General features: G+C 63.7%; 62 protein-coding genes, 3 tRNA genes and 1 pseudogene (1 of these 66 cut by a window edge). 29 read left to right on the top strand and 37 right to left on the bottom strand.

The features are described from left to right. A protein-coding gene (locus RM2_RS08760) for a Nif3-like dinuclear metal center hexameric protein (protein WP_072688438.1) crosses the window boundary here: on the bottom strand, positions 1 to 343 show its 5' portion. The gene continues 794 nt to the left of window position 1, outside the view; the window shows 343 of its 1137 coding nt (coding positions 1-343); the start codon lies at positions 341 to 343; the stop codon falls past the left edge of the window. Next, entirely contained in the window at positions 340 to 1410 is a 1071-nt protein-coding gene (gene cobC, locus RM2_RS08755; RefSeq protein ID WP_072688437.1) for an Rv2231c family histidinol phosphate aminotransferase CobC, read from the bottom strand. Before cobC ends, RM2_RS08760 begins: the two co-directional genes overlap by 4 nt. Here cobC and RM2_RS08750 point away from each other — a divergent pair. The 3 genes and pseudogenes from RM2_RS08750 to RM2_RS08740 all read left to right on the top strand — a co-directional run bounded on the left by RM2_RS08750 (position 1404) and on the right by RM2_RS08740 (position 3458). Beyond that, complete coding sequence (locus RM2_RS08750) at positions 1404 to 2123, top strand: HAD-IA family hydrolase (protein ID WP_072688436.1); 720 nt, start codon at positions 1404 to 1406, stop codon at positions 2121 to 2123. The two genes, cobC and RM2_RS08750, sit on opposite strands and share 7 nt — an antisense overlap. Further along, a pseudogene (locus RM2_RS08745) lies at positions 2110 to 2539 on the top strand (arsenate reductase/protein-tyrosine-phosphatase family protein). Before RM2_RS08750 ends, RM2_RS08745 begins: the two are co-directional and overlap by 14 nt. A gap of 43 nt (positions 2540 to 2582) precedes the next feature. Further along, complete coding sequence (locus RM2_RS08740) at positions 2583 to 3458, top strand: SURF1 family cytochrome oxidase biogenesis protein (RefSeq protein WP_072688435.1); 876 nt, start codon at positions 2583 to 2585, stop codon at positions 3456 to 3458. On the opposite strand, the gene RM2_RS08735 is transcribed toward RM2_RS08740, so the two are convergent. After that, a complete protein-coding gene (locus RM2_RS08735; protein ID WP_072688434.1) occupies positions 3399 to 4382 on the bottom strand; it encodes a cobalamin biosynthesis protein in 984 nt (327 codons plus the stop codon). The genes RM2_RS08740 and RM2_RS08735 overlap by 60 nt on opposite strands. A 326-nt stretch (positions 4383 to 4708) precedes the next feature. Between RM2_RS08735 and RM2_RS24435 the strand changes: the two genes are divergently transcribed. Beyond that, a complete protein-coding gene (locus RM2_RS24435; protein WP_169846694.1) occupies positions 4709 to 4885 on the top strand; it encodes a hypothetical protein in 177 nt (58 codons plus the stop codon). Between the two features lie 40 nt (positions 4886 to 4925). On the opposite strand, the gene RM2_RS24430 is transcribed toward RM2_RS24435, so the two are convergent. The 4 genes from RM2_RS24430 to RM2_RS08715 form a co-directional block, all read right to left on the bottom strand. Next, the gene (locus RM2_RS24430; RefSeq protein WP_169846693.1) at positions 4926 to 5099 is read right to left on the bottom strand and encodes a hypothetical protein; all 174 of its coding nucleotides are present in this window, start codon (positions 5097 to 5099) and stop codon (positions 4926 to 4928) included. Between the two features lie 134 nt (positions 5100 to 5233). Next, positions 5234 to 5305 (bottom strand) — tRNA-Val (locus RM2_RS08725). Between the two features lie 32 nt (positions 5306 to 5337). After that, positions 5338 to 5802, bottom strand: coding sequence for a peroxiredoxin (locus RM2_RS08720; RefSeq protein WP_072688432.1), 465 nt, complete (start codon positions 5800 to 5802; stop codon positions 5338 to 5340). 39 nt (positions 5803 to 5841) lie between these two features. Beyond that, a complete protein-coding gene (locus RM2_RS08715; protein ID WP_072688431.1) occupies positions 5842 to 6267 on the bottom strand; it encodes a DUF3052 domain-containing protein in 426 nt (141 codons plus the stop codon). Positions 6268 to 7009: 742 nt separating this feature from the next. Here RM2_RS08715 and aceE point away from each other — a divergent pair. The 9 genes from aceE (at position 7010) to RM2_RS08670 (ending at position 17190) form a co-directional block, all read left to right on the top strand. Further along, entirely contained in the window at positions 7010 to 9913 is a 2904-nt protein-coding gene (aceE, locus tag RM2_RS08710; protein ID WP_072688430.1) for a pyruvate dehydrogenase (acetyl-transferring), homodimeric type, read from the top strand. 102 nt (positions 9914 to 10015) lie between these two features. Continuing rightward, a complete protein-coding gene (locus tag RM2_RS08705) occupies positions 10016 to 11290 on the top strand; it encodes a PucR family transcriptional regulator (RefSeq protein WP_072688429.1) in 1275 nt (424 codons plus the stop codon). Between the two features lie 127 nt (positions 11291 to 11417). Then, on the top strand, positions 11418 to 12335 hold the full coding sequence (locus tag RM2_RS08700; protein ID WP_072688428.1) for an ACP S-malonyltransferase: 918 nt from the start codon (positions 11418 to 11420) through the stop codon (positions 12333 to 12335). Positions 12336 to 12440: 105 nt separating this feature from the next. Continuing rightward, positions 12441 to 12752 carry a meromycolate extension acyl carrier protein AcpM gene (gene acpM / locus RM2_RS08695; protein ID WP_072688427.1) on the top strand — a complete coding sequence of 104 codons (312 nt, stop codon included), beginning with the start codon at positions 12441 to 12443 and terminating at the stop codon, positions 12750 to 12752. Positions 12753 to 12760: 8 nt separating this feature from the next. Next, complete coding sequence (locus RM2_RS08690; RefSeq protein WP_072688426.1) at positions 12761 to 14011, top strand: KasA/KasB family beta-ketoacyl-ACP synthase; 1251 nt, start codon at positions 12761 to 12763, stop codon at positions 14009 to 14011. A gap of 82 nt (positions 14012 to 14093) precedes the next feature. Beyond that, positions 14094 to 15527 carry an acyl-CoA carboxylase subunit beta gene (locus RM2_RS08685; protein ID WP_072688425.1) on the top strand — a complete coding sequence of 478 codons (1434 nt, stop codon included), beginning with the start codon at positions 14094 to 14096 and terminating at the stop codon, positions 15525 to 15527. A gap of 117 nt (positions 15528 to 15644) precedes the next feature. Next, complete coding sequence (locus RM2_RS08680; protein WP_072688424.1) at positions 15645 to 15866, top strand: hypothetical protein; 222 nt, start codon at positions 15645 to 15647, stop codon at positions 15864 to 15866. Next, complete coding sequence (locus RM2_RS08675) at positions 15863 to 16591, top strand: hypothetical protein (RefSeq protein WP_072688423.1); 729 nt, start codon at positions 15863 to 15865, stop codon at positions 16589 to 16591. Before RM2_RS08680 ends, RM2_RS08675 begins: the two co-directional genes overlap by 4 nt. Beyond that, positions 16591 to 17190 (top strand): hypothetical protein, encoded by a 600-nt coding sequence (locus RM2_RS08670; RefSeq protein ID WP_139277705.1) that lies wholly within the window; start codon positions 16591 to 16593, stop codon positions 17188 to 17190. Before RM2_RS08675 ends, RM2_RS08670 begins: the two co-directional genes overlap by 1 nt. A gap of 284 nt (positions 17191 to 17474) precedes the next feature. Here the strand turns inward: RM2_RS08670 and RM2_RS08665 are convergent, their stop codons facing one another. From RM2_RS08665 to RM2_RS08615, 12 genes are all read right to left on the bottom strand, one after another. Continuing rightward, positions 17475 to 17984 (bottom strand): DUF3145 domain-containing protein, encoded by a 510-nt coding sequence (locus tag RM2_RS08665; RefSeq protein WP_072688421.1) that lies wholly within the window; start codon positions 17982 to 17984, stop codon positions 17475 to 17477. A 131-nt stretch (positions 17985 to 18115) separates the two neighbouring features. After that, on the bottom strand, positions 18116 to 18928 hold the full coding sequence (locus tag RM2_RS08660; protein WP_072688420.1) for a serine hydrolase domain-containing protein: 813 nt from the start codon (positions 18926 to 18928) through the stop codon (positions 18116 to 18118). A gap of 45 nt (positions 18929 to 18973) precedes the next feature. Beyond that, on the bottom strand, positions 18974 to 20101 hold the full coding sequence (locus tag RM2_RS08655) for an NDMA-dependent alcohol dehydrogenase (protein WP_072688419.1): 1128 nt from the start codon (positions 20099 to 20101) through the stop codon (positions 18974 to 18976). Positions 20102 to 20211: 110 nt separating this feature from the next. After that, positions 20212 to 20730, bottom strand: coding sequence for a DinB family protein (locus tag RM2_RS08650; RefSeq protein ID WP_072688418.1), 519 nt, complete (start codon positions 20728 to 20730; stop codon positions 20212 to 20214). Between the two features lie 837 nt (positions 20731 to 21567). Next, complete coding sequence (locus RM2_RS08645) at positions 21568 to 22650, bottom strand: YVTN family beta-propeller repeat protein (protein WP_245813787.1); 1083 nt, start codon at positions 22648 to 22650, stop codon at positions 21568 to 21570. Positions 22651 to 23067: 417 nt separating this feature from the next. Then, positions 23068 to 23331 (bottom strand): hypothetical protein, encoded by a 264-nt coding sequence (locus RM2_RS08640; RefSeq protein WP_072688416.1) that lies wholly within the window; start codon positions 23329 to 23331, stop codon positions 23068 to 23070. Beyond that, a complete protein-coding gene (locus RM2_RS08635; RefSeq protein WP_072688415.1) occupies positions 23331 to 23582 on the bottom strand; it encodes a hypothetical protein in 252 nt (83 codons plus the stop codon). The genes RM2_RS08640 and RM2_RS08635 overlap by 1 nt, the downstream gene beginning before the upstream one ends. A gap of 464 nt (positions 23583 to 24046) precedes the next feature. After that, positions 24047 to 24763: a hypothetical protein gene (locus RM2_RS08630; protein ID WP_072688414.1), complete on the bottom strand. Its 717-nt coding sequence runs from the start codon at positions 24761 to 24763 to the stop codon at positions 24047 to 24049. Further along, a complete protein-coding gene (locus RM2_RS24425) occupies positions 24760 to 24933 on the bottom strand; it encodes a hypothetical protein (RefSeq protein WP_169846692.1) in 174 nt (57 codons plus the stop codon). Before RM2_RS24425 ends, RM2_RS08630 begins: the two co-directional genes overlap by 4 nt. Next, a complete protein-coding gene (locus RM2_RS08625; RefSeq protein WP_072688413.1) occupies positions 24930 to 25364 on the bottom strand; it encodes a hypothetical protein in 435 nt (144 codons plus the stop codon). Before RM2_RS08625 ends, RM2_RS24425 begins: the two co-directional genes overlap by 4 nt. Beyond that, positions 25361 to 25744, bottom strand: coding sequence for a hypothetical protein (locus tag RM2_RS08620; RefSeq protein ID WP_072688412.1), 384 nt, complete (start codon positions 25742 to 25744; stop codon positions 25361 to 25363). Before RM2_RS08620 ends, RM2_RS08625 begins: the two co-directional genes overlap by 4 nt. Beyond that, positions 25741 to 25992 carry a hypothetical protein gene (locus tag RM2_RS08615; protein WP_072688411.1) on the bottom strand — a complete coding sequence of 84 codons (252 nt, stop codon included), beginning with the start codon at positions 25990 to 25992 and terminating at the stop codon, positions 25741 to 25743. The genes RM2_RS08620 and RM2_RS08615 overlap by 4 nt, the downstream gene beginning before the upstream one ends. Before the next feature lie 325 nt (positions 25993 to 26317). Here RM2_RS08615 and RM2_RS25105 point away from each other — a divergent pair, with 325 nt between their 5' ends. Together RM2_RS25105 and RM2_RS08610 are read left to right on the top strand one after the other, a co-directional pair. Further along, complete coding sequence (locus RM2_RS25105) at positions 26318 to 26728, top strand: hypothetical protein (protein ID WP_245813786.1); 411 nt, start codon at positions 26318 to 26320, stop codon at positions 26726 to 26728. Then, a complete protein-coding gene (locus RM2_RS08610) occupies positions 26725 to 27495 on the top strand; it encodes a tyrosine-type recombinase/integrase (RefSeq protein ID WP_245813785.1) in 771 nt (256 codons plus the stop codon). The genes RM2_RS25105 and RM2_RS08610 overlap by 4 nt, the downstream gene beginning before the upstream one ends. 44 nt (positions 27496 to 27539) lie before the next feature. Here RM2_RS08610 and RM2_RS08605 read toward each other — a convergent pair. Further along, positions 27540 to 27613 (bottom strand) — tRNA-Ile (locus RM2_RS08605). Positions 27614 to 28238: 625 nt separating this feature from the next. On the opposite strand from RM2_RS08605, the gene RM2_RS08595 reads away from it, so the two are divergent. The 3 genes from RM2_RS08595 to RM2_RS25860 all read left to right on the top strand — a co-directional run bounded on the left by RM2_RS08595 (position 28239) and on the right by RM2_RS25860 (position 30301). Beyond that, on the top strand, positions 28239 to 28874 hold the full coding sequence (locus tag RM2_RS08595) for a hypothetical protein (protein WP_072688409.1): 636 nt from the start codon (positions 28239 to 28241) through the stop codon (positions 28872 to 28874). A gap of 5 nt (positions 28875 to 28879) precedes the next feature. Continuing rightward, on the top strand, positions 28880 to 29944 hold the full coding sequence (locus RM2_RS26055) for a DUF2637 domain-containing protein (RefSeq protein WP_084721702.1): 1065 nt from the start codon (positions 28880 to 28882) through the stop codon (positions 29942 to 29944). A gap of 99 nt (positions 29945 to 30043) precedes the next feature. Continuing rightward, a complete protein-coding gene (locus RM2_RS25860; RefSeq protein ID WP_373863310.1) occupies positions 30044 to 30301 on the top strand; it encodes a DUF2510 domain-containing protein in 258 nt (85 codons plus the stop codon). Here the strand turns inward: RM2_RS25860 and RM2_RS08580 are convergent. From RM2_RS08580 to RM2_RS08570, 3 genes are all read right to left on the bottom strand, one after another. After that, positions 30250 to 31047, bottom strand: coding sequence for an IS5 family transposase (locus tag RM2_RS08580; RefSeq protein WP_072688406.1), 798 nt, complete (start codon positions 31045 to 31047; stop codon positions 30250 to 30252). The two genes, RM2_RS25860 and RM2_RS08580, sit on opposite strands and share 52 nt — an antisense overlap. Before the next feature lie 327 nt (positions 31048 to 31374). Further along, positions 31375 to 31584 carry a hypothetical protein gene (locus RM2_RS08575; RefSeq protein ID WP_072688405.1) on the bottom strand — a complete coding sequence of 70 codons (210 nt, stop codon included), beginning with the start codon at positions 31582 to 31584 and terminating at the stop codon, positions 31375 to 31377. A 348-nt stretch (positions 31585 to 31932) separates the two neighbouring features. After that, complete coding sequence (locus RM2_RS08570) at positions 31933 to 32766, bottom strand: helix-turn-helix domain-containing protein (RefSeq protein ID WP_072688404.1); 834 nt, start codon at positions 32764 to 32766, stop codon at positions 31933 to 31935. 640 nt (positions 32767 to 33406) lie between these two features. On the opposite strand from RM2_RS08570, the gene RM2_RS08565 reads away from it, so the two are divergent. Further along, positions 33407 to 33778, top strand: a complete 372-nt coding sequence (locus RM2_RS08565) for a hypothetical protein (RefSeq protein ID WP_072688403.1) — start codon at positions 33407 to 33409, stop codon at positions 33776 to 33778. Positions 33779 to 33851: 73 nt separating this feature from the next. On the opposite strand, the gene RM2_RS08560 is transcribed toward RM2_RS08565, so the two are convergent. Beyond that, positions 33852 to 34490 carry a recombinase family protein gene (locus RM2_RS08560; protein WP_084721695.1) on the bottom strand — a complete coding sequence of 213 codons (639 nt, stop codon included), beginning with the start codon at positions 34488 to 34490 and terminating at the stop codon, positions 33852 to 33854. Between the two features lie 253 nt (positions 34491 to 34743). On the opposite strand from RM2_RS08560, the gene RM2_RS25100 reads away from it, so the two are divergent. Beyond that, positions 34744 to 35151 carry a recombinase family protein gene (locus RM2_RS25100; RefSeq protein WP_245813796.1) on the top strand — a complete coding sequence of 136 codons (408 nt, stop codon included), beginning with the start codon at positions 34744 to 34746 and terminating at the stop codon, positions 35149 to 35151. A 1821-nt stretch (positions 35152 to 36972) separates the two neighbouring features. On the opposite strand, the gene RM2_RS08545 is transcribed toward RM2_RS25100, so the two are convergent. From RM2_RS08545 to RM2_RS23390, 3 genes are all read right to left on the bottom strand, one after another. After that, complete coding sequence (locus RM2_RS08545) at positions 36973 to 37671, bottom strand: RICIN domain-containing protein (RefSeq protein ID WP_084721693.1); 699 nt, start codon at positions 37669 to 37671, stop codon at positions 36973 to 36975. A gap of 295 nt (positions 37672 to 37966) precedes the next feature. Beyond that, on the bottom strand, positions 37967 to 38986 hold the full coding sequence (locus tag RM2_RS23825; RefSeq protein ID WP_139277701.1) for an RICIN domain-containing protein: 1020 nt from the start codon (positions 38984 to 38986) through the stop codon (positions 37967 to 37969). Positions 38987 to 39096: 110 nt separating this feature from the next. Then, positions 39097 to 39465, bottom strand: coding sequence for a hypothetical protein (locus tag RM2_RS23390; RefSeq protein ID WP_139277700.1), 369 nt, complete (start codon positions 39463 to 39465; stop codon positions 39097 to 39099). A gap of 113 nt (positions 39466 to 39578) precedes the next feature. Here RM2_RS23390 and RM2_RS23820 point away from each other — a divergent pair, with 113 nt between their 5' ends. Then, entirely contained in the window at positions 39579 to 39809 is a 231-nt protein-coding gene (locus RM2_RS23820) for a hypothetical protein (protein WP_139277699.1), read from the top strand. 63 nt (positions 39810 to 39872) lie between these two features. Next, complete coding sequence (locus tag RM2_RS25095) at positions 39873 to 40025, top strand: hypothetical protein (protein ID WP_245813783.1); 153 nt, start codon at positions 39873 to 39875, stop codon at positions 40023 to 40025. A gap of 426 nt (positions 40026 to 40451) precedes the next feature. Here the strand turns inward: RM2_RS25095 and RM2_RS08525 are convergent, their stop codons facing one another. Next, the gene (locus RM2_RS08525; RefSeq protein ID WP_072688399.1) at positions 40452 to 41792 is read right to left on the bottom strand and encodes a DUF3631 domain-containing protein; all 1341 of its coding nucleotides are present in this window, start codon (positions 41790 to 41792) and stop codon (positions 40452 to 40454) included. 408 nt (positions 41793 to 42200) lie between these two features. After that, the gene (locus RM2_RS08520) at positions 42201 to 42407 is read right to left on the bottom strand and encodes a helix-turn-helix transcriptional regulator (RefSeq protein WP_072688398.1); all 207 of its coding nucleotides are present in this window, start codon (positions 42405 to 42407) and stop codon (positions 42201 to 42203) included. A 135-nt stretch (positions 42408 to 42542) separates the two neighbouring features. On the opposite strand from RM2_RS08520, the gene RM2_RS08515 reads away from it, so the two are divergent. Both RM2_RS08515 and RM2_RS08510 read left to right on the top strand, forming a co-directional pair. Further along, positions 42543 to 43202, top strand: coding sequence for a helix-turn-helix domain-containing protein (locus RM2_RS08515; RefSeq protein ID WP_072688397.1), 660 nt, complete (start codon positions 42543 to 42545; stop codon positions 43200 to 43202). A 331-nt stretch (positions 43203 to 43533) separates the two neighbouring features. Beyond that, positions 43534 to 44406, top strand: a complete 873-nt coding sequence (locus RM2_RS08510) for a site-specific integrase (protein WP_169846691.1) — start codon at positions 43534 to 43536, stop codon at positions 44404 to 44406. 97 nt (positions 44407 to 44503) lie between these two features. On the opposite strand, the gene RM2_RS08505 is transcribed toward RM2_RS08510, so the two are convergent. Next, a tRNA-Asn gene (locus tag RM2_RS08505) sits at positions 44504 to 44576 on the bottom strand. 137 nt (positions 44577 to 44713) lie between these two features. Here RM2_RS08505 and RM2_RS08500 point away from each other — a divergent pair. Next, complete coding sequence (locus tag RM2_RS08500) at positions 44714 to 44962, top strand: hypothetical protein (RefSeq protein WP_072688396.1); 249 nt, start codon at positions 44714 to 44716, stop codon at positions 44960 to 44962. A 6-nt stretch (positions 44963 to 44968) separates the two neighbouring features. On the opposite strand, the gene dnaG is transcribed toward RM2_RS08500, so the two are convergent. The 3 genes from dnaG to RM2_RS08485 all read right to left on the bottom strand — a co-directional run bounded on the left by dnaG (position 44969) and on the right by RM2_RS08485 (position 49024). Next, positions 44969 to 46903, bottom strand: coding sequence for a DNA primase (gene dnaG / locus RM2_RS08495; RefSeq protein WP_072688395.1), 1935 nt, complete (start codon positions 46901 to 46903; stop codon positions 44969 to 44971). A 104-nt stretch (positions 46904 to 47007) separates the two neighbouring features. Continuing rightward, on the bottom strand, positions 47008 to 48309 hold the full coding sequence (locus tag RM2_RS08490; protein WP_072688394.1) for a deoxyguanosinetriphosphate triphosphohydrolase: 1302 nt from the start codon (positions 48307 to 48309) through the stop codon (positions 47008 to 47010). A 7-nt stretch (positions 48310 to 48316) separates the two neighbouring features. After that, entirely contained in the window at positions 48317 to 49024 is a 708-nt protein-coding gene (locus RM2_RS08485; RefSeq protein ID WP_072688393.1) for a YdcF family protein, read from the bottom strand. A gap of 69 nt (positions 49025 to 49093) precedes the next feature. Between RM2_RS08485 and RM2_RS08480 the strand changes: the two genes are divergently transcribed. Continuing rightward, the gene (locus RM2_RS08480) at positions 49094 to 51145 is read left to right on the top strand and encodes a TPM domain-containing protein (RefSeq protein WP_072688392.1); all 2052 of its coding nucleotides are present in this window, start codon (positions 49094 to 49096) and stop codon (positions 51143 to 51145) included. Between the two features lie 7 nt (positions 51146 to 51152). After that, on the top strand, positions 51153 to 51677 hold the full coding sequence (locus tag RM2_RS08475) for a MepB family protein (protein ID WP_139277698.1): 525 nt from the start codon (positions 51153 to 51155) through the stop codon (positions 51675 to 51677). 58 nt (positions 51678 to 51735) lie between these two features. On the opposite strand, the gene RM2_RS08470 is transcribed toward RM2_RS08475, so the two are convergent. Continuing rightward, on the bottom strand, positions 51736 to 53127 hold the full coding sequence (locus RM2_RS08470) for a glycine--tRNA ligase (protein ID WP_072688495.1): 1392 nt from the start codon (positions 53125 to 53127) through the stop codon (positions 51736 to 51738). Between the two features lie 216 nt (positions 53128 to 53343). Between RM2_RS08470 and RM2_RS08465 the strand changes: the two genes are divergently transcribed. Together RM2_RS08465 and RM2_RS08460 are read left to right on the top strand one after the other, a co-directional pair. After that, positions 53344 to 53697 carry an ArsR/SmtB family transcription factor gene (locus tag RM2_RS08465; RefSeq protein WP_072688390.1) on the top strand — a complete coding sequence of 118 codons (354 nt, stop codon included), beginning with the start codon at positions 53344 to 53346 and terminating at the stop codon, positions 53695 to 53697. Between the two features lie 5 nt (positions 53698 to 53702). After that, positions 53703 to 54122, top strand: a complete 420-nt coding sequence (locus tag RM2_RS08460) for a Fur family transcriptional regulator (protein WP_084721701.1) — start codon at positions 53703 to 53705, stop codon at positions 54120 to 54122. A 177-nt stretch (positions 54123 to 54299) separates the two neighbouring features. Here the strand turns inward: RM2_RS08460 and RM2_RS08455 are convergent, their stop codons facing one another. From RM2_RS08455 to recO, 3 genes are read right to left on the bottom strand one after another with little or no spacing between them, the layout of a single operon-like run. Continuing rightward, the gene (locus RM2_RS08455; RefSeq protein ID WP_072688388.1) at positions 54300 to 54701 is read right to left on the bottom strand and encodes a hypothetical protein; all 402 of its coding nucleotides are present in this window, start codon (positions 54699 to 54701) and stop codon (positions 54300 to 54302) included. A 22-nt stretch (positions 54702 to 54723) separates the two neighbouring features. Next, entirely contained in the window at positions 54724 to 55533 is an 810-nt protein-coding gene (locus RM2_RS08450) for an isoprenyl transferase (protein WP_084721688.1), read from the bottom strand. Beyond that, the gene (gene recO / locus RM2_RS08445; protein WP_072688494.1) at positions 55499 to 56314 is read right to left on the bottom strand and encodes a DNA repair protein RecO; all 816 of its coding nucleotides are present in this window, start codon (positions 56312 to 56314) and stop codon (positions 55499 to 55501) included. Before recO ends, RM2_RS08450 begins: the two co-directional genes overlap by 35 nt. Positions 56315 to 56427: the final 113 nt, after the last annotated feature.

Below are 56427 nucleotides of genomic sequence, written 5' to 3'. Positions count from 1 at the left end.
CGTCGGACACCCCGGGGTCCGCGGAATCGGCGTTGGTGTGCGCGGTGAACAGGGCGCATCCGGCCTTGATCAGCCTGTGCACCAACGCTCCCTTCGGGGTGTGGGCTCCGACCGTGTCGACTCCGCGTAGCAGCAATGGGTGGTGGACGACGAGTAAGTCGGCACCGGCGTCGATGGCCTCGTCGACCACCGTAGCCGTCGGATCCACCGCGACCATCACCGTCGTGACCGCGTCCTCGGGGTCGCCGCACACCAGGCCGACCGAATCCCAGGATTCCGCCAGCGCGGGCGGGTAGGCGGAATCCAGCGCCGCGATCACATCGGCGAGACGAACCGAACTCAAAGGATCTCCTTCATCGCATCGATCAGGGCGTCGGCCTGCTGCCGGGGCCGCACCGCGACCCGGAGAAAGTCGGGTCCGAGGCCGGGGAAGGTGTCGCAGCGCCGCACGGCGATTCCCCGCTCACGAAGATGCCCCCGCATCAGTTCGCCGTCCGGAAAACTTAGCAGCAGGAACGGCGCGGCAGCGGGCAGATGCACCGCAACGCCGATGTTGCGTAGCCGCCGGATCATGCCGTCACGCCAGCGCCCCAGCACCACAGCATGATCCCGGGCGGCGGCAACGGCATCCGGGGCGTTGCACGCGGCGATCGCCTCCACCTGAAGGCTGCCCAGAGGCCAGTGCGCGCGACCCACCTGCAGCCGATCGAGGATCTCGGGGGAACCGAGCGCGTACCCGCATCGTAGTCCCGCGAGCGCCCAAGTCTTGGTCAAACTACGCAGCACCAGTACGTCGGGGAGCGAATGACCGGCCAGTGATTCACTCTCGCCCGGTACCGCGTCGGAGAACGCCTCGTCGACCACCACGATCCGGCCCGGGCGACGCAACGCCAGAATCTCCTCTGCAGGGTGCAGCATCGACGTCGGATTGGTCGGATTCCCGACCACCACCAGGTCGGTGGATTCCGGGACGGCTGCGGAGCCGAGACAATACGGGTCTTCGAGCAGCACCTGGGTGACCGGCACGTGAGCCTCCTGCAGCGCCCACTCCGGTTCGGTGAACGACGGATGGATCACCGCGGCCGCCCTCGCTCCGAGCCGTGGGAGCAGGGAGAAGCCCTCGGCCCCGCCCGCGAGGAGCAGCACTTCCTCGGGACTCCGACCGTGCCGTGAGGCCACTGCGGTCCGGGCCGCGAGATCGGCCGCAACTGTGGGATAGGAACCTAGGCGAGGCAACGCGTCGGCGAGACGCTGGCGCAACCATCCCGGCGGTCCGTCGCCCTGCACGTTCACAGCGAAATCGAGGTGACCGGGCACCAGATCGGCGTCACCGTGATGACGCAGGCTTTCCCGACTACCGGCACGTATGTCCACAGATGTCGACCCTAGGGGACAATGGTCCGGTGACATCTCTCTCCACCTCTCAGGCCTCCGCCCGTTCGGCCCAGTCCGCCCGTTCGGCACTATCGGCCCCGATCGTGCTGTTCGATCTCGACGGCACGCTCACCGACTCCGCACCCGGCATTCACGCCGGGTTTCGGCACGCGCTCGCGACTATCGGGCAGCCGGAACCGACCGACGAGATGATCGACAGCGTGGTCGGCCCACCGATGATCGACACGTTCCGGTCGCTGGGACTGGAAGAGGATCTCGCGCGGCTTGCGATCGCGGCCTACCTCGAGCGCTACGACGGCATCGGTTGGGCCGAGAACTCGACCTTCGACGGCATCGAGGAGGTGCTCGCCCGCGCCCTCCACAGCGGTAGACGGCTCGCTGTGGCCACGTCGAAATCCGAACGATTCGCTGTGCGCATCCTCGAGCACTTCGGGCTCGCGCACTACTTCGAGTTCATCGGCGGTTCCAGCGATGACGGCAGTCGCCGGTCCAAGCTGGACGTGATCGAGCACTCGCTACAGAATCTCGGCATCACCGTCGTCGAGGGTGCCACCGCCGACGTCCTGATGATCGGCGACCGCGACCACGACGTACTGGGCGCCGCACACTGGGGTATTCCCACGGTCTTCGTCGAGTGGGGTTACGGCTTCCCCGTCGAAGCCGATCGCGCGCACACCCGCGCACGGACCGTCGCAGACCTCGGGAGGATGCTCGATGCCGCCGTCTGAACTGGCTCCGTCTGAACTGGCGCTGCACGTGACATTCGTCTGCACCGGGAACATCTGCCGCTCCCCCATGGCCGAGAAGATCTTCGCCGAACATCTGCGCCGTGAAGCCCTCGCCGACCGCGTCACGGTGAGCAGCGCCGGAACCCACGGCTTCCACGTCGGCAGTGAGGCCGACGTCCGCGCGATCGAAATCTCGGCGCGGAACTGGTGTAGCTCTGGCCGCGAACCACGACCGTGAGCTTGCCCATCTGGGTGTTCCGGATGAGCGCCGCCGGCTGCTGCGCAGTTTCGACCCGGACGCGGATACCTCGTCCGTGGCCGACCCGTTCTACGGCGACCTCGAGGACTTCGAACGGGTTCGCCGCCAGATCGAGGCCGCGGTTCCCGGGCTGCTGGCCTGGGTGTGCGATCGGTAACCCACGATCGGGGGCCCCGCACGCGAACGGCTACCGTGGAAACGTGCAAAGGCTGAGATTTCTGTTGCGACCCGGCTGGCTGGTATTGGCCTTGGTGGTGGCCGGATTCGCCTTCATGTGCTTCTACGTGCTCGCACCCTGGCAGCTCGGCAAGAACACGTCGACGGAACACCGCAACCAACTGATCGCCGATTCGGTCGATGCCGACCCGGTCCCGGTGGAGAGCCTGCTGTCCGGGACCGCGCTGGGTCCGGACGACGAATGGCGGCGCATCACGGCCACCGGAGAGTACCTCCAGAACAGCGACCTCCTGGTTCGGCTGCGATCGATCCAAGCGCAACCCGCGTACGAGGTCCTGACCCCGCTGCAACTGTCCAGCGGCAGCACCATCTTGGTCAACCGCGGCTACGTCCGACCCGTACAGGGAACCGAGGCGCCGCCGGTGGATGCGCCGCCGACGGGGCAGATGACACTCGACGGCCGTGTCCGCAAGTCGGAAGGCACCATCCCCGGCAAGGAACCGATCATCGAGAACGGGCAGCGTCAGGTCTACTACATCGATGCGGGTCAGATCGGCGGCGTCATCGGCACCGATCTGGTGGACGCATACGTCCAACTCGAACCAGGTCAGCCCGGTGGCCTGGGCACCATTCCGCTCCCGCAACTCGATGCGGGCCCGTACCTGTCGTACGGACTTCAGTGGCTGGCGTTCGGAATCATGGCGCCGTTGGGCCTTGCCTACTTCATCCGGGCGGAGTGGCTCGAACGCCGCAGGGAGAAGTCCGCGAAGCCCGCTGGCGACTCCGGACCCGTACCCGTCGCACGAAAGAAGCCGTTCACCAGGACCAGGCCGGCGGAATCAGCACCGAGAACGGCGACGGAAGCAAAGCTGGCCGACCGCTACGGCAAGGGCCGCTGACACGAGGGCCGCACCGCCCTGTGCTGCGCTGGAGAGTTGCACAGCACGGTCGAGGTCCACGGGTTCGGGTGAGCGCCCGGATCCCAGGCGAGGCCGCATCTCGACACCGTGGGCGTATTCGGTGCGCCCCCCAAGCGATATTCCCAGGGCTCCTGCAGCGCTCGCCTCCGCGACTCCCGCATTGGGACTGGGATGCTCAGCTGCGTCGCGGCGCCACACCTCCCACGCTTCGACAGTCGATCCACCGACAGTGGAGGCAGCCACAACGGTCAATACACCCGTCAAGCGGGCAGGAAATAGGTTGACGGCGTCGTCCCAGCGCGCCGCGGACCAACCGAAGTTGCGGTACTTCGGCGAGCGATAGCCGACCATCGCATCGAGGGTGTTGGACGCTCGGTAGGCGAACAGGCCGGGAATGCCGGCCAGCGCCCCCCACACGAGCGCCCCGACCGCCGCGTCTGAGGTGTTCTCGGCCACCGACTCCAGTGCAGCCCGTGTGAGGCCGTCCACACCGAGCCCGCTGGGATCACGCCCACACAGGCACGGCAACAGAGCACGGGCGGCGGTGAGATCACCCACCTCGAGGTGCCGGGCCATGGCAGCCCCGGTCCGGCCCAGTGACGTTCCACCGAGGACGACCCAGGTCGCGACGGCTGTCCCCGCGGCCTCTCCTGCCCATCCACCACGCTGCGCAGTGCGGGCCGTCACGATGCCCAGACCAGCCGCTCCGCCTATCAACGTTCCCGCATGCAGGACTCCGAACAACCGGGAATCGCGGTAGGTCACCGTTTCCAATGCCTTTGCCATGCGACCGAATCCGGATACGGGGTGCCATCGGGCGGGGTCAGCTAGGAGGCGGTCGGCGGCGTAGCCGAGCAGTAGACCGGCGGCGCGGGCCGTGCCGGAAAAGGAAAGTAGATGCACACGCTATTTCTATCAACCAGCGTTGCAGTCGATGGAAAAGGAGTTCCGGCCTACCGTACGGTAGGCGAACAGGCCCAGCGAATTCTTCGGCAGAAGTGCCGAATCCTGATAGTACGCCAAGAGTTTCGTCGATTTCCCTCTTCTCCCACTACAATTAGGACGTCGCCTCGTTCCCCCCATGTCGGGCGGCGCAGGATCCCGCCCCGCCCTCATCTCTGGTGCTGACTCAAACACACCTTCGTGGCTGGGCGGGTTTCCGGTTTCTCCGGTGAACAGCCTCTGATGAGGGCATTGGTTTCACCTGCACCGCCTGGGACGATCGAGGGATGCATATCGACACGACGAATCTCGCCGACAATGAATTGATCGTCGCGCTGAGCGAGCAGCGTGCTCTACTCGGGGAATCGATCGCAAACGATTACGGCTGCGACACCGTCGACGGCGTCACCCGCCTGATCGGGGAACTCGAGGCCGAAGTCGATCGTCGAGGCTTGCTGACATGACGGCGTGCCAACTGCACTAGATGCGTCTGGTCGAACCCGGTCACGCGGACCACACGTCGGCCCGGCTCCCGTCTTCCTCGTAGCGGTCGATCTTCACAATGCCCGCCCCAGATTCGGAGTGAGGCCTGTGCGTCTCGTTGACCGCCTGAAAGTCTGATTCGAAGATCCTGTCGCGCGACGTCCCGTTGCGCAGCGTCACCTTGTACGTCGGCATGGTCACAAATATACGGCGAGATTCCGGACGATGGACGGTCAACCTCGCGACACTACCTGTCCATGTCGAGATGGCTGTCAGACTAAGGAAGCCCCTACCTGCATCGGCATGCACGGCGAGGCTTCGAACTTGTGTGGGCGCGGAGGGTTTCGAACCCCCGACCGCTGGTGTGTAAAACCAGAGCTCTACCACTGAGCTACACGCCCGAACACCCGGCGAAATACTCGCCGGGTGCGCATCAGGACTCTAGCGTGGCGAGCGCCTTCTCCCAAGCTCCCTGGTCACGAGCCTCTCCGGGCCCGTTCATCTCGGCAAACCGGATGACACCGTCTTTGTCGATCACGAAGGTGCCGCGGTTCGCAAAGCCCAGTTTCTCGTTGAAGACGCCATAAGCTTGCGCGATCGCACCGTGCGGCCAGAAATCGGCGAGCAGCGGGAAGGTGTACCCCTGCTCTGCTGACCAGATCTTGTGGGTCGGCGACGCACCAACCGAGAGCGCGAGAATGGCGGTTTCGTCGTTCTCGAACTTCGGCAGTTCGTCCCGAACCCTGCAGAGTTCACCCTGACAGGTTCCGGTGAACGCAAGGGGGTAGAACACGAGCAGGACGTTCTTCTTTCCGCGGTAGTCGGAAAGTGTCACTTCCTGGTTGTTCTGGTCCTTGAGGGTGAAATCAGGGGCGATCGCCCCCACCTCGAGTGGCATTGCATAGTCCTTAGCTGACGAAGTGTGAGGATGACGGATTCAGCGCTTGTTCGCGGGACGCGATTTCGGCTGAACCAGACGGCTCCCCGACCAGTCCCCGAGGTTCGCCGCCGAGGTCTGGGTGAGGCCTGCAGTGGGTGCGGACTCAGCGATCTCGCTGGGCTCCACGTGACCGGTGTGACCCGTCTTGGGTGTGAGGACCCACACGAATCCCTCATCGGCCAGCGGGCCGATGGCATCCATGAGGGCATCGACCAGATCTCCGTCTTCGTCGCGCCACCACAGCAGCACGACATCGATCACCTCGTCGGAATCCTCGTCCAGAAGTTCTCTACCGATGGCTTCCTCGACTGCCGAACGCAGGTTGTCGTCTGTGTCCTCGTCCCAGCCCAGTTCCTGTACCGCCATGTCGGCAGAGATTCCGAGTTTCTGGGCGTAGTTTTGGGCGTCCGCCGCGGCGACCACGGTGCGGTCCTCCTTTGGTTGACGGTGTTCGAGTACGAGTACCCGAACACCTGCCGGATGAAGTTCAATTAGATGAAAGCGAACATGCTCGAGCGCGTTCGCGCAAGCTGGGCACGCGAATACTCTTCACAAAGTAGCGGATCGCTGTCATTGACCGAGCCTACGGTGCCGAAGTCGGGATGTGGGGCAGGCTTTCCGAATCGAATCGCTGAGCTGGTTACCTCAGCTCGCGAAAATGTTCAGATCGTCGCTGTATCCACCTCCGTCCGCGGCCGTCGCAAGATTGTGACAGCTATTCGCACAATCGGCGAACGTGCCTGTCAGGTCGTCGGAAGAGAGCCGCGGGCACTTTTGACAGCGGCGCCCACGGCGACGGCAGGGGCCGCAGCGGTGAATGTGTTGTAGGTCTCGATTGCATCAAGCGCCGCCACACGCCGTGAGACACCGACACCGGGGGTAGCCGTCGTCCGCCAGGCTCCAGCCGCGAGTTGCGCCGCCCCAGTCGTCTCTCGCGGTTACTTCCCGGCATCGACGACCTCAACCGTTCGGGCCTGTAACTGCGCAAACGCTACCGAAGAGTAACCCGATCAGGGTGTGCCGACTGCGCCGCAATGGGGAAAGATGAAGGGCGCGCCATATTCATCCGCGCCGTATTCATCAAGGAGAGGGGTCGGGCCCAACAAGGCCGCGATCGCATGGAAAGGACGCCACACCGTGCGTCCCACCACAATGAGGAGCAACGTTGTCAGACCTGATCCAGGGACCCGCGTCTCAACCAGAGAAAGCCGCCTCCGGCGCCGGAGCGGCCCAAACTGCCAACCCCAGTGCAACCCCGGGTCCAGAGGGCCGCGTTCGCGTCATTCGTGAGGGTGTCGCGTCGTATCTGCCGGATATCGATCCGGATGAGACCACGGAATGGTTGGAGTCGTTCGACGGACTACTCGATCGATCCGGGCCCACCCGTGCCCGGTATCTGATGTTGCGGATGCTAGAACGGGCCGGGGAGAAGCACGTCGCGTTGCCGGCGCTGACATCCACCGACTATGTGAACACCATCCCGACGGAGAACGAGCCGTGGTTCCCCGGTGACGAGGAGGTCGAGCGCCGGTATCGGGCGTTCATCCGCTGGAACGCCGCGATCATGGTGACACGTGCGCAACGTCCGGGTGTCGGCGTAGGCGGCCACATCTCCACCTACGCATCGTCTGCGGCGCTGTACGAGGTCGGGTTCAACCACTTCTTCCGCGGCAAGAACCACCCCGGTGGCGGGGATCAGATATTCATTCAGGGCCACGCCTCCCCCGGTATCTACGCGCGTGCGTTTCTGGAGGGGCGGATCCCGGCGGAACAGATGGACGGCTTCCGGCAGGAGGCCTCGCATGCCGACCAGGGGGGCGGACTGCCGTCGTACCCGCACCCTCGCCTGTTGCCCGATTTCTGGGAGTTCCCGACAGTGTCGATGGGCCTGGGCCCGATGAACGCGATCTACCAGGCAAGATTCAATCATTACCTGGACGACCGCGGCCTCAAGGACACCTCCGATCAACACGTGTGGGCGTTCTTGGGGGACGGGGAGATGGACGAACCCGAGTCTCGGGGTCTGGCCCACGTCGCGGCCACCGAAGGCCTCGACAACCTGACGTTCGTGGTGAACTGCAACTTGCAGCGCCTCGACGGCCCGGTCCGCGGCAACGGCAAGATCATCCAGGAATTGGAATCATTCTTCCGCGGCGCGGGCTGGAATGTGATCAAGGTTGTCTGGGGCCGCGAGTGGGATGCATTGCTGCATGCCGACCGGGACGGTGCCCTGGTCAACCTGATGAACGTCACCCCGGACGGGGACTACCAGACCTACAAGGCGAACGACGGTGCGTTCGTGCGCGAGCACTTCTTCGGCCGGGACCCGCGGACGAAGGAGTTGGTGGCGAATCTGTCGGATCGCGACATCTGGAATCTCAAGCGCGGCGGGCATGACTACCGCAAGATCTACGCCGCGTATGCGGCGGCGAAGGCGCACAAGGGTCAGCCGACGGTGATCCTGGCGCACACCATCAAGGGCTACACGCTGGGCAAGCACTTCGAGGGGCGCAACGCCACCCATCAGATGAAAAAGCTCACTCTCGATGATCTGAAAAACTTCCGGGACCTGCAGCGAATCCCGATCTCCGACGCGGAACTCGAGAAAGATCCGAAGCTGCCCCCGTACTACCACCCCGGCAACGACGCGCCGGAGATTCAGTACATGCTCGACCGCCGCCGAGCCTTGGGCGGCTTCCTGCCGGAGCGGCGCACTAATGCGGCCCCGCTGCCGATGCCGCCGGACAAGACCTACGACGTAGTGCGCAAGGGATCGGGAAAGCAACAGGTCGCCACCACGATGGCGTTGGTACGGATCATGAAGGAGTTGTTGCGGGACAAGAAGATCGGAAAGCGAATCGTCCCGATCATCCCGGACGAGGCCCGCACCTTCGGAATGGACTCCTGGTTTCCGTCGCTCAAGATCTACAACCGCAACGGGCAGTTGTACACGGCGGTGGACGCGGACCTGATGCTCGCCTACAAGGAGTCCGAGACCGGGCAGATCCTGCACGAGGGCATCAACGAAGCTGGTTCGACCGCCTCGTTCACCGCGGTCGGCACCTCCTATGCCACCCATGGCGAGCCGATGATCCCGCTGTACATCTTCTACTCGATGTTCGGATTCCAACGCACCGGCGACGGATTTTGGGCGGCCGCGGATCAGATGGCCCGCGGCTTCGTCCTGGGCGCCACGGCAGGCCGGACCACCCTCACTGGAGAAGGCTTGCAGCACGCGGACGGGCATTCGCTGTTGCTCGCGTCGACGAACCCGGCCGTCGTCGCGTACGACCCAGCGTTCTCCTACGAGATCGCGCACATCGTCAAGGACGGGTTGCGGCGAATGTACGGCGGCACCGTGGCGGCTGACGGCACGTTGGAGCCGGGGTTCGGCGGAGAGAACATCTTCTACTACATCACCCTCTACAACGAGCCCTACTCCCAACCTGCCGAACCGGACAACTTGAACGTCGAGGGTCTGCTCCAGGGCATTTACCTGTTCAAGAAGTCTGATGCGTCCGGGGGCAGCACCAACGGGCGCTCCGCCGACTCCGCGCTTGCGGCACAGATCCTCGTCTCTGGCGTTGCAATGCCAGAGGGGCTGCGAGCGCAGCAGATTCTCGCCGACGAGTGGGGTGTCGCCGCGGACGTGTGGTCGGTGACCTCCTGGGGTGAACTGCGCCGTGAGGGCGTCGAATGCGAGAAGCGGGCCCTTCGCGACCCGGGAAGCGACGCCCCACTGCCCTACGTCACCCAGGCCCTCTCCGATGCGGCCGGCCCGTTCGTCGCCGCATCGGACTGGATGCGGGCGGTGCCGGACCAGATCCGCCAGTGGGTGCCAGGTTCATACACCACGCTCGGCACCGACGGATTCGGCTTCTCCGACACCCGCCCGGCCGCCCGCCGGTACTTCAACGTCGACGCCGAATCCATCGTCGTGGCCGTCCTCGCCGCCCTCGCCGGAGAAGGCGCCCTCGACCGGACCAAGGCCGCCGAAGCCGCCACCAGGTACCGCATCGGCGACGTCAGCGCCGCCACCGTGTCTTACACCGACACTGGAAGCGCGTAGCGTCGGCCTACACCGACACGGCAAGCGCGTGGCGTCGACCTCCTCGCCGCCCGCTCGTGTGTCCGTCGGACACCGCGGGCGGGGGGGCGTAGGTTCTTGAACATGGTCGAGCAGAGTCCGATGGTCTCCCGAAGGCGAGAACCCCGGGACCCGTTGCCGGATGCATTGCTACGTCGCGTCAAGCAGTTCTCCGGACGCCTCTCGACTGAGGCAGTCACGACGATGCAGGATCAGCTGCCATTCTTCGACAACCTCGACGCCTCCCAACGCTCCAACGTGCAGTTACTGGTCCAGACGGCCGTCGTCAACTTCCTGGAGTGGCTCAAGGATCCGGACGACAGTGACATCCGCTTCAGTATCGACGCGTTCCAGGTGATTCCGGAGGACCTCGCTCGTAGGCTCACGCTCCGCCAGACCGTGGATATGGTCCGTGTGGCGATGGAATTCTTCGAGCAGTGGCTGCCTGCACTTGCGCGCAACGAACAGCAACTGACCGCTCTCACCGAAGCCGTCCTGCGTTACGGGCGTGAACTCGGGTTCGCTGCAGCCTCCGTCTACGCCAGTGCGGCAGAGTCCCGCGGCGCCTGGGACACCAGGCTCGAGGCCCTCGTCGTCGATGCCGTGGTCCGAGGTGACACAGGTTCCGACATGCTGTCGCGGGCGGCAACCCTCAATTGGGACGCCACCGCCCCCGCCACCGTCATCGTCGGTACACCGCCCGAGGACGAACGGGTCTCCGTGGTCAGCACCGTCCACACGATCGCGCAAAAGCACGGCCGCGCCGCTCTCGCCGTCGTCCAGGGTTCGTGGCTCGTGATGGTGGTCAGTGGCGAACTCCAGGACGGGCCTGACGACTCGAGGTTCATGACCGACCTCCTCGGCAAGTTCGCGGAAGAGCCGGTGATCATCGGACCCACCACACCGACACTGGGTGCCGCCCACCTCAGTGCCGTCGAGGCACTCGCCGCGATGCAGGCGGTCGCGGGCTGGCGCGGTGCACCTCGACCGGTGCATGCCGCCGAGCTGCTCCCCGAGCGTGCGCTGCTCGGGGACAACGCCGCAGTGACCGCTCTGAACGATCATCTCGTCAGCCCGCTCGCGGCCGCCGGGGGCGTTCTCACCGACACCCTCGACGCATATCTCGACTGTGGAGGTGCGGTTGAGACTTGCGCGCGACAGCTGTTTGTTCATCCAAATACTGTGCGATACCGACTCAAGCGAATCGCCGAAGTCACCGGCCGCGATCCGACGAAGCCGCGGGATGCGTACGTCCTCAGAGTGGCCGCAACTGTGGGGCGATTAACTCATTCGCATCACGAAACCATAACAAGTTTAACACCAGTCCCACCTTTCCCATTTGGAGAAGTCGGACTGTAACGAATGCACGGCCCGATTCGATACGAGCATCCCACGTGCAATTTTGTGGGAACCCGACAATTTCGCTCACAAAGGTTCATCCGCAACGGCATCTCGCGACATGCCTTCGACAGTGTTCTCTTAAAGAGTGATTTCGTTGCTCGCCCCGGGTCAGGGCTCTCAGGCTCCCGGCATGCTCATCCCTTGGTTGGAGCTGCCGGGCACTCAAGACCGTGTCGCGCTGTGGTCGAAGGCCGCCCGCCTCGACCTCATCCGGCTCGGTACCACCGCGACCGCCGAGGAGATCACCGACACGTCGGTCACTCAGCCTCTCGTCGTTGCCACAGCGCTACTCGCCTTCGAGGAACTTGACGCGGGTGGCCTGATTCCTGCAGACACCATCGCGGCCGGGCACTCGGTCGGTGAACTCGCGGCCGCCGCCATCGCCGGCGTCCTCTCCACCGACGACGCGGTTGCCCTCGCCGCCGTGCGCGGAGCGGAGATGGCCAAGGCCTGCGCGCTGGAACCGACGGGCATGTCCGCTGTTCTCGGCGGTGACGAGGCAGTCGTGCTCGCCCGCCTGGACGAACTGGGTCTCGAAGCGGCCAACCGCAACGCGGTCGGCCAGATCGTCGCGGCAGGCCTGCTGTCGGCACTCGAGGAACTAGCAGCCAACCCGCCGGAGCGGGCGCGGGTCCGCGCCCTCCCCGTCGCGGGCGCATTCCACACCCGGTTCATGGCTCCAGCCCAGGAAGCGGTCAGCAAGGCTGCGTCCAAGATCACACCCAGCGAACCCACCCGCACTCTGCTCTCCAATGCCGACGGCGCGCCGGTGGCGTCCGGCGCCGACACACTGACTAAGCTGGCCGCACAGGTAACCCGACCTGTGCGGTGGGACCTGTGCACCGCAAGCCTGCGGACAGCTCAGGTCTCCGCGATCGCGGAGCTTCCACCTGCCGGAACACTGGTCGGTATCGCCAAGCGTGAAATGCGCGGTACGCCAACTCTGGCACTCCAGACCCCGGGGGATATCTCCGCACTGGCCGAGCTGACACAACTCGGCTAGGTTGCTGCGCGCACCTCTGGTGCGCGTGGGGCCGCAGGCGCGGCCGATGGGGTCGTGCCTGCACAACTCCAGATTCATCCACACGAATGAGAAGGGAGCCACTCAGTGGCCGCCACCCAGGAAGACATCATCACCGGACTCGCCGAGATCATCGAGGAGGTCACCGGTATTGAGCCGTCCGAGGTGACTATCGACAAGTCCTTCGTCGACGACCTCGACATCGACTCTCTCTCGATGGTCGAGATCGCCGTCCAGACCGAGGACAAGTACGGCGTGAAGATCCCCGACGAGGATCTTGCCGGACTGCGCACCGTCGGTGACGCCGTGTCCTACATCCAGAAGCTCGAAGCCGAAGGCGGCGAGGAAGCCGACGCGGTCAAGGCCAAGCTCGAAGCAGCCAAGAACGACGAGGAGTGAGCCCAACCGTGACCTCCGCCTCGCCCAACGGGAAACAATTCCCCAACATCGTCGTCACCAGCCTCGCGGCCATGACGTCGGTTGCTGGTGACGTGGATGGCACGTGGAAGGGCCTGTTGGCCGGCGAGAGCGGCATCGACACCCTTCACGATCCGTTCGTCGCGGAGAACGACCTGCCGGTGAAGATCGGTGGCCACCTCAAGGTGTCCCCTGACGAGTCGCTGTCCCGAGTCGAGATCCGCCGGATGAGTTTCGTCGAACGGTTGGCACTCGTTCTGAGTCGTCAAGCCTGGGAGAACGCCGGTAGCCCGGAAGTCGACAAGGATCGCCTCGGCGTCGTGATCGGGACCGGGCTCGGCGGCGGGGAGGCACTCGTCGAGGCCGTCGACAAGATGAAGACCGGCGGTTACCGCAAGGTGTCGCCGTTCGCCGTCCAGATGGTGATGCCCAATGGTCCGTCGGCTACGGTAGGGCTCGAATTCGGGGCTCGTGCCGGAGTGATCACTCCGGTGTCGGCCTGCTCTTCGGGTTCCGAGGCCATCGCCCATGCGTACCGCATGCTCGTCATGGGCGATGCCGACATTATCGTCGCCGGCGGTGTGGAGGGATTCCTCGACGCCGTACCGATCGCAAGCTTCGCGATGATGCGTGCGCTGAGCACACGCAACGACGATCCGAAGGCCGCGTCACGGCCGTTCGACAAGGACCGCGACGGCTTCGTGTTCGGTGAGGCCGGGGCGTTGATGGTCCTCGAGACCGAGGAGCACGCCAAGGCTCGCGGTGCCACGATCCACGCTCGTCTACTAGGCGCGGGCATCACCTCCGACGGCTTCCACATCGTCGCTCCCGATCCCTCGGGAGCGGGCGCTGCACGGGCCATGACGAGGGCGATCGAGAGTGCTGGATTGACGAAGAAGGACATACAGCACATCAACGCGCACGCCACGGCCACTCCGATCGGTGACACAGCGGAGGCGAATGCCATCACCGCTGCCGTCGGCAACCATGCCGCGGTGTACGCACCGAAGTCCGCGTTGGGGCACTCGATCGGCGCCGTAGGGGCGCTCGAGGCTGCACTCACGGTCTTGGCTCTGCGTGACGGAGTAATTCCACCCACGCTGAATCTCGAGAATCAGGATCCAGAAATCGACCTGGATGTCGTCAAGGGCGAAGCCCGTTACGGTGAAATCGATTTCGCGATCAACAACTCGTTTGGTTTCGGTGGGCACAACGTCGCGCTCGCCTTCGGCCGGGCCTGACATCCGGTCGCGCTAGATCGCGGGTGGAGACCCTTCCGCGAAGGGTCTCCACCCATCGACAGCCCGCTACAAGGAGGACGCGATGACAATCTTGGCACCCTCGACGAAGCCTGATTCGTCGATCGATCCGCGCGATCCCCTTGCACGCCTGGCGAAACTGTTCGACGCCGGGACCGTCGTCCCACTCCACCCGCGTGACAAGTCTGGTGTTCTGGCCGCGGCAGGCAACATCGACGGTGTCCGCACCATCGCCTACTGCTCCGATGCCACCGTCATGGGCGGTGCCATGGGCGTCGAAGGCTGTAAACACATCGTGACGGCGATCGACACCGCTCTCGCCGAGGCTGCCCCCATCGTCGGGCTCTGGCACTCGGGCGGCGCTCGTCTCGCCGAAGGAGTCGAGGCCCTGCACGCCGTCGGACTGGTCTTCGAGGCCATGGTCCGCGCCTCCGGCCGCATCCCACAGATTTCCGTCGTCCTCGGCTTCGCGGCCGGAGGTGCGGCATACGGACCCGCCTTGACCGATATCGTCATCATGGCTCCCGAAGCCCGCGTCTTCGTAACCGGACCCGACGTGGTCCGCAGCGTCACCGGCGAGCAGGTCGACATGCTGTCCCTCGGCGGTCCCGACACGCACTCCAAGAAGTCGGGCGTCGCGCACATCGCCGCCCACGACGAGGGCGACGCGCTGCACCGGGCTCGCCGACTTGTGTCGATGTTCTGCGAACAGGGCGAATTCGACCAGTCAGCCGCCGAGCATGGCGACACCGATCTCCGCGCCCTCATGCCGAAGTCGGCCAAGCGCGCCTATGACGTGCGCCCGATCGTCCACGAACTTCTCGACAACGTCGAAGGCGAGTCGAGTTTCGAGGAGTTGCAGGGCAACTACGCCCGCAGCATCGTCACCGGTCTCGGACGACTCGGCGGTCGCACCGTCGGCGTCATCGCCAACAACCCGCTCCGACTCGGGGGTTGCCTCAACTCCGAGAGCGCCGAGAAGTCGGCTCGCTTCGTCCGACTATGCAACGCCTTCGGCATTCCACTCGTGGTAATCGTGGACGTCCCCGGATACCTGCCCGGCGTGAGCATGGAATGGGGAGGCGTCGTTCGCCGAGGGGCCAAACTCCTCCACGCGTTCGCCGAGGCCACCGTTCCCCGCGTGACGGTCGTGACCCGAAAGATCTACGGCGGCGCGTACATCGCCATGAACTCCCGCGCTCTCGGCGCCACCGCCGTCTACGCGTGGCCCGATGCCGAGGTCGCCGTGATGGGTGCCAAGGCCGCCGTCGGCATACTGCACAAGCGTGCTCTGGCCGCCGCGCCCGAAGAAGAGCGTGAGGCGCTGCACGAGCGTTTGGCCGTCGAGCATGAGAGCATTACCGGCGGCGTCGATCGAGCAGTCGAGATCGGTGTCGTGGATGCGGAAATCGACCCGGCGAAAACTCGTAGCGTCGTAACCGCCGCTCTCGCAGCAGCGCCCACACAACGGGGCGATCACAAGAACATCCCGCTGTGATCTGATCTCTGTTTTTCGTGAGAAGGCCCCCGCCAGTGGCGGGGGCCTTCTCACTGTTCACGGCCCAGCCATCGCCTCCTGACGCACCCCTGTACCTTCGGTACGAAAAATTGGACAATGCTGGAGGGATCGATGCTCGTCGATCAGAGCGCCGACATGCCCGGTTCGATGTCCGAATGGGCATCACGGTTCATCGGTGAATTCGCCGGGTCCGTCAGTCGCGAAGTCGCCGATGGTTTCTCTGCCATGGCCGATACAGCTCGTGGGACGGTTGACAACTACGAGGTAACGGACGAGACCCTGGCAGCAACCATCGGGAAGGTGCTGCCCGACTCATGATTCCCTCGAAGTCCCGTTTCGAATCCTGGACACTAGCCAGCCTGTCAGAGGTACCTCCGATCCTGCGGCAGCGCGGTGAGTCGATCCAGCAGGCAGTCGTGTCGATCGAGACACGGTGTAACGATCTCCCCGAATTGCGCGCTTGGGAAGGCGATGCCCATACCGAGGCTTCGGAAGCTTCCCGCCGCGCAAAGCGCAAGGCCGGCAACGTATGTGACCTGGCGGACGCCTTGGCCGCCGCCCTCGACCAGGGTTTTCATGCGGTGGGTGCAGCGAAGCGTGCAGCCCTCGGGAAGTCCACGGAACTGGAGCAGGGACCCCTTCTCATTTCGGTTCCCGCCGACAGTGCCCTCTTCTTCCATCCCGCGCTGACGACAGCGGGAGGCGTCCTATCCGGCATCGAAACCCGAGCCGGAAGCATACTCGAGCGAGGCCTACCGACCCTGACATCCAATATCGTCTCAAATCTCCACTACGGGGCAAAGTTCGGCGGCCTGGCGGTCGCGATCGGCACGGCCCTCCATGACGTGTACACCGCCGATTCACCAGAAGCCCAATGCCAGGCAGGGATTGCGGGAACGGCTGGTGGCTGGGCGGGCGGCGTAGTCGGCGCTCTTGTTCCGATCCCGTACGTCGACGTGCTTGCGGCCGGAGCGGGCGCAGCTGGAGGATCCAGAGTTTCCGGCTGGTGGGGATCAAAAATCGGTGAAACGGTGTGCTACTGATGACTACCAGGTTTCCCGTTCCACAGGGTTGGCGACATCCGCGAAGCCAGCCGAAGTTCGTCGGGATCCTGGTGCTGTTCTTCGGCACGTTTGCCGCATTCTGGATCTACTGCGGAGTACGTGCCGCAGTAGAAGGCCGGCTTGTCTACACGCTGTTCTATTTCCCATCGGCGTTCGGATTCACCGCCGTGTGTTTCCTGTCTCTGCTCGTCATCGCCCAGCGCCATCGTGACCGGCCACATCCCTCTTCCTCCATCCAGAACACACGGGCGGTTCGGTTTCGCCCGGCGCCCGCATTCAGGTTCGGCTACCTCGGCACGTTGGCGTCGGGAACAGTGGGTTGCGCAGCCTTCTCGATCGGACTGTGGTCTGGAGTGCTGAGCTTCCCGTTGAGTTCTGGGCAGAAAAGTATCTTTCCGTGCTTCTTCACCGCTTTCGGCCTGTTCGCGCTCTGTCTCCTGACGCTATTCATGATTGATCGGTTCCGATTCCCTCGCGTCGAGTGCACACCGGAAGAGTTGATCGTCCAGGGATTCAGGGCACAGGATCAGCCACGTGGGAACGCCCAGCCGACATCGAAGCTGTCACCCGGGGAATGACGCCGCACTTGCGATACCGTTGGTCGACGAGCTGCCCGCGGTGCAAGGATCCACCGCCGCCGGCCACTTGACGCGGCCCGGCAGAACGTTCAGGAGAACATCGTCGCGACCGCAGACCTATTTGCCGTGGGCGCCGTCCCACTCTTCTGGTTCCTCCGCTATTACCTCGAGCACCCGGGGACCGCCCGGAACTGGCCGACCACCGCGCCATCCAGCGCCTGCACAACGGATCCCTCGACTGCGCGTACACCCAGACTGCGGGAGAGTGAACACGAAACCCGTGGTCAGCCCACATCTCGCCGCAACCAGGTGACCTCGGCGCCTTCGCCGCCGCTACGGAAGGGCTCAAGAGCCTCGTCCCAGGCGGTTCCGAGCGCTTGGTGGAGTTCCGCGGCGATATCGTTTCCTGTTTGCATCAGCGCCCGCAAGCGCATCTCCCCCACGACGACGTCGCCGTTGGCACTGGTTGACCCGTGCCACAGGCCCATTCCGGGCACGTAGCTGTACCGCTCGCCGTCCACTCCATCACTGGCGTCCTCGGTCACCTCGAAGCGCAACATCGGCCAAGCGCGAAGGGCGTTGACCAGCCTCGTGGCTGTGCCGACGGGACCTATCCAGTTGGTGGTCGCACGCATAACTCCGTTGGAGGCGGGCTGCGAGGTCCACTTGAGGTTGGCGTGGCTGTTCAGCGTAGAGGTCAGCGCCCAATCGATGTGGGGGCACAACGCGGCGGGCGACGAGTGGATGTAGGCAACACCAGTCGTCGCGTCCGCGAACTGATTCAATGCGTGCACTCGAGCCTCCTGCTTCGACGAGGGACGTCTTCCCCAACGGCCTCAGTCGATGCGTTCAGCAGGCTCGGTTGATCAGTGTGCCTTGTGTTACCTGTGTTGCGCCAGTGAATCGAACAATCGGTGAGTAATCATCACCGGTGTTCCGCGAGAATACCGTCGCTCAACTCAGTCCACAGAGGTTTTGCCCAGTCGCCGAACTCCCGGTCCGTCAACAAGACGCACGCCAGGCCGGCCACCGGATCGACCCACAGGAACGTGCCCGACTGCCCGAAGTGGCCGAACGTCTGCGGCGAATTGCCCAGACCCGTCCAGTGCGGACTCTTCGCCGAACGGATCTCAAAGCCCAAACCCCAGTCGTTCGGACGCTGTGGGCCATATCCGGGCAGGATTCCGTCGAGACCGGGAAACTGTACCGACGTGGCATCCGCGAACGTTTGGGGCGAGATGAGCACCGGGCGGAACAGTTCGGCGGCGAACCGGCCGAGATCGGCGACGGACGCCTGTACGCCGTGGCCGGCCGGACCGACGAGCGCCGACTCGCCCATCGACAGCGGCGCGAAGACCGCTTCCGCGAGATAGTCGGCAAAGTCAATGGACGTCTCGCCCGCAAGGAAGTCTGCGAGCACCTCGTACCCGGCGCTCGAGTAGATCCGCTTGCGTTTCGGCGGCGTCTGCACGCGGTTGGCGTCGAACGCGAGACCTGACGCGTGCGCCAGCAGATGACGTACGGTCGAGCCTTCGGGACCCGCAGGTTGGTCGAGTTCGAGGGCGCCCTCCTCTGCTGCCACCAGGACGGCGTAAGCGCACAGCAACTTCGTCACCGACGCCAGCGCAAAAACGCGCCGTTGGTCGCCGTACTCGCCGACGACACCGTCCTCACGCGACAGAACAACCGCCGCAGCGTTGTCCACCGGCCACTGGGCAATCCGATCGAGACTCTGCACCAGGTCAGACTACGAGAGCAGCCGGCGGTCAGCTTCGGTGAGTTCTCACCAGTCTGCTTCGGTGTACCGGATGACGCCGCGAATGTTCTTCCCGTCGAGCATGTCCTGATACCCGTCGTTGATGTCGTCGATGCTGTAGGTACGGGTGATCATGTCGTCCAGGTTCAACTGGCCCGACTTGTACATGGCCAGCAGGTTCGGGATGTCGAGGCGAGCATTTCCGCCACCGAAGATCGTGCCCTTCAGATCCTTCTGCAGCATGGAGAAGAGAAACAGGTTCAACTTGACGTCCATGTCGGTCATCGCGCCCATCGCAGTGACGACGCAAGTGCCGAACTTGCTGGTGAGCAGCAGTGCTTCCTCGACGTATTCGCCCTTCATCTCCCCTACCGTGATGATCGTCTTCTGCGCCATCAGCCCGTTCGTGAGGGAGATGATCGGCTCGATTGCTGCTGCGGCACTCTCGAAGGCATGCGTGGCCCCGAACTTCAGCGCCTGCTCCCGCTTCCACGGCACCGGGTCGATGGCGAAGATCTGACGCGCCCCAGATGCCACCGCGCCCTGCAGTGCGCTCATTCCGACACCGCCGACACCCATGATGACGACGGATTCGCCCGGCTCCACCTTCGCCATTCGCGTCGCCGAACCCCACCCGGTGGGCACGCCGCATCCGACAAGGGCGGCAACTTCGAAGGGGATGTCCTTGTCGATCTTCACGACCGACGTCTCGTGCACCACCATGTAGGGCGAGAACGTCCCGAGCAAGCACATCGGGACCACGTCCTCACCGCGCGCCTGGATGCGGAACGTGCCGTCACTGATCGCCAGACCGCTCAGCAACCCCATGCCGAGGTCACACAGATTCTGATGTCCCGCCGAGCACGCCGGACACCGCCCGCAGGCAGGCACGAACGAGAGCACCACGTGATCGCCGACCTCGAGGTCCTTCACCTCTGGTCCCAACTTCGTGATCACCCCGGACCCCTCGTGGCCACCCATCACAGGGAAGGACCCCATTGGCATCGACCCCGTGACGATGTGGTGGTCGGAGTGGCACATTCCGGCGGCTTCCATCCGAATCTGAACCTCACCCGCAACCGGTTCCCCGATCTCGATTTCCTCCACGGACCACGGTTCGTTCACGCCCCAGAGGATCGCACCCTTGGTCTTCATGTGACTCCCAACCCTTCGTTTGTGTCTGCGCGCCTGATGCAGTGACGATAGACACAAACCGGCCGAATTGGAACACGTTCTACCGAATCGTCTCGGGGAATCCGAAACTGTTACCCCGACACGTCGTGGAGGTGATGGACCGGATCGTGGACGAAATACTTGGCCAGCGACTCCACCGTGAACGACGCACCGTCACCGCGACGCCCGGTCCGCCCGCGCAAATCCGGAGCGACAGCTTCGAAAGCGTCCGCCACCGATCCGGCAGCCACCAGCAGTCCGGCGCCCACCGCGTCCGGATCCTGATCGTTGTAGCGCTCGGTCACCGCGGCCTCATCCTGATCCCAGTTCGGAAACACCGGATCCGACTCGTCCAGCATCAGGCGCAGTCGGACGTCGAAGATATGGAACACGTCCCGAACGTGCGCGGCATACTCGAGGGCCGACCACGTCTGCCCGTCAGGTCTGACGGCGACATCCGATCGGTTGAGAACGGGTGACCACGCTTCGGCATTCGCACGGACCATCACCGAAATATCTTCGTACCGGGTTGCCGTCGAGTCGAATCCGCAGTCGGGGCAGGCGCGCTCGAGGACCCAGGTCCAGTTTTTGGTATCGGGAGTAATCGTCATGGCGGTCATCGTAGGGCTACAGACGCGACATTGCGGCGACCGGCGAGCGTCGACATATTGTGGGGCGGGCGGGGCTCGAACCCGCGACCAATGGAGTCTAGGTTTGAGTGTCCGACCGAATCTGGATTCTTCCCATTATCCCTTGCAGTGCAATCTATTCCGGTCACGTTGGTGTCCGATCAGTTTGCGATATTTCCCAGTGATTCCTACTCATAAACGATGAATAAGCGATAGATAAGGCTCCCACGCTGGCCGATCGGCGACTCGATAATGTTGTCGACGTCGGCAAGATGATGTGCCCTGAGCTTTCGCGGGTTGCCCCTGCAAAGTAGCCGGCCTGCTCGGTTTGAGAGTTCCCGGAAGGAAACCGCCAGGGCCTCCCGGCTTTTTGACGGTAGCGACAAAAAGCCTCGCCACGTCCTCGCCACTGTTCCTGTCGGCGGTGGCCTGTACCGGGCTCGAGGGTGGCCCCAATGTGAGCACCCTTTTTCGGCCAAAATCGGACAATTCCGGGGTGTGATTCGACCGAGCACCCCTATATCCGCGCGCGGGAACCCCCTCGATGCCAGGGGAGAGAACCAGCGCGCCGAAGGAGTGGTCCGTGGTGTGGGGATTCCCGTGATTGAGAGGCCCCCTGGGGGTCACCACCGCTCACTCAGTGTGCCGAGGACCGACGTGCGGCGTCCGCGCCTCGTAAACGATCGACCCGGTAGTCCGCCACAGTTCACCGCGGACCGCCGCCGGGTCATGTCAACGAACCGGATGACGCCGCCACCCTCACGGTCGGGGTGGCGGCGTCATTCGGCTACAGCATCATTCGTCTCTACGGTGCGGGTGTCAGCTGAACGCGCTGCCTACGCCCGAGCCGCTGCCGGTCAACGAACCGAAATCGAGGCACAGCGAGCCGGCGCACTTGCCGATGGCGATCACCGACACCGAATCGTCGCCGAAGTTGGCGACGTAGGCGCGGGACCCGTCCGGGGTGATCGCCACCCCCTCCGGGTTGCTCCCGACGGTGACGGTATCGACCACCGTGTTGGTGGCGGTGTCGATCACCGACACCGTACCGTCGGCATTGTTGGCGACGTAGGCGCGGGATCCGTCCGGGGTGACCGCCACCCCCTCCGGGTTGCTCCCGACGGTGACGGTATCGACCACCATGTTGGTGCCGGTGTCGATCACCGACACCGTACCGTCGGCATTGTTGGCGACGTAGGCGTGCCCGTCCGGGGTGACCGCCACCCCGCGAGGGTCGTTCCCGACGGCGACGGTATCGACCACCATGTTGGTGGCGGTGTCGATCACCGACACCGAACCGTCACCACCGTTGGCGACGTAGGCATGGGATCCGTCCGGGGTGACCGCCACCCCGCGAGGGCCGTTCCCGACGGCGACGGTATCGACCACCATGTTGGTGGCGGTGTCGATCACCGACACCGAACCGCCGCCACCGTTGGTGACGTAGGCGTGCCCGTCCGGGGTGATCGCCACCCCGCGAGGGAAACTCCCGACGGCGACGGTATCGACCACCATGTTGGTGCCGGTGTCGATCACCGACACCGAACCGCCGCCGGCATTGTTGGTGACGTAGACGTGGGTCCCGTCCGGGGTGACCGCCACCGCGTTCGGGCCGTTCCCGACGTTGACGGTATCGACCACCATGTTGGTGCCGGTGTCGATCACCGACACCGTACCGTCACTTCTGTTGGTGACGTAGGCGTGCCCGTCCGGGGTGATCGCCACCCCGGCCGGGGTGGCCCCGACGGGGATGGTAGCGATGACGGTGTCCGCTGCCGCGGCCGCCGCCCCCATACCGGCCATACCCAGCACCATTGCGAAAGTAGCGGTCAACCCAAGTACCAGACGTCGGCTGCGTCCCCTGACCGTGGGATACCCGCGAAAATCAGTGGGGTGATTCACATTTTTCTCCTGCTCTCAGAGGAACAAAACGGATCAACCTTGCAGTCGCACAACCGGTGGTCGGATCCGACCATCAGCCCATCGGAGGCTAGCAACCGAATTCTGATCTCGACGCAGAATCCGTCAGAACCCTCACGGCCACACGAGGCCGCACTAGGCATGATCGGACACTCGGACCTGTGGAGTTGACCGACCGGAGCTGATGCGCGTTGTTACCAATGTGTCGGGCTCACGGCGGCCGCTTCCCTGAGGGTGCGTCGGCGGCTAGCAGGCGGGGTTGCATCGGGAATACAGGCGCGCCCCGGCCTGCTGGCGACCGGGGCGCTGTGTGGAGCTAATTGCGCCGGAACAGTACGGGGTGAGGTAGACGCCTCGTCGACAACATCGGCGGGTGACCGATCACGTGGAGTTTGTGGTCTACCCCGTTCGAGGTGGGCCGATCTCTTCGGCGAACGCGGCGTCGGGGTCGTGTTCGGCGCTACCGCACGTCCAGATCTTGAAGGTGCGTGCTCCGCCGGCCGCGGCATGGATCGCGTCGAGTTCGTCCTCGATCTGCCGGGCGGTCATGCCGGGCCGGTGTGCCGGGGGCAGCGGCGCGGCGGTCAACTCGCGGATACGGGCCAGCTCGGCCGTCGTGAAGTTCCGCACCTGCAGTGTTGATGGTTGGGTGATTCTCGCCATCACGCGCCGCCCTGGTCTGCCCAGCGTGATTGTGCGGCCCGTTGGTGCCGGGACGATTTCGGGGCACCCTCACTTTTGGGGTTGAGTCGGGCGATCAGGTCGACCGCGAGCCGGTCGAGTGCACGGATCTCGGCGGAGAGCTTGACTACGATTCCGGGGTTCGGTTGGTCGGTGCGCATCTCGTTTTGCAGCAGTTTTCGCACGGATTCGGCACGGTCCACCGACTCGCCGGCACGCCGGCACGCCGGCACGCTCGAGAATGGCCTCTTCCGACTCGGTCCACACCAGCTGCTGTCCGACTTCTTCGCCTGCGCGCCAGAGGATCTCGGCCTGCCCGTCGACGAGGCGTTTACCGGCAGCGGTCCTCGGTCGTCTCATGATCGACACGTCCTTTCCTCGAATTTTGGTTGCAATGCACCCACCGGCAGGCCCTATGCCCTCCGTAGGCGAAGGGGGTGGGGGGAGGGGGTGTGGCCCCCTTCTCGCTGGTGCTCGGTCGGGGTTGCCGCGGCGCCTGTCGGGTTGGGGGTGACAGGCGCCGCGGCAGGTCTGGGTCAAGTCGTGCCGATGCCAACGACGCGGATCTGCGCCTGGCGGGGAACGCAGTTGTTCTCGTGACACCGCTCGTGTTCCTCGCCTCCGCAGCCGCGACGCCACGGCGGCCCGTACCGGTCGGTGTCGTATGTTCCGCACCACCGGCACCCCCGCACCGTGGTCACGCCGCTGCGTTACCCAGGTGGGCGTCGAGGTCGCGGGCACGCTGGGCCCGGTGCTCGGCCACCGCCTCCGCTTCTAGGTCCCGCACGATCCGGTTGAACGCTGTCAGAAAGTCCGAATCGGCGTCGGGATCAGGACCACCAAGTCCTGACAACCTGCCGAGCTTCCTTGTGGGCAAATCATCGGGAAGGTAGATGGTCTGCGGCGCGTCATCGGGTGCACGATCGGTGCCGAGGTGCGCGGCGGTGTCGGCGTTCCATCCGGCCACCTCCGCCCTCCACCGGGGTCCTCGCTCCGACTTCGGTGTACAGGTCAGCTGGGAGGAACGAACGTTGAGGTCGCAGACACAGGCGTGGATGGTGTCGATCTTCGCATCGTGAATCTCGGCATGATGTCTGGCGAATGCCTGGAACTCGGCCGCAACGGTCACCCGTGTGCGCCGATACTGCGCCCAAGCGCCGAACACGTCTCCATCGTTGCGGACAGCGTCGGCGAACTTCTCCCGCGTGGCGGCGATCCGACCACCGAATTCCTTCCGGTAGTCGGACTGCCGTCGGGTTTCGAATGCGTGCACGGCCTCGGTGCGGCGGCGCTCGGCCTCGGCCTCGGCGTCCCGTGCAGCCTGGACAGCCTTCTGGGCGTTGGTGCGTGCGCGGTCGGCCTTCGCTTGCAGATCGTCGGCGGCCTGGTCGAGTTCTTCGATGGTGGTCGTCACGGGTGTGTCTCCTGTCGGTCGGGGTGGTGGGAAAGGCCGGCCAGTTGGAAGGGCTTCTGACGTAGGGCCTTCGGGGGTGTGGAACCGCGGGCGCTGGTGGTCAGCGCCCGAAATTCCTCGTCGGTCAGGGCCGCGAGGTAGTCGGCGACCTCGCGTCGATTGGGCATCATGAGGCGTTCCTGTTCTGCGCGTATTCGGTGACGGTGCGCCGGTCGAACACCCACCGGCCACCGCTGATGCGTCCGTCCAAGTCGGGGGCAAGTCGTCGGGCCTGCCGAGCTGAGCATCCGTGCATCCCTGCCACCTCCTCGGCCCCGATCGGATCAATGATTGCGTGTACCGAATCCTGCTTCACCGCAACCGTTTCGGCGTCCGATTGTCCAGCATCGGACACGTGGGCGGTGTCGAGTGCGGCCAGCAGGTGAGCAAGGACCCCGGACGAGGCAAGACCGTTACGTGCTCGGGCGCGTTGGGTCACGGCGACGGCGTACCGCACGGCACCGACGGCGCCGCCTTGGATCAGTACCGCGGACCCGAGGATCTGAACGGGCGGAGGGAGCGGTGCGCACCCGTTGCCGTCGGTACGAGCGGGACCGGTCACCGCCCCGACCTCCCGTCACACCCGAACAGGTGGCCTGGGTCGTCGCTGGTGGCGTTGCGGTAGGCGTCGTGGAGGATCTGCCGGTAGTTGAGTGCGGGTGCGAGTTCGTCGACGGTTTGCAGTGTGGGGTCGAGGATGTGGTGGGTCATCGTGCGCAGCGCCCCGGCTGCGACGTAGCCGAAGCCCTCGGGGCCGATCTTGTTGAGCCACTTCGCCGACACTTGGTCGAGGGCGTCCACGTCTCCGCAGTTGCGGGCCATGTCGTAGGCGAGGGCGATCGAATCCGCCTGCATCTGGTCGATGTTCACCACGGCCAGCGGGGCGCCGTGGTCGTCGACGATCATCGCGTTCTCGGGCAGCGGGTTCGGGATCTCGTTCACGCGGTCTTCTCCTGTGGTCGGGCGAGGGTGTCGGGGCAAGCGTTGGTGTGTGGGCAGTGCCGGCAGAGTCGTTCGGCTGCGATCTGTGCGGGAGTGTTGTTGTTGCGGCCCTCGGGGTGCAGTACGTGGTCGAAGAGTGCGAACTGTCCTCGGCAGGCTGCGTTCGGCAGGTGCGGCCGGTGTTCGAGGATCGCGGCCAGCATCGCGACGGTGCCAGGTTCTCGTCTGGCGTTGCGGTGACCTGTCATCGGTACGCACCCGCCCCGCGATCGGAGCGGATCAGGTGTGGTCGACACCGTAGGCACGGGATCAAACGGTCGTCTAGGTCGTAGCCGAGCCAGCCGCTCTTGCATCTCGGGTCGTGGGGAGGTGCGGAGTTCATCTCCGCAACTGCGTCGTTGTCGGCTTCGTCGCCGTAGCGGTCTCTCACCGCGGCCCTTCAGGAAATGGCGCCGCGTCTCGAAGAAATAGCCGAGACAATCCGAAATCTGGGCGGAACACTGAATCTCCCACCCGAGATCCACAGGGCGGCCGCGCCGGATTACGGCCTTCTGGCTAGTGACCAGGACGACGATGCCAGGTAGACCTCCGCTGCGTATCGGCCAGCACGGCAAGGTCACCCGTGTAGACCTTGGCGCCGACGTATGGCTGGCTCGGTGCAGGTTCCGAGATGACGACGGTGTGGCGCGGATCGTCGAGCGACGCTCCCCGGCCGGCCGACGAGACCAGCACGGCAAGTTGGCCGAACAAGAGTTGCTCGACGCGCTCGACGCCAGGCGTACCCCTTCCGAGGATGAAGTCACAGCCGAGACGACGCTCTCTGCGCTCTGCCGTGCGTACCTACTGCGCATTGAGGAGGAGGGCAGATCGACGGCCACGATGGACACATACCGATTTGCAGCCGGGAAGCTCGAGGCGAAGATCGGCGGCGTGAGGGTACTGAGGCATCGCCTGGACGGATCGACGCGGCCCTGCGTGCGATGAGCAAGGTGCACGGCCCTGTGATGGCGCGGCAAGCGAAGACGATCCTTCGCGGCGCTCTCGGTTTGAGTGTACTCGTCGGCGTCCTGGACTCGAACCCAGTCCGCGACGTATCGCCGATCAAGGCGAAGACGCCGCCAGCGGGCGCGAAGGCGCTCACGTCGACCGAAGTGCGGGACCTACTCGTCAGCCTGGGGAAGTCGGAGCATTGCCGCGCGAACGATCTCGTCGACCCTGTCACGATCTTGATCGCGACAGGACTCCGGCGGTCTGAACTGCTGGCGCTGCGATGGGTGGACGTTGACGAGGACGAGGACGACGGAACGGTGTCCGTCACTGGGAAGATCGTTCGCGTAAAGGGTGGCGGCCTGGTGCGCGTCGAAGCTGCGAAGACTGCGGCCGGACTGCGAACAATCCCCTTGCCGCGCTTCGCGTTGGAAGCGCTCCAGAAGCGCGCGACTGAACCGCAGTATGGAACTCTCGGCGTGATATTCCCGTCGGCGGCCGGCACTCTGCGAGATCCGAACAACTTCGGGAAGCAGTGGCGCAAGGTGCGCGACGCCCTGGGAGTTGCCGACACGAAGACTCACACGTTCCGGAGGACGGTAGCCACACTGATTGACGACGAGGGTCTATCCGCCCGCGTGGGTGCCGACCATCTGGGGCACCGGCACGTGTCGATGACCCAGGACAAGTACATGACACGCGGCCGTCAGCACACCATCGTGGCCGATTTACTCGACAGAACCGTTGCCATAAACGATGAATAAACGATGGATGCCCATTCCCGAAGGTTCGGAAATGGGCTCTGACGTGGGGCGGGCGGGGCTCGAACCCGCGACCAATGGATTATGAGTCCACGGCTCTAACCGACTGAGCTACCGCCCCATCACCGCGAAACGCGCTCTCGCGGCGTGCCGATGTTACCGTGCGGCCGGCGTCGAGCTGCAGCCGGGCGGGAAGGCGTCGTTCCACGGTATTTCGATCATATTTCGATGGAGGAGACATGCAGCAGCAGCGCCAGAACAAGAATGGCCCCGGACCCGATTCCCCAGGTCCAGGGCCGTTCGATGCTCCCCCGGCTGGACTCGAACCAGCAACCGTCCGTTACTGGGAACATCATTTCAGCGCATCGCATTAGATAGCCGTTACCCACCTCCAGCTGCGGAATCGATGCGGCTAAGTACGGGAGATCTACCACTACATCACAGGAATTTTCACTGTTTCCGTGTCGTAAACGTGACGTGGGTTGAGTCCAGAGATCCTGCGCGCCGGCTGTTCGCGTTCAGGCGACCGCTACTAGACGCATCCGGCATTGAGTGAGGTGCACCGAGTACTCGCGGATGCCGATCCGCCCTCCAATGCGGTATTCCTGCATCCCGACACCCTGGAATCAGATAGCGAGGGGGCAGCACCCACCGCGTCCTCCCGCGCGATTGTGCGGCCGTAGGTGCCCACACGGGAGTCATGCCCGGTCATGATCGGGTGTGTCACGCTCCCACCACCGGAAGGGATGCAACTTACCAAGGCCACCGGCTTCACCGGGCACGCTACCCGAGTCGCCAAAGATCACTCGCGTGAAGTGATTCAGCCAGATCAATTCAAAGTCAAGATTGACGAACAACGCCTCCTCCGCCGGGTCCCAGGCTTCATCAAATCCGGAATATACAGGGAGAATCTCGCTGTCGACATCATCGCCGTTGATCATTTCGTCACTGCAGTCCCGAGCTTCCTGAAAGGCGATCCGGAGCGCGACTCGCTCGGCGACGCACTGCGGATCGGGAACTTCCCCGCGGCCAATCTGCTCGCCGATATCAACGAACTCGAATCCGCGATCCGGGCAGTCGGACTCGCCGCACGCTTCGACCGCCTCTCCGCTGCCGACCGGGCAACCATCGACAGCCTGATCGACGTCCACGGCACCGCGGCCCTCGCCGCACACGCCAAAGCCCTGCACCGGCCGATGGACCCGGCCCGGTTCGCGAACGCCTGGATCGACGCATGGGAGGCGTTGCCTGCACCTGGATTCCAGGCCGCCGCCGAGCAGACAAAGCCCGCCTGCGATTGCGATAACGGTTGGCTCGACGCCGACGCCCCCTGCCCCGCCTGCCGCCCCAACCTCGCCGCACGGATCGGGGGCGACCTGTGAAGCGCATGTCTTTCGATGCCGTCGTGATCGTCAGCGTCATTTACCTGATCGCCGGACTCGCGTTCCTGCTCTCCTACTCAAAGCTCACCGATCTTGCGTCACGAGCGAACTACGGCCCGTTCATGGCGCACGCTTGGCCGCTGATCGTCGACGGCCTCGCGGTCATCGCCACCGTCGCAGTGATGCGGATGCGCCGACGCGGCTACGCCTGGTGCTTGCTGTCCGCCGGCACTCTGGTCTCGATCGTCGCGGCAGTCGCCAGTGCGATGCTTCCGCCCGGGCCGCTACCCCCGCTCGCCGTCGCGGCCGTGTCGGTGGTGCCTCCGCTGTGCCTGCTCGTCGCACCTCACCTCGCAGTGAAGCTGCAACGGGAGCTGGCGGCCGAGGCTGCGCAGGGTGCGACGTCGCACGATGACCTCGTGCCCGCGAAGCGCGAAGAGGCGCACCGCGAATCCGGGGACGCGAAGCGCGCAGTCGCGCACACGTCGCAGACCGACCGCGCACCGAGCACGTCGCAGCCCACGAAGGATTCGCACCGCCCCGCCGCGAAGACTGCGCCGAGCAGTGATCAGATGAGCAGCACCGCGCAGGGAGACCGCGAAGCGCTCACGCCGGTAGCACCCCTGCGCAGGACGAGCGCGCAGTGCGCAGTGCGAAGAGCACGCCCGACCTGCGCACTTCGCAACCTGCGCACCTCGCAGCCGCGCAGGTTGAGCGCGAACCCCAGACGCGTAGCAGCGCAGCCGATGACACCGACCGCGAAGTGCAACTGCACCTCGTCGGCCGCGAAGACGATGCGCAGCCGCGCACCGCCAAGCCGAACCCGGCCGGCGCGAAGTACAATCCCGAGCAGATCGCAGAAGCCCTCGCTCTCGTCGCAGCCGGGGTCTCGCAGCGCGAAGCTGGACGCCGGATCGGAGCGTCAGGGAACGCCGTACGCGCGTGGGTTGCGAAGGCCGCGACGGGATAGCGTGCACCCGAAGCTCGCAACCAACAGCATCGATGAGGGAGGAAGACATGAGCAAAGCACTGCGTCGCGTCATCGAAGGGCTTGTCGACAAGGGGTTTGAGGCGACGGCACGACGTTTGCGCGCCCGGGCCGTCGCGGACTGACGCACCTCCGAACGACACAACGCCCCCACCCAGGGTGGGGCATCACGGTTCGCGCGGTGGTCGCCCAGTTTATCTGGTATGAATCTCGGGTGACTGAGCAAACCCCGATTCCCGCAGGCTGGAAAACTGATCCCGGCAACCCGACCAAGCAGCGTTACTGGAATGGGTTCGACTGGACCGAAGCCACACGAGATCCAGTCGTTCCGGTAGCAGTGTTAGAGGTGAAGGCGTCTCAGAGTGCGTCTGAAAACTCCGGTATGAGTCATGCTGTGCGGGCGAGTCGACGTGACATGGTGGCGATCATGACGATGTAAATCATCGCTTCGTGATGATCGGGGCGGGTTTCGTAATCACGGACGCAGCGGCGGTGTTTGCTGATCCAGGCGAAGGTTCGCTCGACCACCCACCGCCGGGGCAGGACCTTGAACCCTTTGACGTCATCGGTGCGTTTGACAACCTGAACCGTCAGGGCCAGAACCTTTTTCGACCAGTCGAGCAACCGCCCGCCGTAGCCGCCGTCAGCCCACACCATGGTGATCGTCGAACAGTGGGCACGCAGCACGGACAGCAATCGGTTGGCCCCGTCGCGGTCCTGAATGCTGGCCATCGTCACCACGACCGCCAGCAGCAACCCGTTGGTGTCGACCGCGATGTGACGTTTGCGGCCGTTGATTTTCTTACCCGCATCGAAACCCCGACTCGACCGGGGCACGGTATCGGCGCCGCGAACCGATTGGGAGTCGATGATCACCGCAGAAGGCAGCGGGCGGCGACCGCCCCGGACCCGGACCCGATCACGGAGCGCGTCGTGAATGTGCTGCCACACCCCCGCCCGCACCCAGCGGACGAAGATCGCATACACCGTGGTGGCGGGCGGGAACTCCGCCGGCAACTGCCGCCAGGCGATCCCGCCCCGCACGAGGTAGAAGATGGCGTCGAGCACGAGACGGCGGCAGTGCTTTTCGGGTCGGCCACCGCTGCCGGTGGTGTTGCCGGGTGGTGGGAGCAGGGGTTCGAGAAGCGCCCATTGTGCGTTCGTAACCGACGACGACGGGTACACCGCGCACCGGTGTGCCCTCGCATTGTCCGGGGTGGGGCATGACGGGCACAGCACGATGGGAGATGATGACAAGTGAACTCCTGGTTGGTCGTGGTACAAGCACCTACTGACCTACCAGGAGTTCACTCATTCCGCACCAGTCACACACCGACACCGAGTTTGCAGACGCACTCTCAGATCATGCCGGCGATCATCGGATCGATTCTCATCTCGGCGCTGATCATCTTCGTGGTCGCCTCCATCATTGCGGCGGCCTGATCACTGCGGCATGAGGGTCGTGACTCGCTCCAGAGACAAGGGATGCCCTCACCTTCTCGGGTGGGGGCGTCACCATTTCGGCGGGTCGTCCTGCTCGGCCACCCACCGCACCATCTCCAACTCCCACAAGACCAGGTGCCATGCCGATGTTTCATCCATATGGTCGCGGTAGCGGAGCATTTCCAACTCCCAGCGCACGAAGTCGATGGCCTCCAACAGTTTCGGGTCGTCCGGGTCTCCGCCGTCGTCACGGTTCGCTGCCTCTTCGATTGGGTCCATGTCTGATGTGACGCAGCTGCCCGGGGTTCGGTTCCCTCAGACGACGAAACGCCCCCACCCTTAGCGGGTGGGGGCACCATTTTGCAGCAGAACAGGACTCATAGCTGGGTGCGCCACAGCATCGTGGTACTCAGCCTTAGGTCAGCCGCCCAACGTGAAGGGGAACGTGTCAGCTGAATTCCAAGCTTCCCGCGCGGCCGACTGTTCCTGTTCAGACCGCCGTTCGCCCGCCGACACCACTGTCGCGCGAAGGACTACTACTCCGTCAAGGGCACGTTCGACGACTCCGACGCGAACCTGGCCGGGAACTTCCGCCACGAAGAGTGGCAATACTCAGCCACATCGGGGTCATGCGACGTCACGATCAACGATGTCTTGCTCCCACCAACGGAAGGGATGCAACTTGCCGAGACCAGTCGGTTCTCCGGCCAACTGACCCGAGTCGCCAGAGATCAACTGTGTGAAGTGATTTAGCCACATCAATTCGAAATCAAGATTCGTGAAGAGCGCCTCCTCAGCTGAATCCCAGGCGTCGTCAAATTCAGGATCCGCAGGAAGGATTGCGCTGCAACCACCCTCTCCGTCGATCATGTCGTGGTCGATCTCGTCACTGCAGTCCCTGGCCTCCTGAAAAGCGATCCATAGCGCAACTCGCTCAGCCACGCAGTGAGGGTGGGGGACTTCCCCCCGGCAAATCTTGTCCCCGATGTTGACGAAGGTTGCGCGAAACCGGTTCAACCAATGCGAGTTAACAGTGAAGAGCACCCAGTCCGGCAGTCGATTTATCAAGTGAAGATCATCAACGGCGCACCGACCTGCCAGATAGTCATCCCATCCGCTGACACTGTCATCTTCCATACCTGAGCTTGCGATGGCGATCTTGAAGGCCTGACGTGACGTGATCGGGTCCCCATCGAAGGAGGTGGCAATCCGTTGTATCCAGCCCGCTTCTACAGACTGAGGCGTTGTCGAGATTGGCACCTCCCGCCCAACTTGCAGATCCTCTAATCCACCTCTAGGCAACTTCAGAACCCTCTCCACTGCTTCCACGGTCGACCGCCGCGCGGATGGACGGCCCTCGCCCTCCAGTCTGCGCCAGGTCGCGAGCGACAAGCCCGCACGCCTTGCAGCGTCCTGCTGGGTCAACCCGAGTGCTTCCCGTCGGGACCGAACCTTGTTCATACATCCTCCTATTGAGCACTCATGAGTACTCAATCATATGGATGTCAGTTCCGCAACGCGGCGCGCCGCATTGCGGTTTACTGCAATCCGAGGAACGGTCAGCTGTTGTCGAACCATCATGTGGTCACTGACTGTTCGGCTACGTCATCGAGTCGCCTCGCGAATCCTCACCGTAGATCGCCGGTTTCACCGAGTGCCGGCGTGGCCGAACTCGCGACATACAGCCGCGGCCAGCCATCACGCAAACGGAATGTCGCTCGGAAAGCACCGTGTTCGCGGTAGCGCCGATTCGACTCGCTTCCAGGCAAGTACGCTGATCCCGTCTCCGCCGAATCCCCCGCGCAAGCTTGACCTGCGCACGACAAGACACTCCGACTGGTCCTACCAACGATCGCAACCTTTTTCCTCAAAACCCGTACACACCGCGATCCACTGAGCGCTGCGCACAGCAATGCGACCCCGAGGCGGGGTGCCCCCCCCCGGGGGGGATCCACGGTCTCGTCAGCCATCGGGGCACCCAGACATTGGGGCCCGATTTTGCATTCTTCTAGGCGGGCACGGCTATCGCCCTTGTGGGACCTGCCCAAATTCGCAGTCCGATGGACTCGCTGCGACGAGTCCCGAGCGCAATACTGACAACATGCTGAATGACGAGAATCACGAGCGAGACCGACTCTTGGACGGGGTCGTCGAGAAATCTTCCGAGCCGAATCGACAGCTCACCAACGAGTCATCGGACCTCGGGCAACTAATCCGGCAAGTCGACGAGGAGCAGGTGCCGGTATTGATTGAATCCGGGAAGCATGGAGCATGGCTAGTCCCTAACCGTCTGTGGCGGTTGATTCGGACGTTCTCATTGTTGGTCAACGACCCAGAACACGCAAAGTCCCAAAGGGAGGAATTCTGGCAGACATTGCGCGCCGATGCTGAAAGGGTTGGCAATGACCCCGAGGATAGAGCCGAGATGAAGCGGATACTGGACGAGCTGAGGTGGAATGCCCGTGAGGATTGAGCATTCCATCAGCGTGGCGATGCAGAAATACGAAGCCCCCACCTCATCCAGGCTGCACGCTGAGACGGCGCGCCTAGCTTAGCCGCCGATTCAATTCAGCAGACACTTCGGCGACTCGCAGCGACGCTTCGCTGACTGCCTCTGCGTGCGTGGCCGACTTGTCATCGCCAAGGTACCGGTACACCGTCGCACGTGATACTCCCATCGACTTCCCCACCTCAGCAGCGGTCATCCCCTTCTCACGCAGCTCACGGGCGCGGGCGGCCTGCGCATCGTTGAGCTTGGGCTTGCGGCCACCTCTGCGGTTGTTCGCAGCGGCGGCAGCCAGACCTGCCCGAGTACGCTCGATCAAAGTGTCCCGCTCAAGCTGGGCGAATGCAGCCATTACGGTCAGCATCGCCCGGCCCATCGGCCCCTCCGTGGTCAACCCTTCGGTGACGCTCCGGAATCCGACACCACGGGCGTGCAGTTCGTCGACCAAGGCCAGAATGTGCTGGGTGTTGCGACCCAGGCGATCGAGCTTCCACACGGAGAGCACGTCGCCTTCGCGTAGGTACTGAAGGGCGGCGTCGAGTTGCGGACGCGATGTCTTGGCACCCGAGACGCCGTGATCGATAAACACCCGCACTGCGCCAGATGCCTCAAGTGCATCGAGTTGAAGCTGCGGGTTCTGTTCAGTGGTGCTCACTCGCGCATATCCGACTACCGCCATGCAATACCTCCATCTCATAATCCCGACAAAACGATGAATGTGAGACTAGTTGTTTTGAGATGGGATTACAAGACGCTTGTCGGCGAGGCCTGCCAGCATGGACTCGCACGCCGTCGCTTCGTAACTGATTCTCACTAATGGATCGTTTTTAAGACCCATTACCATCGATCACTCCCCCACAGGAGTTCATTCCGAAACCGTATGTCGAAAAAATGCTACGGCCACAACTTTCGATACGCTCGGCGGCGTGTAGCTGGGAGACGCGCGTGTCTCGACGACGAAACAGGACCTCGATCGGCAGCTCCACGCCCTCACCGCGGCCGGTATCGCGGCGGACCGGATTTACGTCGATCGCAAGTCCAGGGCCACCACCGACCGCCCCGGGCTGACCGCACTGCTCGAGTACGCCCGCGACGGCGACGTCATCGTCGTCCACACCCTCGACCGGCTCGGCCGGAATGTGCGCGACACCCTGAACCTGATCCACGACCTGCGCGAACGCGGGATCGGGGTACGGAACCTGCGCGGACCCGATCCACATCGACTCCTCGAACCCGGACGACCCGATGGCGCAACTCGCCGGTCACGCACGGCCGCTACGGTCGTGCGTGACCGGCCATCGCGGCACCGAGAGCGCCGACGTCGTAGCCCCGCTCGATGATCGGCCCGATCGGGAGAGCGTCCGACGGAAGTTTATCGGCTGCGCCGCTTCTGAGACAAGAGCGTACTCCAGCACTCAGCTGAGCATGTTCTGCGTTTGTAGCCAGCAGGGGGTAGCGGGCACCAACACGCTCCGCAGATGGGACAGGTTCGGACTATGCCCTTTCGGGTCCGCTTCCCGTTCATTGCTGCGACAGCTCCTGCTGCGAGAGCTGATGCGCCCGTTCGATTGAACGACGACGGCGTCCGCGCCGCTGCGGCGGCGATGGGGTTCCGGGCGTCCACCAGGTTCTGCCAGCCCCGTGTACCGACGCGTTCGCGCGCTTTCGCTGCCAGCAGCTCTTGAGTATCGATCGGCAACAGGCTCTTACGGACTGGAAACCCGTGCTGCACTTTGTATTCGCGAGCGGTCATACCGTGCTGCTTGTACACATGCACGCCAAGTCCACGCGCACGGGCTCCGCACTCGTGGCACAGCAAACCATCAGCCGTTTCATCGATTACCCCGTAGTTGCCGAAACCGTCGGCATCCCCGACTTGTCGGGACTCCTCGACCAGGCGTCCTGCCCGTATCCGTTTGTAGTGCATTTGGCAGTACCCACGAACAGCAGAAGGCCTTTCGCACCCAGCTGCGCTGCAGGCAAGCTTTTCTACTACTTGTCCCCACCCTGCCATGTGTGCAACCTCGAAAGTTCGGAAGACTTGGATTTGTACGGCCGAGGCCTGGGAATGTTCAACCTCTGTAGGCACAACATATCGACTTCACCGCTCGGAGTTAAAATAGCGTACTACGTTCGATCGGAACCGGTTCCCGGCTTGGAGTTCATCGAAGGGCCTTCTGGGATTCGAGGCGGCTTGGGTCACTGCTTCGAAGGCTGAGCCCCCGGAACCTCATGGTGGATCGGAAGCCTAGTACGTACTCGCCCATCTCGCCGAGGCACCCGGGACGGCACGTGCGGACCCCTCTCCTATTTCAATTCGAGGCTGGTCAGGATGTGTCTACGGGAAGCGCGCATGGGCGACAGCGGAGGATCGGGCCACAATAGCTGGTAAGACCTGGGCCGATGCCGACAAGTACACCGTACAGATCTACGGCTACACGCTCGGAGGTGAGACGACAGACATTCTCGCGCGGATCTGATCCCAGCGGTTGCGTCGAAAAGTGTCCGGGCGGCGGCTGTATGAGAAGAGCCAGGCCCTCCGAGATGGAGTTGATACCATGAGGCATGGAGCACAACGATAGATCGGAACAGGTTCCAGGCATTGCGCGCCACTACGTTCGATCGGAACCGGTTCCAGGCATTGAGTTCGTGGAAGGACCTTCTGGAATTCGCGGGCGACTTGGGGCGGCGATCCGAAGGTTGAACCTCCGCAACCTCATGGCGGATCGGAAGCCCAGCACATACTCGTGCATCTCGCCGAGGCACCCAGACGGCACCCGTGGGCCACTTTTCTATTTCAATACGAGCGGCGGAAGTCGCTGAGCCGTCAACGGTCCAGGTCCCGAGAATTTGCGGTTCCCTGTTACACGTGACGCCGATCGCTACGAAGAATGGCCCGGTTGCTGACTGATCCGACTACTGGATCTTTGAGCCTCAATCACAAGACGGGCGTCGATGGATGGAGCGCAGGGAATCAACTACGCCGCCGTCAACGGTCGCCGCCCCCGCCCGTGACGCCTTGACCACTACCGTGCAGGAGTACTGGTCGCGATGATCGAGCACACGGAGCGATGGTGGGAGCCGACCCCTGTTAAGGTCGGTTCCCACCATTCGGGATCTATCCTGATTTACACTCGGTCCGAACGTTCGATTCGTCCGAATTAATAGAGGTTCCAGCGTTGGTACTGGCCGCCATTGCAGCTGATTGCGCGAAGCCCGAGGCCGCTGTCATCGAGACAGTTGTTGTTTAGCACAGTCTGGAACTGAATGCCGTTACCTAGGTCCATAACGACCCACCGCTGACTAACACTACCAGTGTTGCAGCCGAGGGCCCGTAGACCGTTCTGAGTGCTGTGATCAAGGCACAGTCCAGTGGACAAATTTTGCACCACATAAACAAGATCATCAGTAAACAGGAAGTTCCACCGCTGAAAATCGAGGCCGTTACACGAAAATGCGCGGAGTCCGAATGAACTGTTGTCCAAACATGCCCCGGTGACTCGGTTCTGCACCGTATTGATGCGACCGGCGAGGGCCTCCAGCGCGGAAGAGCTTTTTTCAGCCTGGTCCTCAGGCGTTTCGGTCGGCACAACGGACGTTGTGGGCAATTCCGACGCCGGAGCGGATTCGGCCGCTTCTTCGGTGGTGGACGGGGCAACGGACGTTGTGGGCAATTCCGATGCCGGAGCGGATTCGGCCGCTTCTTCGGTGGTGGACGGGGCAACGGACGGAGCTGCGCCGGCTATGCTTGCACCGGTAACCGCCAGCGTCGCCGCTACCGCGACGGCTCCGAAGAAACGCGCGGCGCCCGTCCGATGGCCTTGCCTGGACTCGTGTTCTCGTTGTGAATTGCGATTCATGCACCCATTCCTTTCAAGAATTCCTACGAACTACTGTGATCGCCGTCCCTGGCATTACATGCTGGGATTCATCGGCGGCTTGGATTGCCGATCCAACGGTTGAATCTCCGGAACCTCAGGGCGGATTGTGCCGACCAGTGCATACTCATGCATCTCGCCTCGGTGGTCAGACGAAAATGTGGAACCGATTTCCGTTTCAAGTCGAACGGGGAGTGCGCTGAGCCATGGCTGTCCAGCTATGAACCATTGGCCGGGCCATGGCCAGTGACGTAAGGTCGGGTCGGACTCGCCGCTTCTAGGATGGAGTAATGCCCCATTTTTGGAACTGGCCATCATTGCAGGCGATGGCGCGAAGTCCGAGGCCGCTATCATCGAGACACTTAAGAGTGGCCCGGTTCGAGATCTCCACGCCGCCTGTTTTGCTGAATATGGCCCACCTCTGATAACTTTGGTTATTACAGTCGACAGTTCGTAGACCGAAGGTGCTGTCATCAAGGCACCGCCCAGTGGACAAACTCTGTATCTCAAACTGTGCAATATGATCAAACTGGATCAAATTCCACCGCTGATAAGTGAGTCCGTTGCACGGTAATGCGCGGAGTCCGAATGAACTGTCGTCCAAACACGCCCCGGTAGCGTTGGACCGAACCGTATTGGTGAGGGCGGCGAGGGCCTCCAGCGCGGAAGAGCTTTTTTCAGCCTGGTCCTCAGGCGTTTCGGTCGGCACAACGGACGTTGTGGGCAATTCCGATGCCGGAGCGGATTCGGCCGCTTCTTCGGTGGTGGACGGGGCAACGGACGTTGCGGGCAATTCCGACGCCGGAGCGGATTCGGCCGCTTCTTCGGTGGTGGACGGGGCAACGGACGGAGCTGCGCCGGCTATGCTTGCACCGGTAACCGTGAGCGTCGCCGCTACCGCGACGGCTCCGAAGAAACGCGCGGCGCCCGTCCGATGTCCTTGCCATGAACTGTGATTCAAGATGCACCTACTTCCTGGAAATTTCTGAAAGGTAACTGCGAACGGGTCATTCATCGCTCCCTCCCGCATTGCCTTCTTTATCCGACGGATATGGACAATCGGGGACTCTAACACCAAACAGCACGATCGGTACTGGGCAGGTTCGACCGGTTGTCGCAACACCTCGATCGTGGAGGTGTTGATGGGAAGGCCAGCGGGATGGATGAAGGAGCCGACGGGCAGGTCGCCGATGAAGTCGCCTGGCGCGCCATCGCTTCGGCCGGAGGTCGAACGGCAGTTCTGGCGTGAAGTCGCCAACGGACTGACCAGTCGGGACGCCGCGGTTGCGGTGGGCATGTCGGTAGGCCATACCGGGAGCCGGCTACCTCGTAGCCGGCGGGCTACACCCCACGCGACCTCCCTCGGAACTGCGCCCAGGGGCGGCCTCCCGCCCCGACATTCGGGCGTCATTCCACCCCGCCCTTGGGCCTCCTACCCGCCGGCCGGGTGGTGCGGTTGCGGGCTTCGGCGAGGTCCGTGCGTAATTCCTCGACTCGTTCCCGGGCGGCCTCGGTGTGTGCGTGAGGGGTGGCGAGTTCGGCTGTCGCGCCGGTGAGTTCGTCTCGGATATGGTCGCCGCGCGCCCTCTCCGGCTCAATCGCGGCACGTGCCTGATCGAGATCGGATTCGAGGAGTGTGATCGTGGCGGTGGCGGTGGCGGTGGCGGTGGCTGCGGCGGCGGCCCGGTCGGCTTCGCCGCGGATCTGGGTGTTTTCCTCACCGAGGTCGGTGTTCCGGGTGCGTAGGGATTCGATGAGTTGATGCTGTTCGGCCACCGTGTCGCCGGTGCTCGGTCTCGGCGGCCTCGATCTCCTGGCGCCACCGGTCGAGTACCTCGGTGTGTTCGGCGGCGAGGGCGGTCATCTCCTCCCTCAACCCCCGAGCAGCGGTGAACACATTCCAGGGGCACGGCCCCAACATGTGGTGGCCTGCAGACCGGGCCTGGTGTGTGGCGACAGATATCGATCTGATGTCGACATATGTTGGGGCGTCGACGGAAGCAAGCATCGCGGTCGCAGCAGAGGCCACGCTCGAAGTCGTCGGCGCATCAAAGGATCAACGCGTGACGTGGGACAGTGACACAACTAATCCGCTGCCGGATCGCCCCTACGGCCGCTGAGTTCCGCGTCCGTGTGTCCCTGCGTCGTGGCATCGCGCCATCCGCACCGCCGAGGGCCGCGCCATGTACGGGATGCTCTCGGTGCTCGCCGAACTCCAACGCGGGTTGGTCATGGCCAACACCGGCGACGGGTTGGCCGCCACCTCAATCCGTCCGGGCTCACAGAAGTGCGTCTGCCCGGATCGAGATCACCGGCACGGACGTGAAGATGCCTAGGCCAGCCAGCGAACTGCTTGCGGTGGGGCGAACGGCTGCGAAGATCTGCAACCGTTCGCCTTACCCGCCTTCAACTCCCCATCCTCTGCGGACCCAGTGCCTACTTTGCGAACGCACACCCCTTCGAACAGGCGGGTGCAGAACCTATTTCTACACCTTGGGGGCCGGTGATATACGTCGACCTTTCAGGCGGATTAGGAAGCAGCAACGCATTCGGGTAGGCCGAAAAGGTACTCGATCGTATGGAAAAGCACCTAAGGCATGGGCACGTTGAGTAGTGGTACGTTTGCTGCCCATCAACGATGGGTAGTTGCATTCTACCCATCGCAGCCGCTTCAGCTCCTCTGTCGGCCCATTGGCCGCCTTTGAGTAACTTCGTCGCGTAACGGCACGCACAGGGGTTCAGCTGGCACTGCCCGCACTCGATCATGCAATACTCGATGCGCTTGGATACTGCTCATCCAACAACTGTTGGACCGGGGAAATCTTCTCCGCATCCTCAGGAGCCGTAACGGGCGTAACAGGCGTAACGCTGCCGCTAGAGGGCATGTTCTCCGCTACGGTTAGCGTTGCGACAGGCGTAACAGTTCGGGGAGGCGTCACACTGGCCGTAACAGCCTCACCCACTCCGACCTGCCTAGTTACGGATGTTCCGGGCGTTACGGGTTCTGAGTATGCGGGGGGCTCACATTCCCCATCATCTGGTCGCAGATGACGGTCCCACGCCTCTCCCAGACCGAAGTCCCCGGCGACCGAGTACCCCTTAGCCGTGCCCCCAGCGGTCCTGATCGTCTTGGAGCGGACGTCGAACGGTCGAAGAAGACGAGACAGCGTCGACTGCGTGAGGAATCCGCCCTTGTAGACACGCCAATCTGCGTCTGGTAACCCAAGGAGGGCGGTCACCAAATCGCCAGAGGACATTCGATCTTGCTCGCCGAAAACCGATCGAATATCCGAAAGAAGTTCGAGCCCAACCGGCTTCGAGTATCCAGTATCCGAAAAAACAAAATGACGACACGCCTCTCGTGCACGCCGAGGCCATTCACCACCAGCAAGGTCGGCAATCGCTAGCAGTGGCTCCCAGATTTCCGCAGGTCGATCCTCCACCCCCTTTGGCATTTGCGGTCGTGCATGCGCGAGGCTATCAAGGTGTGGTGTGAGCCACGAAGCAAATTCTTCTGTAACCGGAGCAATCAGCGCCTCCGCGTCCCGTCGATAGAACGGCTCCAGCTTTTCAGAGGGCTTGCGCTTCTGCATCCGGAAGTGAATCGATCGACTCCGGGTCGCTTCCGGCACATTCGAATGCAAGCCAGCCAGAGCGACTGGCCCGAAAGCCTTCAACTCAACAACACTGATGTTGCCTCCGTCACCAACGCAGCGAGGCACGACCGCCCCACGCTTGTATCCAGCATTGATTACCGCCGTAATCTCTTGAGCCTGGCTCGATGTACCCTGCCCGAAGAGTGTGTCGATCTCATCGAACATGACTGTTCGCGGGGGGTCGGACGCATCGATGATTCTCATGATTGAAGCGGACGACGCCGAGAACGCGAGTAGTGGATTGAACGCCGTCAGCTCGATGAGTTCCAGTGTGCGGGTCTTCCCGGACGCTGGAACCGCAGAATCTAGAAACAGTCGCGGTGTTGTAAAGAATGCCGTTGTTGCATAGGTGTGGGCAACCCATAGCGCAAGTGCGGCGTAGTGGTGGGTGGTAGGAAAGACCGCGTAGCGGCGGTAGAAAGCCTCTGCGGTGTCGAGTGGTGTCACTCCGTCCCAGCCTCAAGCTTGGCTGCGCAACGCCGACCCACGTGCCAGCTCACAGAAGTGGGAGCCACGAGCCGGCTATTGCACACCGAACAGTGCGCAGCCAGACGAAAACGGCCGTATCGAAATGCCGCCAACAGTAAGCGATCAGCTGCGTCCGTGGTCGCATCCTCGGAGTCTGCGGTACGATTTCGACTATCAGCGTTTTGGTAGCGACTGAGTTGGTGAGAAGCGTCTCGTTCCCGCGGGGCGCTTTTCTGTTCATTGGCATGGACGGTGCAAGCCATGCCTTTCGTTGTTGGACTGTGCAGCATTTGATTTGGTGTTTCCTTCGATACTCCGTGATGATACCGATCGATGCAGTCGTCAAGGTGCATCGCTTGATCTGGTCCAGTCGGTTCGACCATGTTTCTATGCCGCAACCCCTTCGACTTGCGCGTCGAGCCATGAATCGATGTCGTTCCACCTATAGCGGATGTGCCCGTTCTCCAACTTGATGAAGCGGGGACCCTTCCTCCTGGCACGCCACATCGCCAGCGTCTGCACGGGACGCTGGAGATAGCGAGCGAGGTCGACCGGGGTTGCGAGGTCACAACGGTTTCGCGCGGTGATGGTCATGTGTCTCCTTGCTTGAATGCTCGATATGCGATGACAATCCAATCAGTATTTCACAACGTTCTGCGATGGCTTGTCAGTTTATACCGTATCAGTATTGGATAGACATTCCAACTCGATATGCGATACCCTTCTGTCATGGCAGAGATCCCAGATGACGAGATCGGGCGGACGATCCAGAGGAGACGGAACACTCTTGGCATGAGCCAGGGCGACCTTGCACGAGAACTACGCGAGGCTGGCCTCAATTGGTCACAAGGCACATTGTCGAAGGTCGAAGCTGGTACGAGGCCCGTCCGTCTCAACGAGACACCCATGCTGACTCGTGTGCTGGATACGAGCATTTCGACGCTTCTCGAGCCCGTCGATCCCCTCGATTCCGTGATCGCACGGCTGAGGGCGGAGACTTCCGACCTGGAATTTCGCCAACTCCAGATTGAGGACCAGCTGATCACAGTTCGCGGGCAGCTCAACTGCACCCGCATGCTGCAGTCAAGATTGATCGGCGGGGAGTTTGGTCATCGACTCGAGTTCGAGATGCTCATCGAGACCATCTTCACCAACCTCCCACTCCATGAAGTCGTTGGCATCCTCGAGCAGCTCGGCGTTGACCGAGGTGATTTCTCCAAGTACCTTCCCGTCGCCCTCGCTAATTCCCCGGCGGCCCGAGCGAGTACGCCCAACGACCACTTCCTGCAGGTAATCGGCTCACTCCTACTCGCTGCGGTACCCGAACTGGGACGGGATCCGGATCGAACGCCACACGGTGAGGCAGCGGGCGGCGCGGATGCCTCGTAACCCACTCGAGATTGGCACCTACGGAAAGGTCGCGACCAGGAAGCAGACGAACGGCAGTTGGCGTGCGTCCGCGAGATTTCGTGACCACGACGGCCAGACGAGGCCAGTACAGGCATTCGGGAAGTCATCGAGCGATTCGGAGGCACGTCTCAAGCGTGCGATCAGAGATCGGACTGCGCTGAGCGGCGACGAAATCAATCGCGACATGAGACTCGAAACACTTGCGGACTTGTGGCTTGACGAAATCTCCATGGCGGGCCAGCTGAGCCACCAGAGCATCAGTCAGTACCGGAACCAGATTGAACCGTCTCCAAAGGCCGAGCCTGGAACCTTGACAATAAAGGGAAGTATCGGCGGACTTCGACTCCGCGAGTGCACCACGTCCCGCATAGACCGCCTCCTGAAGGAAGTCGCCGCGAACCACCCCGCGAAGGCCAAGACAATGAAGGTCGCACTAACTGGGATGCTCAGCATGGCCGTACGCCATGACGCCATTGCCACAAATCCGGTACGGGAGGTCGGGAAGCTGCAGTCAGCACCCCACGAGGTCCGTGCGATCACACTCGATGAGCTGAAGGCGCTGCGCGAGCACGTGAGGCTCTGGCAGACGGGCGCGGCCATGGAAGGGCGGGAGCCAAGACAGATCGGGGGGCAGAAGCGCACTCAGGGCCTGCTCGATGTCGTGGATATCCTCCTGGCCACCGGCGCCCGTCCCGGCGAGGTCCTGGCTATGCGGTGGGCAGATCTGGACCTTGCTGCATCTCCTCCACGGTTGACGATTACGGGGACGATCGTGCGCGTAAAGGGCGAGGGGTTGGTGCGTCAGGCTCATCCCAAGACACACGCCGGCAGGCGCAGCGTCATGCTGCCCATGTTCGCGGTCGAGACAATGATGCGGGTAAAGATGAACGCGACGGCGAACGACTTCGACGTGATCTTCCCGTCCAGCACCGGAACGCTGCGCGATCCCCACAATCTCGGACGCCAGTGGCGCGACGCACGGGGTGAGACCTTCAAGTGGGTGACGCCACGAAGCTTCCGCAAGACGGTGGCGACACTGATCGACCGCGAAAGCAGTGCAAAGGATGCAGCCAGTCAGCTTGGCCACTCAGGAACCGCTGTAACCGAACGGCACTACATCGAACGCACCTATGAGGCTCCCGACTTGACGAGAGTGCTCGACCAGTTGGCAGATCAGGCATAGGAGGCCTATCCGTGTCGAAAGCGTGACGCGAAGGCCGAATCGTAGGTATGGGAACGGCCATCCCACCTGTATTTGCAGGTAGGATGGCCGTTCGATGCTCCCCCGGCTGGACTCGAACCAGCAACCGTCCGATTAACAGTCGGAAGCTCTGCCAATTGAGCTACAGGGGATTATTCTGCTGCGCTTCACCGTTCCCGGCGATGCGAGAGAAACTGTAGCGCATAGCCCTACCTCAATACCAAATCGCCTGCCTGTCGACGCATCAGGCAGGATGGGAGAAGGTTGTCGTTCGTCGGGAGGAAGCGGAATGATGCGGTTGCTGATCGGTATCGCTGCTGGGTACGTGCTGGGCACGCGCGCGGGACGTGCGCGCTACGAACAAATCAGCCGAGCGTCCAAAGCAGTGGCGAACAGTCCGGCGACGAAGAAGGTGCTGCAACTCTCACGCCAGAAGCTGTCCGACTCCCTGAACACGCAACCCAAGCTCGAGCCAATGAAGCCGCTCAACGAGGAAACGACCATCCTCGTTCCGCAGGATCAGCTGAAAAGGAAGTAGGCCTGCTCAGCCGGCTATCCCGTCACGGGTGGTATCGCCGATCGCCTGGTCGAGCAGGCTCCGCCGGTATTGCTCGAGGGCGACGAGGTCGCCGAGCAGGGAGTGAAACTCATCCGACTCCGCTGCGGGCGAGATCCGCTGCAGTTTGGACTTGAGTTCGGCTACCTGCTCACCCACCCACACCTCCTGCAGGCGTGCGATCACACCGGAGATGTACCGAGGGACGGTGTCTTCTTCCGCAGGCAACGGCTCGACGGCGAGTTCCGACACGAGCGACGCTGCTGTGACGTCCTCGACGCCCCGGCTGACGGCATCAACCCATTCGGCGCCCCCCAGACCTGCGCTTGTGCCGCCGGCGGCGATCATCGACTCACGGATCACGACGTAGGCGGGGTGGGTGAATGTCTCCGCCGGGAGCGAATCGAACACAGTTCCCGCGATCGAGGGATACTGCAACGCGCCTTTGAGCGCCTCTCGCTGCGCCCAGAGCGTCGGATCGTTCGGCCGGGGCCGCGACAGTCCGACCGGCAACTGCGGGGCGTCCGCCTCGCCGTCTCGGGCCGTTTTCTTCCGCGGCGGCGCCGGCATGGAACCGCGCGTAGACGCGCGCTTGCGTGCCTCGTCGCGCACCCGCTGCCTGACCGCGGCAATGTCGTCCCACCCGACCCAACCGGACAACTGGACGGCGTAACTGTCGCGCAGCGTCGGTTCCTTGATCTGGGCGACGACGGGCACCGTGCGCCGTAGAGCTTCGACCCTGCCCTCTGCGGTCTCGAGGTCGTGCTCGGTGAGCATCGACTTGACCACGAACTCGAACATCGGGGTGCGGCGCGCCACCAAGTCGCGGACGGCGACGTCCCCGGACTTCTGCCGGAGTTCGCACGGGTCCATTCCCTCCGGCGCAACGGCTACGAAGGTCTGCCCGGCCATCTTCTGATCACCCTCGAACGCCTTCATCGCCGCGGCCTGACCGGCCGCATCGCCGTCGAACGTGTAGATGATCTCGCCACGAAAGTAACTGTCATCCATCAACAGTCGGCGCAGCAATGCGAGGTGGTCGTCGCCGAACGCGGTGCCGCAGGCAGCAACGGCGGTCTTGACTCCAGCCTGGTGCATCGCCATGACGTCGGTGTAGCCCTCGACGACCACGGCCTGATGCCCCTTCGCGATGTCCCGCTTCGCGAGATCGAGCCCAAACAGCACCTGAGACTTCTTGTACAGCATGGTTTCCGGGGTATTGACGTACTTTCCCGGCATGGTGTCATCGTCGAACAACTTGCGCGCGCCGAAGCCGATGACGTCGCCGGACAGGTTGCGGATGGGCCAAAGCAATCGCCGGTGAAACCGGTCGATGTGGCCGCGGCGCCCTTCTCTCGACAGGCCTGCAGCCTCGAGTTCCTTGACTTCGAAACCCTTCCCCAGCAGATGCTTGGTGAGGATGTCCCAGCCGTCGGGCGCGTATCCGCAGCCGAACTGCTGCGCGACCTGCGCGTCGAAATTGCGTTCCGTCAGGTAGTCGCGGGCCGCCTGCGCGTCGGGTTCCTGCAACCGTGCCGCGTAGAACGCCTGAGCAGCCGCATTGGCCGCCACGAGACGCGCCCGGGTGCCGCGGTCTCGCTGCACCGAAGTGCCGCCGCCCTCGTACGAAATGGTGTAGTTCAACCGGTCGGCGAGTTGCTCGACGGCCTCGACGAAGCTGACGTGATCGATCTTCTGGAGGAACGAGTAGACGTCTCCACCCTCACCGCACCCGAAGCAGTGGTAATGCCCGTGGTTGGGCCGGACGTGGAACGACGGCGACTTCTCGTCGTGGAAGGGGCACAGCCCCTTCATGGAGTCACCGCCGGCACGCTTCAGGGAGACGTACTCCCCCACAATGTCCTCGATCCGAGTGTGCTCACGAATGGCCGCAACGTCACGATCAGGGATTCTGCCAGCCACGGCAGACAGTGTAGGCGTTGTCCGCGCGCCCGAACTTCCGACTCGCGAACAGCGGTTAGGTGGTTCGGCGGTTCGCGATCCCGGCGGATCGGATATACGGTTCGCTACCCCCAGCTGGCCTGGGCACCGAGGCTGGCCTTGTCGACCCGTTCGAGTCGACTCTCGGTGTAGGAGGCGATCTGGTCGACGACCACACGGATGCGTGCGGCGTCGTCGACTGCCGCGTTCCAGTCGGGAACCAGCAGTGGGTCGAGACCGGCGGGTGCGGTCGCGAACAGCCACTCGGCAACCCGGTGCACCCGGTCGCGTTGACGCTCCTGCCTGGCCCTGTGCGCAGCATCGGACATCACGTAGTTGAGCGCGAAGGTCTTGAGCAGCGCCACCTCCGCTGCGACGACCGGTGGGATCACCAGGTCTGCGGCGTAGCGGGCGAGCGGCTTCCCGCCGTGGACGGCACGGGTCCCGACGATCGCTGCGTTCGCGAACCGCCCGACCAGCTCGCTGGTCAGGTTCTTCAGCGCCACCGAACTGGTGAGCCCACCGTCGTAGTTTCCGTCCACCCGCGCGATGACGGGCAGGAGGCTCAACCGCCGCCCCGCTTCGACGAGTTCCTCGACGTCGAGTCCCCAGAACTCCGCCGCACCGAACTCGGCAAGCGCCCGGCGATCCCCCGGGTCCGCGAGCGAACGCAAATCGATTCGCCCGTCGATCACGCCGTCCTCGACGTCGTGAACGGAATAGGCGACGTCGTCCGCCCAATCCATCACCTGCGCCTCGAGGCACTGGCGACCCTCCGGTGCACCCTCCCGAATCCAGGCCAGCACGTCCGCGTCGTCGTCGTAGGCGCCGAACTTCGCACCCGGCCGCGGTCTCGTCCACGGATATTTGATCGCCGCGTCCAGCGACGCCCGGGTCAGGTTGAGCCCGGCACTGCTTCCGTCGGCGTGGAGCACCTTCGGTTCGAGGCTGGAGAGGATGCGTAGATTCTGAGCGTTTCCCTCGAAGCCACCGCAGTTCTCCGCTACCTCGTCGAGCGCCTTCTCGCCGTTGTGACCGTAGGGCGGGTGACCGATGTCGTGGGCGAGTCCCGCGAGGTCGACCAGATCGGAATCGCAACCGAGACCGTCCGCGATCCCCCGGCCGATCTGAGCGACCTCGATCGAATGCGTCAACCGGGTACGGGGGGTGTCGCCGTCCCGGGGGCCCACCACCTGTGTCTTGTCGGCGAGCCTGCGGAGTGCGGCCGAGTGCTGAACGCGTGCACGATCACGGGTGAAGTCCGACCGGTGCTGGGCGGCCGCGATCTCGCTACCCGGTACCCCGGCCTGTTTCGGTGCCTCGTGAACCCTGCGGGCGACGTCATGTTCGGTGTACACACCGTCGGTGGGTGTCGTGTGTGCTGTCATCGAGAAGTTACTGTCCCGCCGTGTAAGGGAAGTCAGCCGAGAAGTGGGTGAGCTGATACCAGATCAAAGCCCCTGTCTCCCGAGCGATTCCGTGGAACTGAGATTCGCGAGTGAACACCGCGGGCCCTTGTCGGGTGGGCGCCGTCCATGCCTCGAGTCCGGCGTCGCTTGCCATCGTCCGGGTCCGCAGCGAATGCCAGGGGTCGCTGACGAGAACCACCGAATTGATGCCCTGATCATGCATCGCGTCACTGACCGCTTCGATGCTGAGCAAGGTGTCGGACCCTTCCTCGACGGCGGTGATGCTGTCGGCTGGCACCCCGCGCGAGATCAGATAGTTCTTCCCGGACGCTGCCTCGGTATACTCGTCGCCCTCCTGCTTGCCGCCAACGGTGATGATCTCGGGGGCCACTCCGCCTTCATAGAGCTTGTATGCCTGCTCGAGTCGAGCCTCGAATACCGAGGACGGGGTTCCCGAGTATTGCGCGGCGCCGAGCACGACGATCGCATCGGCGGCCGATCGGTCGTCGATCCGTGCCACCTGCCACACCCGTACCGCGGTGCCCAGAACCAGCACCGCCGGGATCAGAATTGAGCCGGCGATCACCCTTCGGGTCCACCGGGCCAATGCGCCCCCAGAACCCGCACTACCAGACCCCGTACCCGCAGAACGGCGAGGGTAGTCGTGGTGCTCACGGCTGGGTGCAGAATTCACCCTCCCGATTCTGCCAGCTATCACCACTCCGCCCCGGTGAAGACTCGCCACACCCGATAGATTTGCAGCATGCCACTCGCACCGCCTCCGGAGCAGACACCTTCTTCCCGCCCGCGACTGCAGACTCTTGAGGCTCACCGCGTCGCCGCCCTCGGCGCCCTCCTCGCGCTCGTGACGATCCTCTTCGGGCCTGCGATCTCCTGGGCAGAGACACCGCTCCGGCTGCCTGGTCAGATCACGGACGAAGTTGGCGCCCTCGACGCGACCGAACAGAGCGACGTCCAGTCCGCGATCGACCGACTCTACGACGAGCACAGGGTGCGGTTGTGGGTGGTGTACGTCTCCGACTTCAGCGGACTCGGAGCCGAGCAGTGGGCCGATCAGACCGCGCAACAATCCGCCTTAGGCGACCGCGACGGCCTGCTCGCCGTCGCGACCGTCGACCGCGAGTACGCGCTCGACGTCCCGGACGGGCAGGGGATCACCACCTCGGAGGCCGAATCCATTCGGGTGAATGCGGTGGAACCCGCTCTGCGAGCTGAGGACTGGGCTGGCAGTGCGATCGCCGCCGCAGAAGGGCTCGGCGACGCCATGACCCCCAGCGACGGGATGTCTGTGCGAACGCTATTGATCGGCGGCGGCGTAGTGATTGTGGGTGCGGGCGGAGTCGTCCTGTACTCACGCAAGAAGAAACACGACCGATCCCTCGCCGGCATCGAAGCCGCACGCAACATCGACCCCGAGGACACGGCCGCTCTCTTCGCACTCCCGTTGCCCACACTGGACGAACGCGCCAAGGAGATCCTGGTCGAGACCGACAACGCGCTGCGCTCGAGCCAGGAGGAACTCGACTTGGCCCGCGGCGAATTCGGCGAGCAGTCCATTGCGTCGTTCACAGCGGCATTCGAGAAGGCGCGGTCCGCGCTCGCGGCGGCGTTCACCGTCCGTCAGCGACTCGACGACGCTATTCCCGAGACTCTGCAGCAACAACGGGAGATGCTCGTCGACATCATCACCTCGTGCGGCCGCGCGGACCGCGAACTCAACGAACGGGTCGAGGAGTTCGACGGTCTCCGGGATCTGCTGATCAACGCCCCCGACCGGCTCGACGCACTCACCCGGCACATGGTCGCGTTGACCGTGCGGATACCCGAATCCACGCAGACGCTCGCCACTCTGCAGACCGAATTCCCCTCCACAGCAATTGCTTCCATCGCCCACAACGTGACGATGACGCAGGAGCGACTCGGCTTCGTGGAGCAGGCCGTGGCCGAGGGCCGAGAAGCGATCGCTCTGCCTCCCGGCAAGCAGGGGCCGGCGGTCTCCGCGATTCGCGGCGCCGAGGGCGCGCTCGAGCAGGCAAGAAATCTCCTCGACGCGGTCGACCACGCCGCCGAAGACATTCGCCACGCCATTGCCACATTGCCTGCGGCGATGACCGACGTGGAGGCCGGAATCGCCACCGCCGCCCAGTTCACCGAGCAGGGCGGTGGCAAACTCGCCGAGGCCCGGACTGCTGCAGAAGCTGCGCTGGCGTCGGCGCGGACCGCCAAGGACACCGACCCACTCGGTAGCTTCACCCAGATCGTCAAGGCCGACGCGCATCTCGATGCCGTCCTCGCCGAGGCTCAGGAATCCCGTCAGCAGGCCGAGCGCGCTCAGCAGCACCTCGACCGGGACCTCGTGGCTGCCCAGTCGCAGGTGACGGCAGCCTCGGACTTCATCGGCACGCGCCGTGGAGTGGTAGGCGCGGAGGCCCGAACCCGCCTGACGGAGGCTCAGCGTCACCTGGCGAGTGCCCAGCAGTTGCGTGCCGCCGACGCCTCCCGTGCACTACAGGAGGCGCAAGCCGCATCCACGCTGGCCGCCGACGCGCTGCGACTGGCTCACAACGACGTCGGCCGCTGGGAATCGAGCCAGCGCCCCGGACCCGGAGGCGGGGGCGGCAATGCCGCCGGCGCGATCCTCGGCGGCATCCTGATCGACAGCGTTCTGCGCGGCGGGTTCAGCGGGGGCGGCAACCGGGGCCGCCGAGGCTCGCGCGGCGGCTTCGGCGGCGGTCCGCGGTCCTTCGGGGGACCGAGCAGTTCCGGTCGGATCAGCGGGGGCGGACGCTTCTGACTCCATCATGACCGACCTGTCACTTCATCCCGACCTGCTCGCAGCGAAGTCGCTGATCTACGGCCCACACGAGCTCGCTTGCACCACACCGATGCGTGAACCGGAAAGCGCGGCATACGGGGCGTATGCGTTGTCGATCAACGGCCTCGCGACGAGATTTCGAGTGGCGAAGACCACTCCCACCAAGGTGGGCCAGTTCGTCACACTCTGGCAGCGCGGGGAGGCTGGACCGATTCGCCCGTTCGACACGTCCGACAACGTGAAACTCTTCGTCATCAGTGTTCGAGACCACGAGCAGTTCGGGCAGTTCGTGTTTCCCGTCGACACACTCGTCCGGCGCGGTGTCGTCTCGCGCGACGGTGTGGGCGGCAAGCGCGCGATTCGCGTCTATCCCCCGTGGGTGGCACCGACCAGTCGTCAGGCGCGGAACACTCAGACCTGGCAGCTGGAATATTTCCTGCCGCCGCACCAGATCGATGAATGCGACTGTGCACGAGCCCGAACGTTGTTCGCAAAACAACTAGCCCCATAGCGGCACGCCGCCTGTACGTGGTTGACGGGTCCAGAGACCCGTCAACCACGCTCAGGGGTCAGGAACCGATCAGGCGCTGCGCTAGGTAGCCCTCGACCTGGTCGAGGGCTACTCGCTCCTGGGCCATCGAGTCACGCTCACGCACCGTCACGGCGTGATCCTCGAGGGTGTCGAAGTCCACGGTGATGCAGAACGGTGTGCCGATCTCGTCCTGGCGGCGGTAGCGGCGACCGATCGCACCGGCGTCGTCGAACTCGACGTTCCAGTGCTGACGGAGCGTCGCGGCGAGGTCCTTGGCCTTCGGCGTCAGGTCGGCATTCCGTGACAAGGGCAGCACGGCGGCCTTCACAGGAGCGAGACGACGGTCCAGGCGCAGGACGGTGCGCTTGTCGACGCCCCCCTTCGCGTTCGGCGCCTCGTCCTCGGTATAGGCATCGACGAGGAACGCCATCAGCGAACGGGTGAGTCCCGCTGCCGGCTCGATGACGTACGGCGTGTACCGCTCGCCGGTGGCCTGATCGTAGTAGTTCAGTTCGGTACCCGAGTGCTTCGAGTGCGTTGCCAGGTCGAAGTCGGTGCGGTTGGCCACACCCTCGAGTTCACCCCACTCCCCGCCCTGGAAATGGAAGCGGTACTCGATGTCCACTGTGCGTTTGGAGTAGTGCGACAGCTTGTCTTTCGCGTGCTCGTAAAGGCGCAGGTTGTCCTTGTTGATGCCCAGTCCCGTGTACCAGTCCATGCGATAGTCGATCCAGTACTGGTGCCATTCTTCGTCGTCGCCGGGCTTGACGAAGAACTCCATCTCCATCTGCTCGAACTCGCGGGTGCGGAAAATGAAGTTGCCGGGCGTGATCTCGTTGCGGAAGCTCTTGCCGATCTGACCGATACCGAACGGCGGCTTCTTACGCGACGTGGTGAGCACGTTCGCGAAGTTCACGAAGATGCCCTGCGCGGTCTCCGGGCGGAGGAAGTGCATGCCCTCTTCGCTCTCGACCGGGCCAAGATACGTCTTGAGCATCATGTTGAAGTCGCGGGGCTCGGTCCACCGGCCGACCGTGCCGCAATCGGGGCAAGCCAGGACGTCCATGGCGACGTCGTCGGGGTTGTCCTTGCCCTTCTTCTCCGCGTACGCCTCCTGCAAGTGGTCCTGACGGTGACGCTTGTGACAGTTGAGGCACTCGACCAGAGGGTCATTGAACACACCGACATGCCCGGATGCCACCCACACCTCGCGCGGCAGGATCACCGACGAGTCGAGACCGACGACGTCGTCACGGCTGGTGACCATGTTCCGCCACCACTGCTTCTTGATGTTCTCCTTGAGTTCGACACCCAAGGGGCCGTAGTCCCAGGCCGACTTCGTGCCTCCGTAGATCTCACCGCACGGGTAGACCAGGCCACGACGCTTGGCGAGATTGACGACGGTTTCGACTTTGGACTTCGGTGCCACTCGGGTGCTCTCCATCTGGGTAATAGATGCGTAGATTCACGTGCGCTTTTCGAAGCCCAGCCTATCTTCCCGATTCTGGGGGTCCACCCACCCGGTTGACATGCGCATTCGTGCATATCAAAATGGAATCGCTTTGCAATAAGATTTTGGGATCCACCGAGGCCGACCGCCTCGTAGCCACGCTCGACCATTATCCGCCGCGCCGAAGGAGATCCCGTGAGCGTTACCGATACCGGGGATCCATTCGACGCAGCCGCGCCGACTCCGGTGCCGCCGAGGGAGACACCGCCAAGAGAGACGCTGATAGCGGCCGGTGACATCCTGCGCGCGCTCGCCGCACCCGTCCGAATCGCGATAGTCCTTCAACTCCGCGAATCGGAACGGTGCGTCCACGAACTCGTGGGCGCACTCGGAGTTACCCAGCCGCTGATCAGTCAGCATCTTCGGGTACTCAAGGCAGCGGGCGTCGTCCGAGGTGAGCGCAGCGGCCGCGAGGTCCTTTACCGACTGGTGGACGACCACCTCGCCCACATTGTCGTAGACGCCGTCGCACACGCCGAGGAAGGATGAACCGTTTGAGCCAGGGAACCGGCCCGGTCAAGCCAGTCGTCGGCGTGCGCGCAACCAAGCAGCGCAGCGCGATCTCCGCGCTTCTCGACGACCTCGACGAGTTCCGGTCCGCACAGGAACTGCACGACGAACTCCGCAAACGGGGCGAGGGCATCGGGTTGACCACCGTCTACCGCACCCTTCAGACGCTCGCTGATGCCGGAACCGTCGACGTCCTGCGGATCGACACCGGCGAATCCGTGTACCGCCGGTGCTCGACAGGGCACCACCATCACCTCGTCTGCCGCGCTTGCGGTTACACCGTCGAGGTCGAAGGACCGACCGTCGAGCAGTGGTCGCAGTCCGTCGCCGAGGCCAATGATTTCTCCGATGTCAGCCACACCGTCGAAATCTTCGGCCTCTGTCGCGACTGTCACTCAGCGTAGAAGCAGGATCCCAGGCCCAAGCAGGCGTCCCGCTACCTCCTTCTTTGCGCGTCGGTCAGGGCGGGAGTCGCCGGGCGAATGTACCGTTCGACGCTTCGGTTGCGCCCAAAGGTACATTCGCCCCCTTCGGGGTCAAACAACGTGGTCTCGGGCTTGCGGGGACGATTCGCCCGAGGTTCAGGGCAGCAGACCCTGCCGGGACGTGTCGGCTCCGCTCAGCACCAGGAGCAGCATCGTGGTCAACGCCTCCTCTGCCAGGCCGCCAGCCGGGAACGTGTAGCGGAGGATGACATCGGCGAACCGGCCGTGTCCGAATACCGCGATCGAACCGAACTGAAGCGCACTGTTGCGCTCGGCGGCCTTCTTGTGCAATGAGGGGCTCACCGGACGATCCCAGGCAAGCACACACGTCATCGACAGCACGTCGAGTCCCTCGGTCAGGGTCATCGCACTGATAGAGCACAATGCGCCCGCATACTCGAAGCTCAGTGAGCCGCCGTCTCCCCGATCGACGGTCGTGAAATGCCCGAGGGCGTTCGCTGCGCGGTCGAGTAGCGCGGGCGCTCCGTCGATGGTCATGTGGCTGCGCTCCCGTGAACCATCATTTGACTCCACCGAATCTACGGTCGCGGGAAGCATATTCGACGCACGCCGCCCACAGGTCGCGCCGGTCGAAGTCAGGGAACAGCTTCGCCTGGTACACCATCTCGGCGTAAGCCGACTGCCAGATCAGAAAGTTGGACGTGCGCTGCTCACCGGAGGGCCGGAGGAACAGGTCGACGTCCGGCATATCGGGCTCGTCGAGATGCCTGGCGAGTGTCGCCTCTGTGATCTTCTCCGGATCGAGTTGCCCCGCCGCTACCCGGCGGCCAATCTCCTTGGCGGCATCCGCGATCTCCGCACGGCCGCCGTAGTTGACGCACATGGTCAAGTTCATCACCGTATTGTGCTTCGTCAACTCCTCGGCGATCTCGAGTTCCTTGATGACACTGCGCCACAACCTCGGACGGCGCCCCGCCCAGCGCACGCGCACGCCCATCTCGTGCATCTCGTCGCGTCGACGGCGGATCACGTCCCGGTTGAATCCCATCAGGAAGCGCACCTCCTCCGGACTGCGCTTCCAGTTCTCCGTGGAGAACGCGTAGGCCGACAACCACCCGACGCCCATCTCGATGCAACCGCAGACGGTGTCCATCAACACGGCCTCACCGCGTTCGTGACCGGCGGTGCGCGGCAGCCCCCGATCCTGAGCCCAGCGGCCGTTACCGTCCATCACCAGCGCGATGTGCCGAGGCACGAGTTCGGTCTGCAGTCCGGGCGGTCGGGCACCCGACGGGTGTGGGTCGGGCGGCCGGATCTGATGCTCGGCCGCGGAGCTATGCGGAGCTTGCGGTTCGCGTCGTCGAATCACGGTCCCCATCCTGCCTGACCGAATCCTCCGCACCTACCGCCGCATGCGGTCGTGCGCGTTCGATCAGCGGAAGGGTGCGCAGTTGCCGTTCCAGGTGCCACTGCAGATGTGCCGCGACGAGACCGCTGGCCTGACCGCGCAGAGACTCGGGAACGCTCTCAGTGACCGCCCAGTCGCCACGGAGCAGGGCATGCATCAGATCGAGGACACCCGACGACGGGGTGGCGGCACCCGGGGGCCTGCAATGAACGCACACCGCACCCCCTGCAGCCACGTGGAACGCCCGGTGCGGGCCGGGCGCACTGCAGCGCGCACAGTCCTCCAGTGCGGGAGCCCATCCGGCAAAACCCATAGCCCGCAGCAGGAAGGCGTCAAGGATCAGCTCACACGGGCGGTGATGTTCAGCGACGGCACGCAGAGCCCCGACCGTGAGCCGGTGCAATTGCGGGGCCGGTGCCCGTTCCTCACCGGCAAGCCGCTCGGCGGTCTCGAGGATCGCGCACGCCGTGGTGTACCGAGAGTAGTCGTCGACGATGTCGGTCGCGAACGCGTCGATCGTCTCGACCTGGGTGACGACGTCGAGGTTGCGGCCGGGATATAGCTGCACGTCGATGTGCGCGAACGGCTCGAGCCGGGCCCCGAACTTGGAGCGCGTGCGACGCACCCCCTTGGCCACCCCCCGCACCAGACCCTGCTGACGGGTGAGGAGCGTGACGATACGGTCGGCCTCACCCAGCTTGTGCTGGCGCAGCACAACCGCATTGTCTCGATACAACCTCACCCGTTCAGTCTTTCACGTCGCGGCGACGGGATACCGCAAGAGTTTCGCGCCGCGCCATTTCCCGACAGGGCTATGGGCCTGGTGTCCAGGTTCCGCCACCGGTCCGAAAGTTC

Source organism: Rhodococcus marinonascens NBRC 14363 (genome assembly GCF_001894885.1).
Lineage (GTDB): Bacteria > Actinomycetota > Actinomycetes > Mycobacteriales > Mycobacteriaceae > Rhodococcus_F > Rhodococcus_F marinonascens.
Note: the sequence above shows the minus strand (reverse complement) of the source record. Positions and strands in the feature narration are given on the sequence as shown.

Coding starts and splice junctions, on each gene's coding strand:
- RM2_RS08500 (WP_072688396.1), top strand. CDS start 44,714: ATGATGCGGTTGCTGATCGGTATCGCTGCTGGGTACGTGCTGGGCACG.
- RM2_RS08655 (WP_072688419.1), bottom strand. CDS start 20,101: ATGAAGACCAAGGGTGCGATCCTCTGGGGCGTGAACGAACCGTGGTCC.
- RM2_RS08490 (WP_072688394.1), bottom strand. CDS start 48,309: ATGACAGCACACACGACACCCACCGACGGTGTGTACACCGAACATGAC.
- RM2_RS08595 (WP_072688409.1), top strand. CDS start 28,239: ATGCAACTTACCAAGGCCACCGGCTTCACCGGGCACGCTACCCGAGTC.
- RM2_RS24435 (WP_169846694.1), top strand. CDS start 4,709: ATGCATATCGACACGACGAATCTCGCCGACAATGAATTGATCGTCGCG.
- RM2_RS08640 (WP_072688416.1), bottom strand. CDS start 23,331: ATGGCGAGAATCACCCAACCATCAACACTGCAGGTGCGGAACTTCACG.
- RM2_RS26055 (WP_084721702.1), top strand. CDS start 28,880: ATGTCTTTCGATGCCGTCGTGATCGTCAGCGTCATTTACCTGATCGCC.
- RM2_RS24425 (WP_169846692.1), bottom strand. CDS start 24,933: ATGATGCCCAATCGACGCGAGGTCGCCGACTACCTCGCGGCCCTGACC.
- RM2_RS08480 (WP_072688392.1), top strand. CDS start 49,094: ATGCCACTCGCACCGCCTCCGGAGCAGACACCTTCTTCCCGCCCGCGA.
- RM2_RS08685 (WP_072688425.1), top strand. CDS start 14,094: ATGACAATCTTGGCACCCTCGACGAAGCCTGATTCGTCGATCGATCCG.
- RM2_RS25105 (WP_245813786.1), top strand. CDS start 26,318: ATGCCAGGTAGACCTCCGCTGCGTATCGGCCAGCACGGCAAGGTCACC.
- RM2_RS08455 (WP_072688388.1), bottom strand. CDS start 54,701: ATGACCATCGACGGAGCGCCCGCGCTACTCGACCGCGCAGCGAACGCC.
- RM2_RS25095 (WP_245813783.1), top strand. CDS start 39,873: ATGTACGGGATGCTCTCGGTGCTCGCCGAACTCCAACGCGGGTTGGTC.
- RM2_RS08705 (WP_072688429.1), top strand. CDS start 10,016: ATGGTCGAGCAGAGTCCGATGGTCTCCCGAAGGCGAGAACCCCGGGAC.
- RM2_RS08560 (WP_084721695.1), bottom strand. CDS start 34,490: ATGGCGGTAGTCGGATATGCGCGAGTGAGCACCACTGAACAGAACCCG.
- RM2_RS08575 (WP_072688405.1), bottom strand. CDS start 31,584: ATGGACCCAATCGAAGAGGCAGCGAACCGTGACGACGGCGGAGACCCG.
- RM2_RS08515 (WP_072688397.1), top strand. CDS start 42,543: ATGGCAGAGATCCCAGATGACGAGATCGGGCGGACGATCCAGAGGAGA.
- RM2_RS08680 (WP_072688424.1), top strand. CDS start 15,645: ATGCTGGAGGGATCGATGCTCGTCGATCAGAGCGCCGACATGCCCGGT.
- RM2_RS08670 (WP_139277705.1), top strand. CDS start 16,591: ATGACTACCAGGTTTCCCGTTCCACAGGGTTGGCGACATCCGCGAAGC.
- RM2_RS24430 (WP_169846693.1), bottom strand. CDS start 5,099: ATGCCGACGTACAAGGTGACGCTGCGCAACGGGACGTCGCGCGACAGG.
- RM2_RS08650 (WP_072688418.1), bottom strand. CDS start 20,730: ATGACGATTACTCCCGATACCAAAAACTGGACCTGGGTCCTCGAGCGC.
- RM2_RS23825 (WP_139277701.1), bottom strand. CDS start 38,986: ATGCCCACCGCAACCGCGGCGTCCCGACTGGTCAGTCCGTTGGCGACT.
- RM2_RS08610 (WP_245813785.1), top strand. CDS start 26,725: ATGAGCAAGGTGCACGGCCCTGTGATGGCGCGGCAAGCGAAGACGATC.
- RM2_RS08570 (WP_072688404.1), bottom strand. CDS start 32,766: ATGAACAAGGTTCGGTCCCGACGGGAAGCACTCGGGTTGACCCAGCAG.
- cobC (WP_072688437.1), bottom strand. CDS start 1,410: ATGTCACCGGACCATTGTCCCCTAGGGTCGACATCTGTGGACATACGT.
- RM2_RS08545 (WP_084721693.1), bottom strand. CDS start 37,671: ATGAATCGCAATTCACAACGAGAACACGAGTCCAGGCAAGGCCATCGG.
- RM2_RS08520 (WP_072688398.1), bottom strand. CDS start 42,407: ATGACCATCACCGCGCGAAACCGTTGTGACCTCGCAACCCCGGTCGAC.
- RM2_RS08675 (WP_072688423.1), top strand. CDS start 15,863: ATGATTCCCTCGAAGTCCCGTTTCGAATCCTGGACACTAGCCAGCCTG.
- RM2_RS08565 (WP_072688403.1), top strand. CDS start 33,407: ATGCTGAATGACGAGAATCACGAGCGAGACCGACTCTTGGACGGGGTC.
- RM2_RS08475 (WP_139277698.1), top strand. CDS start 51,153: ATGACCGACCTGTCACTTCATCCCGACCTGCTCGCAGCGAAGTCGCTG.
- RM2_RS08720 (WP_072688432.1), bottom strand. CDS start 5,802: ATGCCACTCGAGGTGGGGGCGATCGCCCCTGATTTCACCCTCAAGGAC.
- RM2_RS08615 (WP_072688411.1), bottom strand. CDS start 25,992: ATGACAGGTCACCGCAACGCCAGACGAGAACCTGGCACCGTCGCGATG.